Raw genomic sequence first — 57,671 nt, 5'->3', positions numbered from 1 at the left:
TTTGGCTGAACCAATTCCAGTTTTTTCTTTAAAATGTCTAAAGTAATTTCATCAATAAAACTATTGGCATTATTGATTTTAGCATATAATTCATCAAAAGAATTAGCACTTTTCCCCAATCTTTCGGCATATCTGCTGAATCCAAAATCGGAATCGATATTCTCCACAATATAATCGGAAAGATCTTCTAAATATAAGGTTGCCAAATGTTTTGCTTTATCCTGCAAACCCATATTCCCGAAAGCAAATTCCATATCATCCAACTGATTGAAGCGGGAAGCTTCCGGAAGGAAATTCATAGAGCAAATCTGTCTCGCCAAAGTTGGATTTTGATTCTGTAAAAAAAGAATCACCTGATCTATGGTTTTGATATATTCTTCTCGCAGGGCAAATATCCTTTGAGAATTTTCAGAAACATTATAAAGATCAATCGAAACATTGAAAACTTTCTGAAGTCCATTCTTGGAAAATAACTCCAAAATCACTTCAATCCCAAGATCTATCTGGTGACTGGATATATTTTTGGTATTAAGAAAACCTTTAATATAAGCCGTCGCGGGATAGGGCGTATTCAGTTGGGTAAAAGGCGGAGTAATGAGAAGAATGTCTTTCAAAAGAAAAATTTTTGCAAAGATAAGCATGTGAAAATTGATGAATCACAAAAAATTGTAATAAATAAGCAAAGTTGGCTGTGTTTTTGCTAGGCTAATTTTTCGAGTTTATTTATGTTGATTTTATAAAAATAATGCTTTATTGGAATATTGTAAGTATTTTTGATAACTACATAAATGAAATATAATAATCAGTTCATTTTAAAATTTTATGGTCTTAATTGTTGATGATAATCCCAATAATATATTTTCTTTAAAAAAATTATTAGAGTCCAATGATTTTGAAGTAGATACAGCACTTTCAGGTGAAGAAGCTTTAGGGAAAGCGCTTAAAAATGACTATTCTTTGGTAATTCTGGATGTCCAGATGCCGGATATGGATGGTTTCGAAGTTGCTGAAAATTTATCAGGTTACAGCAAAACCAAGGATGTTCCGATCATTTTTCTTTCGGCAGTCAGCATCGAGAAAAAATTTATTACCCAAGGCTATAGATCCGGAGGTAAAGATTATGTTACCAAACCCGTTGATCCAGACATTCTTTTATTAAAAGCAAAAACGTTTTACAATCTGCAGGAGAACAATCTTGCGATGAAGAAAACACAGCACAATCTGGAGCTGGAAAATAGAGGACGAAAGGAAGCGCAGGCAACCATGAAATCTCAGATTGATCATTTTCATGTAATGTTGCAGGCTTTACCTCAAATCGCTTTTACCTTGAATGAAAATGGTGAAGTCGATTTTGTTAATTGTAAATGGTATCAATATTCTGAAAATGAAAAAGATTTTCCGGAAACTCATCCAGACGATCACAATATCCGAGAGCAATTTGAAGAATGTAGAAAAAGAGGCAAAGCGCTGGAGCTGGAAATCAGAATCAAGAATATCAAAAATCAAGCTTACCGCTATCATTTGCTGAGAATGTCGCCTGTTTTTGAAGGTGAAAATATCAAAAATTGGGTAGGAACTTTCACCGATATCGATGATCAAAAAAGAATCGAGAAAGAAAAAGACGAGTTCCTAAGTATTGCCAGCCACGAGCTGAAAACGCCTTTGACAAGTATAAAAGCTTACACTCAATTACTAAGTCGTAAACTAAAGCAGAACGACGAAAATTCTGAATTAATGTACGTCCAAAAAACATTAGACCAAATCGATAAACTTAATAGTTTGATTACGGATTTGCTTGATGTTTCCAAAATAGAGAACGGAAAATTAAAGATTAATAAAAAACCGGAAAATCTGAATCAGGTTCTGGAAAATGCTCTTGAAACGATTCTGCATACGAGTGGAAGCGATGTTAAAATCGAACGTCACGGTGTGAAGCCGGATTTTATGATTCCGCTGGATAAGATAAGAATAGAGCAGGTTTTGATTAATTTCTTAACCAACGCTATCAAATATTCTCCTGAAAATCATCAGATTATTGTCACCACTTTTACCGACGAAAAAGAAGTTCGAATTAGCGTAACAGACTTTGGGATTGGGATTCCGGATTTCAAACAGGAATATGTTTTCCAGAAGTTTTATCGTGTTGAAGAATCGTCTCTACAGTTTCAAGGTCTGGGAATCGGACTTTATATCTGTTCAGAAATTATTAATCAGCACCACGGGACAATCGGTGTTTCCAGCGAGCTGGGAGAAGGTTCTACATTTTATTTCACCTTACCATTAAACTAAATTCTTTATGCCAAAGAAAATTATCAGAAATCTTCAGATAGGAGTCGGGCTGTCACTTTTGATATTAATTGCCAGTTCCGTAGCCTCTTACTGGAGTATCCAAAAACAAATGGACAACAGAGAAAAGCTCTCTGCAAGCCGACGTTCTATCACAGCTGTGAAGGATGTTTTGGTAGCGCTTTTGGATGCGGAAACAGGAAACAGAGGTTATCAGCTAACCGGCAGAGAAACTTTCTTGGAACCTTATAACAAGAGTTTGGTTGAGTTTTCTAAAGCTATAGAAAAAGCAAAAGCTTTGGATATTGATGATAAAGTTCAACTGGATCGTCTCAATAAACTGGAGGAAAATGGTAATATTAATATCAGCAATCTTAAGCAATTTGTAGAAAACAAACATCATGGATTGGTGATGACTCAGGAGCAAATCCTGACCAGCAAAATCTATATGGACAGATGTCGAAATCTGGTTGCCGAGTTTGTGAAATATGAAGAGCAACAGTTGGAGATTAAAAATATTGATTTGACAAGATCGTCCAATATGACAGTTTTGTTCATCATTTTATCGGCCATTGCAGCAGTTATTGTTACCGCTTCTTTCTATGCAAAGCTGAAGTCAGATCTGATCCGAAGAGATAAATTGGAAAAAGAACTTACTGCAAAAGATTTGGAAATTTCTAGACGTGTAAGTGCAATAAAAGAGATTGCAAACAGAGTTTCCAACGGAGATTACAGTCAAAAAGCAGTGGATAATTCGCAAGATGATTTGGGCGATTTGGTAGAGTCTCTCAATCATATGACGGACTCTCTCAAAACTTCATTCGATAAAATTAATAAGAGCGAATGGCGACAAAAAGGTTTGGTGTTACTGAATGATTCTTTGTCTGGAAACAAAACCGTGAAGGAAGTCACCAAAGATTCTCTGAAGAATTTAATCGATTACGGCGGCTGTATCAACGGTGCAATTTATTTGAATGAAGAAGGAAGATTGAAGCTCAGCTCAGCCTATGGTTTGGAAGATCATATGAAAAAAATTTTCGAACCTGGTGAAGGTATGGTTGGACAGGTTTTTCAAAATAAAGAATTGAAAGTCTTTAATGATTTTAACGATGATAATATTGCTATTAGTTTTGCTGGTAGTAAGATCAATGTTAATAATATTTTGTTGATGCCTATTATTTCCGGAAGCTATAATTATGGTGTTTTGGAACTGAGTTCAACTTCTAATTTTTATGAAGATAAAGTTGAATATTTTGTAGAAGCCTGCAGAAATATCGGTATAGCCCTGAATGTTGCAAAAAGTCGTGAAGAAGAGCAACGTCTGTTGGAAGAAACACAGACTCAGGCAGAAGAATTACAGGTTCAGCATTCTGAATTAGAAAATCTGAACACAGAACTGGAAGCGCAAACTCAAAAATTACAAGCTTCTGAAGAAGAGTTGAAGGTTCAGCAGGAGGAATTACTACAATCTAATTTAGAATTAGAAGAACGTTCTACTTTGCTGGAAGAAAAAAATCATTTGATTGGTGAACGTAATGCAGAAATTCAGCGAAAAGTTGAGGAATTGGCTTTAAGCACCAAATACAAATCAGAATTCCTTGCAAATATGTCTCATGAGTTGAGAACTCCATTGAACTCGATTCTTTTGCTTTCAAGATTAATGGCTGAAAATCCGGATGAAAATCTAAACGAAGATCAAATCGAATCGGCAAAGGTGATCCAAAGCTCTGGAACTAGTTTATTGACTTTGATTGATGAAATCTTAGATTTAGCCAAAATCGAATCAGGGAAAATGACTTTGGAACATCAGGACGTTTCGTTAGAAGAAGTGGTAAAAGATTTGCGAAATCTCTTTAATCCAATTATTCATCAAAAGGAACTTCAGTTCAATATTAATGTGGACGAAGATGTTCAAAGAAATATAGAAACCGACAGACTGCGTTTGGATCAGGTCTTGAGAAATCTAATGTCCAACGCTATCAAATTCACAGAGAAAGGAAGTATTAACCTTAATATTAAAAACGATCCGAAGAATCAGAATTCAATTATATTCTCTGTGAAAGATACAGGAATCGGAATTCCGGAAGAGAAACAGAATATTATTTTCGAAGCTTTTCAACAAGCCGATGGTTCTACGAGAAGGAAATTCGGAGGAACAGGTTTGGGATTATCAATCAGCCGTGAGATTGCAAGATTATTAGGTGGAGAATTATCAGTAACCAGTCAGGTGAATGAAGGAAGCGAATTTAGTTTCAGAATTCCGACTGTGAAACCGGCTGAAGTCATTCATTTTGATAATAATCAGGATTTGGTAGATGTCATAAAAGATGATGTGGAAAAAATCCAGACTATTTTGGGCGAAGAAGATCCTGTTGAATTACTGAAAACTCCGATTTTAGAAATTCCAAAAGATATAGAAGACGACAGAAACTCTATCACAGAAGATGATAAAGTGATCTTGATTGTAGAAGATGATACCAATTTTGCAAAAGCTTTACTGAAATATGCCAGAAAACAAAATTATAAAGCTGTGGTTTCTGTGCGAGGCGATCAAGCCGTTCCTTTTGCGATACAATATCGTCCATCCGCAATTTTATTAGATATACAACTGCCTGTAAAAAATGGCTGGCAAGTGATGGATGATCTCAAATCAATTAATGAGACAAGACATATTCCGGTGCATATGATGTCTGTAATGCGCGCTAAAAAGGAAAGTCTGATGAAAGGTGCCATTGATTTTATCAGTAAACCTGTGGCTCTGGATCAAATGAACAACGTTTTTAAAAAAATAGAGGAAGTCATCAGAAAATCACCTCAAAAAGTCCTGATTGTAGAAGAAAATGCGAAACACGCAACAGCTTTGTCTTTCTTTTTGAGTAATTATAACATTTCGTTATCGGTAGAAAATAATGTGGAAGACAGTGTTAATGCTTTGGTTTCTAATAGAGTCGATTGTGTGATTTTGGACATAGGCGCTTTCAAAGGCAGAGAATACGAGATTGTAGAATCAATCAAAAGTTATGAAGGTCTGGAGAACTTGCCAATCATCATTTTCACAGAGCACAGTTTGTCCAATGCAGAAGAACTGAAAATCAAACAATATGCAGATTCTATTGTTGTGAAAACAGCACATTCATACCAGAGGATTTTAGATGAAGTTGGATTGTTTTTACACTTGGTTGAGGAGAAAAATAATGCAGAAGAATCCAGAAGCAAAACTCTGGGATCATTGACAGAAGTTTTGAGTGGCAAAAAGATCCTGATTACCGATGACGATGCCCGAAATATTTTCTCATTAACAAAATCATTGGAGAAGTATAAAGTAGAAGTGGTTTTGGCTATGGATGGCAAACAGGCCTTAGAACAAATTGAAAAAAATCCTGATATCGATGTGGTTTTAATGGATATGATGATGCCGGAGATGGACGGCTATGAATCAATTCGGGAAATCAGAAAACTTCCAAAATTTTCGAAACTTCCAATTATTGCTGTTACTGCCAAATCTATGATTGGCGATAGGGACAAATGTATGGCTGCAGGTGCATCGGATTACATTTCCAAGCCTGTGGATATCGACCAGTTATTATCATTATTACGAGTTTGGTTATACGAAAGTTAATTTTTCAATGAATAAAAAAGTTCTGATAGTGGACGATGATCCACGAAATATTTTTGCTTTAAAACTGACTTTGAAAGCCAGACATTACACCACTGAAACTGCTGCAACGGGTCAGGAAGCGATTGATATCTTAAAAAAAGACAGTGATATCACTATTGTTTTGATGGATATGATGATGCCCGATATGGATGGATATCAGGCAATGAAAATCATTCGTGAAACGCCTGCGATAAAGGATAAAATTATTATTGCTGTAACAGCACAAGCAATGGCGCAAGACCGTGAGAAGTGTTTGGAAGCCGGAGCAGACGACTATATTACAAAACCGATTAATGTGGATCAGTTATTGATTGCCATAGAAAAAAAGTCATAAATGTTAGAACCTAATATTGTCTTAGATCACGAAGTAGAGCACCTTATCAAAGATGTTCACGAGGTTTATGGTTATGATTTTTCACTTTACAGCAGAGCCTCTTTTAAACGAAGAATCAACCGAATTTGTCTGATAGATAAGTTCACGAGTTTTGCTGAATTGCGGTATAAAATCGTCAATGATCCGGGTTATTTGAAACATTTCATAGAAGAAATCACTGTCAATGTCACCGAGATGTTTAGAGATCCTCATTTCTTCAAAGCTCTGAGAGAAAAGGTTTTACCACAGTTGGGGACTTATCCGCTGATAAGAATTTGGGTGGCAGGATGTTCTACAGGAGAAGAAGCTTATTCGGTCGCGATTTTATTGAAAGAAGCAGGTCTTTATAACAAGTCTTTGATTTATGCAACAGATATCAATCCGTCGGTTTTAGAGACAGCAAGTTCAGGTGTGTTTCCGATTAATCAGATGAAGATTTATTCTGAAAATTATATACTTTCCGGTGGAAAAAAAGATTTTTCAGATTATTATACAGCCAATTATGACAGTGCAAGATTTGATAAAAGCTTGAAAGAAAAGATGATACTATCAACGCATAATTTAGTTTCAGATAGTTCTTTTAATAGTTTTCAATTGATTATTTGCCGTAATGTTTTGATCTATTTTGATAAGCGACTACAAGAAAGAGTTTTCCATCTTTTTGATGATAGTTTGGAGAATCTTGGTTATCTGGCTTTGGGTACGAAGGAAACATTGCGATTTTCTCATCTTCAAAAGAGATATCAGCAGTTGGATGATCAGAAGATTTGGAAAAAAGCGGATCACAATTAATACAATAAGGATGGAAACAGAATTAGTGATTATAGGAGGATCAGCCGGCAGTTTGCAAGTGATTATAGAACTCATTAGAAATCTTGATGCGGATTTGAGTTTTTCTATCGTATTGGTTGTTCATCGCAAAGCACAATCTGTAAGTATTTTACCATCATTATTACAACAATATTCTAAGATAGAAGTCATAGAAATAGAAGATAAAACAGAAATAGAAATCAATAAAATTTACATTGCTCCGGCAGATTATCATTTATTGTTTGATGATAAAACAAATGTTTCACTGGACAGATCAGAGAAGCTGCATTTTTCCCGCCCGTCAATTGATATAGCTTTCAGTTCCGCTGGAGAAGTATTTGGTGACAAATTGTTAGCTGTTCTTTTGTCGGGAGCCAATTCTGATGGTGTCGAAGGTTTGCAGCACATCAAAAAAAATGGAGGTAAAATATGGATACAAAATCCTGATACAGCGCAAGTAGATTATATGCCAAGACAAGCTGCGGAACGAGTAAGATTTAATCAATTGATAACTTCTGAAAATCTTCCAATCCAACTTAATGAATTAAATAAAAATAATAAACTATAGATTTTAAATTAACTTTATATGAGCAAGAAAAAAATATTAATCTTTGATGATGATACCACACTTCTGGAACTGATTTCTATTATTTTTGAAGATGGTGGTTACGAAGTCGATATATCGCAAACTTCGCATAATATTCTCGAGAAAGTGTCGGAGTTTTATCCGGATATTATTCTGATGGATAACTGGATTCCGAATATTGGAGGAATAGAAGCAACAAAACTCTTGAAAAGCCAGGAAGAATTCAAACACATTCCAGTAATCTATGTAACTGCTAATAACGACATCGAGTCTTTAGCCGAAAGCGCCCAAGCTGATGACTTTGTTGCGAAGCCTTTTGATCTGGAAGATTTGGAACAGAAAGTTGCTAAATATTTGAATTAAAAATATGTATTCAAAAACAAAAAATGCAGTCCCAAAAGACTGCATTTTTTAACAATTTAATTTAAATATAGAAATTACTTCCAACCGCCACCAAGCGCTCGGTAAAGGTCAACAATACTGCTCAGTCTCTGTCTTTTAACAGAAGCAAGATTCAGTTCAGCTTGCAGAGAATTACCTTGAGCAACAATCACTTCTAAGTAATTTGCCATTCCGCTTTTATAAAGTAGTTCAGCGCTTTTTATTCCATCTTTCAATGTTGAAACTTGTTCGCTTGCCTTTTGTTCCTGAACTTTTAGACTTTCATTAGAAACCAAAGCATCAGAAACTTCGCCGACAGCATTCAGGACAGATTGACGAAATGCCAAAACATTTTTCTCTCTTTGTATTTTAGCTACATTCAAATCAGTTTTTAATTGTCTTTTTTGGAAAATAGGTTGAGTCAATCCTCCTAAAGCAGAGCCAAACAACGATGCCGGGATCTGAAACCAGTTATCAATTTTGAAAGAATTTACACCTCCATTTGCAGTTATTTTCAAAGACGGATACATATTCGCTTGGGCAATTCCAATCAGAGCATTAGATTCCAGCAAAACCAGTTCCTGCTGACGAACATCCGGACGGCGGCTTACCATTGCTGCAGGTAATCCGGCAGATAAATTTTGAGGTAGGGAAGTGTCCGACATTTCAATCGTTCTGTTGATTTTTGTCGGATTTTCACCTATCAAAATACTTAACGCATTTTCCTGAATGGCAATATTTTGCTCCAACTGTGTAATCAAAAGTTCTGTATATTCTTTTTGAGCTTTAGATTGTTGAATCCCCAAAGAAGTCGCATCGCCACTTTTCCAGATTTTTTCTGTGATAGAAAGCGTATTGGTACTCAATTCCAAATTCGATTTTGCAATTTGTAGTTGTTTATCCAGCATTAGAAGGTTGTAGTAACCTTGCGCAATCGCTGCCACTACTTGGGTCTGAATTGCTTTTGTCGCTTCATAAGTCTGCAGATATTGCATTTTAGAAACCTCCTGCTGGTTTTTGATTTTTCCCCAGATATCAGCTTCCCAAGACAGATTGAACGCCGCATTATAATCCTCAACGTGACTTTGTCCTAAAAATAAGTTCAGACTTTGTCCGTTCATACTATTCTTGGAAGGTTTGGAAATCTGTGCAGAAACTCCGAAACCAACATCCGGATATTGCATATATTTTGCTTGTTTCAAACGTTCTTGAGAAGATGCAACTTGCTTTAAAGCAATCTGCAAATCGTAGTTATTTTTGATTCCCTTTTCTATCAAACCTTGTAAAATCGGGTCATTAAAAAATTGTCTCCATTCCAGATTCGCAACGCTCGCTGTATCGGCTGTAGCAGTCTGTTTGAAGGCTTCTGGTAACTCTGGCGTCACTTTTTCCAATGCCAGCTTTGGCATACAGGAAATTGCACCTACCGCAATCAGCGATATTCCCAAAACCTCTTTTATTTTAGTAATTATATTCATTTTAGTTTTTTAAATAAGGTTTAAAGCTGCTTTTTCTTTTTTAAGTCTGCGCTTCTTTCTGCTAGGCATTTTCTCGTGCAGATATTGGAAAATCACATACATTACCGGAATGATGAAGATTCCGAAAATTACACCGGTCAACATCCCGCCAACTGTACTGATTCCAATGGAATGATTTCCTTTTGCCGCCGCACCTTGCGACCAAACCAAAGGCAACATTCCGATGATGAACGCAAACGATGTCATCAAAATTGGTCTCAATCTCAGCCTCGAAGCTTGGAGCGCAGATTCAATCAAAGTTTTACCTGCGTGTCTTCTTTGAACAGCGAATTCCACAATCAGAATTGCATTTTTCGCGAGCAATCCAACGAGCATAATCAATCCAACCTGAACGTAAATATTATTATCAATTCCAGCTAATCCTGTGAAAGCATAAACCCCGAAAATACCTGTAGGAATCGTTAAAATAATTGCGAAAGGCAGAATGTAACTCTCATATTGAGCAGCCAATAAAAAGTAAACAAACAAAATACTCAACATAAAAATGAAAGCCGTTTGTCCTCCAGTTTGTCTCTCTTCACGTGTGATCCCCGTCCATTCATATCCGTAGCCTCTTGGCAGCGATTTTTTGGCAGTTTCTTCAACCGCTTTGATGGCGTCACCTGTACTATAACCTGGTTTCGGTGTTCCGTTGATAGTTACCGCATTGAACAAGTTATTTCTGGTCACAGTTTCTGGTCCGAAAGATCTTTTCAAAGTCACTAATGTTTTAACAGGAACCATTTCACTTTGGTTATTCTTAACATAAATTCCTTCCAACGAGTTAGCATCGGTTCTATAAGGTACATCAGCCTGAGCCATTACTCTGTAGTATTTTCCAAATCTGTTGAAATCTGAAACGAAACTACTTCCGTAATAAATCTGCATTGTCTGCATCAGATCGGTTACAGAAACCCCCAGCTGATTGGCTTTGTCGGCATCAACTTCAATAGTATATTGAGGATTTCCTGCTGCATAAGTCGTGAATGCAAAAGCAATTTCCGGACGTTTCATTAATTCGCCGATGAAAGCCTGAGTCGTGGTTCCCAATTGCTCAAAAGAACCGTTGGTTTTATCCTGCAACATAAATTCGAAACCAGAAACGTTACCAAAACCTTGAACAGTAGGGAAGTTGAAGAAGAATGCACTCGCATCTTTTACCTGCGCTACTTTTCCTGTCAATCCTGCTGCAATCTGATCCGGATCTTTTACATCGCCACGATCTTCATAATCTTTAAGTTTGATGAAACCGGCAGAGTAGGGCGACGCATTGGCATTACTGATGAAGTTTAGTCCGTCCGCAACCCAAAGATGGTTGGTCGCTTTTTCACCATTTACAATTTTATCAATTTGTTCTGTCGCTTTGTTGGTTCTTTCCAATGAACTTCCTGGAGGCGTATTCACGGCATATAAAACGAAACCTTGATCTTCTGTAGGGATAAATCCTGAAGGCGCTTTATTAACCAAAAATACAGTGATTGCCGTAATCAAAACCAATCCGCCAACGCTTACCCATTTGTTCTTGATCAAGAATTTGAGACTGTAAATATATTTTTTGGTCAGATTATTAAAACTTGTATTAAAAGCGTTGAAAAATCTGGCTCCAAATCCAGTTTTGTGACCGTGTTCGCTATGTTCTCCCTGAGGATCATTCAGTAAAAGTGCACATAAAGCGGGGCTCAATGTCAATGCATTAATAGCAGAAATCAAAATCGCAATCGCTAAAGTGAAAGCAAACTGTCTGTAGAAAACACCCGCAGGACCTTGCATAAAGCCAACCGGAACGAAAACCGCCGACATCACCAAAGTAATAGAAATAATCGCACCTGAAATTTCGCTCATCGATTCTCTGGTTGCCTGATCTACAGGAAGTCCTGTGTGTTCCATCTTAGAATGGACAGCCTCCACAACTACAATCGCATCATCGACGACGATTCCAATGGCAAGAACCAAAGCAAACAAAGTCAACATATTAATACTGAACCCGAATAGATTCAGGAAGAAAAATGTACCAATAATCGCAACCGGAACTGCAATCGCCGGAATCAATGTTGATCTGAAATCCTGAAGGAAAATATAAACCACGATGAAAACCAGGATAAATGCAATGACCAACGTTTCAACAACCTGATGAATAGATGCATCCAAAAAGTCTTTGGAATTGTACATAATGATCGGTTTCACACCTTTTGGTAATGTCGTTTTGAATTCTTCAACCTGTCTTTCAACTTCGGTTAAGATTTCGTTGGCATTAGATCCAGCCGTTTGAAGAATCGCAAAACCTGCAACCGGTTTTCCATCCACTCTGTTTGCTGCAGTATAACTATAAGAACCAAATTCTACTCTTGCAACATCTTTCAATCTTAGGAAAGAACCATCACTATTGGATTTGATGACGATATTTTCGTAATCTTCGTTTTTGTTTAATTTACCTTTATATTTAAGAATGTACTCGTAAGTTTCCTTACTTCCTTGACCAAATCTTCCTGGCGCAGCTTCAAGATTACTGTTTTTGATTGCCGTCAAAACTTCCTGAGGCGAAAGATTGTTATCAGCCAGACGATCAGGTTTCAGCCATATTCTCATAGAGTAATCCTTAGACCCAAAAACCTGAGCCTGAGCAACTCCCGGAATACGTTGAAGCTGTGGAATGATATTGATCTTCATATAATTCTGAAGAAAAAGCTCGTCATATTGTTTAGGATCATCACTCGTGATTCCCATAAACATAATGAAACTGTTCTGAACTTTCTGAGTAGAAATCCCAGCCTGAACAACCTCTTGCGGAAGCTGGCTCATCGCTTTGGAAACTCTGTTTTGAACGTTAACTGCTGCATTATCTGGATCAGAACCCTGTTTGAAATAGATATTCAAAGTCAATGATCCATCGTTGCTGGAGTTGGATGTCATATAAGTCATATTTTCCACACCGTTCACAGCTTCCTCAATTGGATTCGCAACAGAACGGGCAACAACTTCGGCATTAGCACCGGGATAAGATGCCGTTACCTGAACGCTTGGCGGCGCAATATCCGGGAATAATGTAATCGGCAATTGGAAAACCGAGAGCAATCCCAATAATAATAAGATGATCGAAATAACCGTTGAAAGTACGGGTCTTTCTATAAATTGTTTTAGCATAAGAAGTATAGTTTTAAGTCTTCTGTTAATGATTGATTTACAAAGGCGTCGCTGTTAATAAGCTGTCAGAAGAAATCATTTTTGGTTTGATGGATGCACCATCTTTTAAGCTGCCCAAGCCTGTAAATACGATTTGGTCACCTTTTTTAAGTCCTTCGGAAATGAAATAATAATGCTCAGTTTTTCCTGAAATTGTGATTGGTTTACTAGTCACAGTTTTATCTTTTCCAAGAACGTAAACGTAAGTTTTATCCTGAATTTCAAAAGTTGATTCTTGCGGAATAACAACTGCATTCGACAATAATTGAGGCATTCTAACTTTTCCTGTGTTTCCGCTTCTCAAAGTTCCGTTTGGATTTGGGAAAGTCGCACGAACTGTGATTGCGCCTGTACTTTTATCAAATTGACCATCAATCATTTTCATTTTTCCTTTTTCAGAATAAGTGGAGTTGTCTGCAATTACCAAATCTACCAAAGGCATATTTCTCATTTTTTCTTCCAGCGTTGCGCCGACATATTTCTTTTGGAAAGCAATAAAATCGATTTCACTGATGGAGAAATAAGCATAAATCTCGCTGATGTCCGAAACGAAAGTCAGCGGAGTAGGATCTGTCTTGGAAATCAGACTTCCTTTTTTATATGGAATTCTGCCAAGATAGCCGCTAACTGGAGCTGTAATCGTCGTAAATCCATTTGTAATTCTAGAACCTCCCAAAGCTGCTTTTGCTTGTGCTGCTGTTGCAACTGCGACTGCGTAATTCGCTTTCGCTGTTTTCAATTGAACATCAGAAACTACTTTTTCAGCAACCAAAGTTGTTAATCGGTCTACTTCGACTTTCATTTTCTGGATGTTAGCATTTGCAGCCTGAAGGTTGGCACTTGCCATATTCACCTGCTCGCCATAAGATCTGGAATCTATTTTGAAAAGAGGCTGTCCAGCTCTCACGAATGCACCTTCTTCCACATAAATTTTATCCAGATAACCATCCACCTGAGATCTGATTTCCACATTGTTCTTTCCCTCCAAAGCAGTTGGAAATTCCTGAAAAGTTGAAGTATTGGATGTAATTACAGTATAAACAGGCAATTCTGGAGCTGGCGGTGGCGCTCCTGCACCTTCTGCCGCTTTGGTGCAATTTTGTAAAAGTATAATACTTGATAGAAGTACAATAAATTTTAGTTTAGTAATAGTTTTCATTTTGAGATATGAATTAAGTTTAGTTAAATATGTTCTTAATAGTTTTATAGTTATATTTCCTAACAGTGTTAATAATTTGTTCAAAAAAATATAATATTCGGTTGAGCTTATATTGTTGTTTCCATGACAGTTTAATCTACTAAAATTGATAATAATGTGTTAGTATAACTAACAGTGTTAATATTTTATGACAAATTTGATTTCTTCAAATTTTGAACTTTGGATCAAACGCTACATTAATTTAATGTTAATTTTCCTAACAGTGTTAATTGATAAATCAAAAAAAATTACAATGACTTAATAAAAGCTGAAACAGTTTCGTCTAATGTTGTTTTGTTCATTGTAGAAGGGATATCCGCATTTCTCATCATCATAATAGATATTAACCCGTGAACGGCTGAAAATAAAGCATGAGAAGAGTGGCAGGCATTATCTGGATTCGATCCTTTTTTATTGATGATTTCCAAGGTGCATTCATAAAGCATATCCTGAAACGAAGAAAATTCTTCCTTCATCATTCCTTTTCCGCTGCACTGCATTCCAAGCCCAAACATCAATTGATAGTACTCTTTATTCTTGAATGCAAATTTCCAGTAAGCATCCACAATAGCAGTCAATTGATCTTCTGGCTCATCGTGTTTTTTCTGTGCTTTCAGTAATTCGATGTGTAATTGATGGAAGCCATTTAATGAGATTTCATAAAGAATAGCTTCTTTATTTTCAAAATAATCGTAAACAACTGGTGCACTGTATTCTATAGCATCCGCAATCTTTCTAATGGAAAGCGAAGCCCAACCTTCTGTTTTAGCCAAATTAAAAGAAGCGTCCAAAATATTGGCGCGTATTGATTCTTTTTCTCTTTGACGACGTTCGTGAACTCCCATTTTGTATTATTTCTAACAGCGTTAGCAAAATTAGAACATTTTACTCTTTAGTACCAAATTATTTCAACGTAATTAATTTTAAATTGCAGTTGATGAGTCTTTAAACCTTTTCTCAATCGCGCTTTGATCTGATTATTGATAAAAACGATAACTATTTTCAATCAAAACTCCTGAAAGAGATAACGGTCAGGATAATTCAGTTTTTCACTTTTACGTTGACCGTTTATGACAATGTGAATGATATTCATTTGGTCATCAAAAAGGTTATAAAGAAAACTGACTGCAGTTTCAACTTTTTTAGGATTAGAAACAGTTTCAGATTCCAGAAAAATGTCAACACTTTCCTTATCTTCCTCGTAACCAACAAAATTAACTTTCACAAATTGATTGTTCACTTTCAATTTCACATATTCTGAAGCATAGTTTTTTAGCGCTTCATTCATTTCCTTTTCAGATTTTGAATTCAGGAAATGAAGATTTTTTCCATATTTTTTATTAATTGCATTCTCTAAATCATCCATAAAAAAACGTCCCGAAACTTCAAATGCTTTTGACTTTTGGTTATAATTAAATTCCATAGAGCCAACGTGATAAGGATGAAATTTGAAAGAGAAAAGTGCCAAAGCCAAAGAAAAAATAGCAATTGTAGAAAGAAAGTTCTTCATCACACCCAAAATTTAAATCGAAATTAATCATTATTTTCGTAATTCTTTTTTAAATGATAGGATGCAGGATTTTATTTTTTACTTGAAACTCGGTTGGGAACACATTATTTCTCTGGATGCGCTGGACCATCAGCTTTTTATTTTGGCGCTGATTGCAGTTTATTCATACAACGATTTCAAAAAAATCCTGATTCTCGTAACCGCTTTTACCATCGGACATTCCATCACTTTGGCACTGAGCACGCTCAATATTCTGCGAGTTCCCGGAAATTGGGTCGAGTTTCTGATTCCTTTGACCATTGTCATCACCGCATTGGGTAACATTCTGATGAAAAGCAATCAGAAAACGCTGATGAATCTCAACTATTATTTAGCATTAATTTTCGGTTTGATTCACGGGATGGGATTTGCGAACACGGCCAGAATGATGTTGGCTAAAGAACAAAGTATTTTCGTTCCGCTTTTAGGCTTCAACATTGGTTTGGAGTTGGGACAGATTATCGTGGTAATTGCAATTTTGATTCTGCTTTTCATTCTTCTCAAAGTTTTCAGAGTCAACAGAAAAGATTGGATTCTATTTGTTTCGTCGGGAGTTTTCGCATTGGCTTTAAAAATGACTTTAGAGCGATTTCCTTTTTAATTTAATTTAGAATTTAAATTATTAGTAACAATTTACTAAATTTGATTACTTGTAAGGAATTATAATCTAATTGTTTTTGAAAAAAATGAAATTAAAAGTTTTAGGACTTTTATTCTGTTCTGCTGTGGTTTCAGCACAGAATATCCAAAATAATCCTGGAAGCAACCACGGAAACAAATTCGAACAACTCGGAACCATTCTTCCAACGCCCAATGTATATAGAACAGCTTCTGGAGCAGCAGGCCACGCTTATTGGCAACAACGTGCGGATTATGATATTGAGGCTTATCTGGATGAAGATAAAAGAAATCTGAAAGGTTCAGAAACAATCACATATTACAATAATTCACCGGATGATTTGGATTATCTATGGCTACAGCTGGACGAAAATGAACAATCTTCTGTGAAAAATGCAGATTATTCCTTCTCTTCTACTTTGCCTAAAAGAACAACGATTGATAAACTAAAAGCAACTCAACTTCCTGTTTCTGATAATGGTTATGGGGTAAATCTGGAAAAAGTAACCGATGTTTCCGGCAATCCGTTGAAATATGTGGTCAACAAAACAATGATGCGAATTGACCTTCCAAAAGCATTGAAAAAAGGAGAGAAATTTGTTTTCAAAGTCAATTGGAACTACAACATCCCGAATCGTATCGAAAAAGGCGGAAGAGGTGGATATGAAAATTTCCCTGAAGACGGAAACGACCTTTACACCATCACACAATGGTTTCCAAGAATGTGTGTTTACAGTGATTTTCACGGCTGGCAGAATCATCAGTTCACAGGACGCGGCGAATTTTCTTTGGTTTTTGGAAATTATAAAGTAAAAATGAATGTTCCTGCTGACCACGTTGTCGGTGGAACGGGCGAATGTAAAAACTACGAACAGGTTTTGACTTCCGAGCAATTAGCGAGATATAGAAAAGCCGAATCTGCGAACGAACCGGTAGAAATTGTAACATTAGACGAAGCCAAAAAAGCAGAGAAAAATCACTCCAAACAAAGAAAAACTTGGGTTTTTGAAGCGAATGACGTTCGTGATTTTGCCTGGACTTCTTCAAGAAAATTTATTTGGGACGGGATGCGAGTTACGATTCCTGAAAATAATAATAAAGTAATGGCAATGAGCTTTTACGGAAAAGAAGCTTACGGACTTTACAGAAAATTCTCTACAAAAGCTGTAGCTCACACGATTAAAACTTATTCAGAATTCACGATTCCTTATCCATACCCAGTAGCACAGTCTGTGGAAGCTTCGAACGGAATGGAATATCCGATGATTTGCTTCAATTACGGAAGAACCGAAAAAGACGGAACTTATTCTGAAGCCATCAAAAATGGAATGTTAGGCGTAATTATCCACGAAGTGGGTCACAATTTCTTTCCAATGATTATCAATTCTGATGAGAGACAATGGAGCTGGATGGATGAAGGTCTCAATACTTTTGTTGAATATTTGACCGAAGAAAAATGGGATAATAAATTCCCGTCAAAACGTGGCCCAGCTTGGACAATCGTTGACTATATGAAACTTCCGAAAGATGATTTGGAACCGATTATGTCTAATTCCGAAAACATCGCAAAATTTGGTCCGAATGCTTATTCAAAACCGGCAACTGGGCTTAATATTCTTCGTGAAACCATTATGGGAAGAGACTTATTTGATAAAGCTTTCAAGACTTATGCAAAAAGATGGGCTTTCCGTCATCCTGAACCAGCAGATTTTTTCAGAACGATGGAAGATGCGAGTGGGGAAGATCTGGATTGGTTCTGGAGAGGCTGGTTTTATGGAACAGATCCTGTAGATATTTCTTTAGATAAAGTGACAGTTGCGATACCTGACTTTGATTCAACACCTCAATCTGAAACGGTTAAATATAATGTTGAAAAACCTGTTCAAAACGAGTTTGAAGATGTTTCCAAAATCAGAAACAAAGAAGATAAGAACATCAAATTCTATGTAGAATCAGACAAAGATGTTCAGGATTTCTATTACAGATATGACCGTGGGCAGGAGAAAGTAGATACATCTAAAGAATATAATTTAACGACTGGAAACCTAGAGAAATTAGATGCAAAAGACATCAAAAAAGAAAATAATGTGACCGCTTATCAAATCGATTTTTCGAATAAGGGTGGATTGGTGATGCCAATCATTTTGGAATTTACATTTGAGGATGGTTCGAAACTGAATGACAAAATAAGTGTTCAGATTTGGAGACATAACGAACAAAAAGCTTCCAAGACTTATTATTTTGATAAGAAACTGAAGTCTGTCCAAGTCGACCCAATGAGAGAAACAGCAGATATTGATACTTCTAATAATTTCTGGGCTGCTTCAACTTCATCAGAAACACCAAGCAAATTCCAGGTTTTCAAACAGAAACAAAAAGATGCTGCAAGAGGTGCTTCCAATGGAAAAGTAAATCCGATGCAGGCTGCGGGAAAGAAATAGAAACTGACATTGATATAAAATTAAAACGGTTGTTCATATTTGAAACAACCGTTTTTTTAATTAAAAGTGTTAAGTTTTTTGATTAAATCAATTATCATTCAGCGATTATCATTGATATCAAAGTCTATTCTGCTCATCCGTTTTACGGCCAGCCTTCGCATCTTTAACTTTTTGATTTCCGAAGTTATACTTCAGATTTATCATAACATACTGCGTGTCACGATAATCTTTGAAATACTGGTTTTGGTCAGCATATCTTGTCGAGATTATGTTCTTATCTGTTCGGAAAATATCATTGAAAACCAAGCCAGCTTCCAATTTTTTATCAAACATTTTTTTATTGATGATGATATTGGTTCTCTGGGAAGAACTGATGTCAAAAGAACCCTGTATCGTCTTGGAATTATAAACATAAGACACATTCAAATCCCAGGTTTTTGCTTTGTCCAAAGTGATTTGTGTCGAAACATTCGCATTGTAAAAGAAGACATCATTTTTGTAAAGAATTTTGTCTGTTCCCATAAAGTAATTTTCCTGAAATTCTCCCATTCCAAAAAGATTCAGTTTCCAGTAGGGCATTATAGAAATGCTTTTGGAGAAATTGACTCCCAAATTTTGTCCGTGGTCGATATTGGTATAATTATAAACTGTTTCAAAAGTCTGCGGATTCTGAACAGAAATTTCCATAGAAGGGTCTTTGATATAGCTGTAATAGGCTTCAAAATTCCAGTCTTTTACAGTATAAGTCAAACTCAGATTATGAATAATTGTTGATTTTAAATAAGCATCACCTTGGAAGTAAGAATACAGATTGTAATAAGATTTGGAAGGATTCAGGAAATCATAGTTCGGCCGGTCGATTCTTTTTCCGTACGAGAATCCTAATTGCTGGTCTTCTTTCAAATTATACATCAGATAAAACGTAGGAAAAAGCCCGGTTCTTGTTGTCTTGTTTTCCACCACAGGATTGTCCGAATTGGTTTTTATAAGAGTCGTTTCCGAACGCAAACCTGCTTTCATTTCCCATTTTTTCCATTTGTATTCCGATGAAATATAACCAGCAAAAATATTCTCTTTGTAATTAAATAGGTTACTTTTTGTCAAATCAGGAACCAAAGTTCCGCTTGTTCCGTCAAAGAAATCGAGGTCGTTTTTGTTCTTTACAAAGCTATATTTCAGACCACTTTCCAGCGTGAATTTGTCATTAGTAAATCGATAATCCAATTGTGTGGCATAAAGCGAAATATCCTGAATACTGTTGTTCGCAAATCTGTTATTGCTTTCAGGTTGCCCGTCAAAATTCAGTAAAGTTGCAACATCCTGATTTTCCTTAAAGCGTTTTGTACTTGAATTATTGGTCCAGGTCAGATTGTGATTTCCGAATTTTTTATCATAAACCAAATATGAATTGAAACTGTTATCATATTGTCTTTTCTTGTTGGATGTCAAATAATTGGATTGTAATTGATTGTTCTCTGTGTTATAGATATTGGTTGGAACATTGTAATGACCATTGTTGTTGGGCGCATTATAACCATCAAAACCAAACTGGATGGTGGACAAACTATCTACGGCATATTGTCCGGAAAAATTATAGACGTGCTGTTCGTGGGCGTGTGTTTTTCTTACCATATCGCTTTCCCAACGGGTTTTGTCTTTGTCAAAGGTTACAACATCAAAGTTGTATCGTACATAATCTCCGGTCACAAAGTTATAGTTTCCGGTCAACTGCCATTTGTCTGTGTTATAAGACTGCGATGTTCCAATTAATCCTTTGGCATAAGTCGCTTGCGTATATCTTGTTGAGATTCTTCCTTTGTAGCCGGAAAGAACATTTTGCTTCATTTTAATATTGATAACAGCACCGCCTTGTGCTTCATATTTCGCCGGGGGATTGGTGATGACTTCCACGGAGGAAACATTATTTCCATCGGTATTTTCCAGAAGTTGTTTCAATTGTTCTTGAGTCATCAATGTTTTCTTATCATTAATGGTGACAATGATTTGAGAATTTCCACGAACGCTCAATTCTTCATTTTTTACCAAGATGTTGGGCGTGCTTTTCAAGATGTCCCAGGCATTCAGATTTTGAAGTGGCGTTTTATCGATGTTAAATTCCAATCTATCGATTTTTCTTTTCAGTAAAGGTTTGTTGGCTTTTATTGTGACACTTTCAATGGATTTAACAGTGTCTTTTTTGAGGATGATATTCAGAAATTCATTTTCTTCCAAAGTGATTTCATAATCCTGATAATCTGATTTTTTGATTGTTATTGAGACAGGAAATTTCGAAATGCCTTCAATACTAAAATTCCCTTCTTTGTCAGAATAGAATATTGATTTGTTTTCATTAATTTCAATGCTTGATTCGGAAATAGATTCCTGATTTTCGTTTTCGATGTGGCCTTTGATATTTTGACTCCAAATAAACATTGGAAGTAATAACAAAATGCTGATGTAAATTTTCATTTCAATAATTTTGACAAAATTGAGACGAAACGCAGGAAAGTTTTGTTAATGAACGGTTAATGGAAGGTTAATGCTTATTTTGAAAGAAATTTGATTGTATTTTTGGTGTGTAAAGTTGAACACAAAGATTTTTTAATGAAAAAAATTTAAGGCACTAAAAAATCAAAGATTTTTCACTTAAACGAAGTTTAAAAACTTTGTGCCTTTAAAATTAATAAGATTGTAAATTAACTTTTGTGCCTTTGTATTTAAAATATTTTTTGTGGTTTTAGAAAAATCAATATGAATCGGAAGAGAAACATCACGATGATTTTGTTCACGTTCAGCCTTGTTATTTTGGTTGTTCTGCAAGGCTATTATATCTACAATTCTTATCGTCTTCAGGAAAGAGACCTTATTATACGAGCTAGAGCCATTGCTGACAAAACGTTGGAGACAATGGAAAGATATGAAACTGAAACGAATGAAGAAAAACTAGTTGGCGATTTTGAGAGATTGAAAACTGGTATTACGATTCAAAAAGAAAAGATTACAAATCCTGAAAGAATTTATAGTTCTGAGAAGTTGTACAACAAAAAATTAGAAAAAATTCTTAAAGACAATATTGCAGATTCTGGTTTTGAGATTGCAATGAAAAGCGAAATCTATTCAATATTAGATGAGGTTCAGAAAATGGAACTTTTGCCGTCTGGTCGGTCGCTCGTTTTGTATCAAACTGTAAAAAAAATGACAAAACCTTTGACTATTAATGAGGGTAAATGGTCGAGTCGTCAAACGAGAGAAAATACAGATTTGAAACTGGATGAGAAAAACTATTATTTGGTAAAGTCCAAATCGACTTTCCAACTTTTGAATGTCAAAATTTTAGTTTTAAAGAAAATTATTCCGTTGATTATCATTAGTTTATTGATTGTAATTCTAATTGTAATCCTATTCCGAAATAGTATCAAAAACCTAAATCGTCAGGAAAAGAAAATCTCACAGCTTCACACAACAATTGATTCCATCGCTCACGAACTCAATACGCCAATTACAACTTTGAAATTTTCAATCGCTCAATCTTCGGATTCTGAAACCAAAGCTTTATTGGAACGTCAAATCACACGTCTTGAGAATATCGTTTCATCCATTCATAATAATGATTCTGATGATGTTTTAATTGATAAAAAAGACATCGAGAATTACTTTTTAGAAATTAAAAAATCCTTTGATAAAATCGATTTCAAAATTAAAATTGATTTTACTGAGAATAAGTCGTTGTATCAAAATGATTTCAAACAAATAATAGATAATCTTATCGATAATTCGTCAAAATACGGAGCAAAGGAAATCGAAGTTTTGATTAAGTTTAATAAGCTTATTGAAATGGAAGTTTCCGACGACGGAATCGGAATTCCGAGAGAAGAAAAACAAAATATTTTTGATAAATATTATCGCATCACGCGAGATGAAAATCTTCACGTGAACGGTCTTGGAGTCGGTCTTTTTTTAGTTAAAAAAATCGTTGATAAATACAAAGGCGATATCGACGTGAATCCAAAAAAGAAAGGAGTTTCATTTAAAATAACAATTCCGAATGAAGCCTAAAATTTTATTAGTAGAGGACGACCCAGATTTGGGAATGGTTCTGAAACAATATTTGGAATTTTCCGATTTTGAGGTCAATTGGATTGCGAATCCGGAAGAAATTCTGAAAAGTAAAAAACAGATTGACCAATACCAATTGGCAATTCTTGATGTCATGTTACCAGTAATTGATGGCTTTGAATTGTCCAAAGAAATTAGAAAAACTTCTGATATTCCATTTTTATTTCTGACAGCAAAAGGACAAAGTATAGACAGGATTCTAGGATTAAAACTTGGCGCAGACGATTATATCACAAAACCTTGCGAACCGGAAGAACTGATTTTACGTATCAAAAATATTCTCAAAAGAAACCAATCTTCAACAAAATTAATTATCAAACTCGGAAATTATTCTTTCATTCCGTCGCAGTTTCAGTTGCTTTTCCAGAATGAAACTATTCAGTTGACCGAGAAAGAATCCGAGTTGTTGCTTTTGCTTTCCAAAAACAATCAAAAAATCATCAATCGAAAAGAAATCCTTGAAACACTTTGGGGCGAGAACGATTACTTTCTTGGCAGAAGCCTGGATGTTTTTATGACCAGATTACGCAAGTATTTCCAGAAAGATGAACGAATCAAATTCGATTCTGTTCGTGGAATAGGCTTCAAAGTGGAGTTTCCTAAATTTTAGTTTTGACATCAAATTCTAAAATATTATTATCAAATATTCTGTAAAAGTTAATTTTTTATTAATAATTGTAAATTAATAATTAGTTACACCTTGTTTAAATATAAATTTCTATATTAGCGCCCCCAATCAAAAAGGGGTTTTGATAATCATCACTCATTTAATTTTTAATGACCCAAAAAGGACAAATAGTTGAAATACCTGCAAGCTCTCCAATCTATAGTAGAGAATTGCCAAGATTTCATTCAAAGAAAGATGAACTCATCTGGAAATCCCAGAAAAAAGAGTACTCGCTGTTTGATGGTTTTTTGGTCGGAGAACATCAGGGAGTAGAAAATTTCAAGATTGGACAAAGAAAAGGAATCAATGTTGGTGGAAAAAAAGAGCCTTTGTATGTCATTAATATTGATGAAAAAGAAAACAGGCTTTTTGTGGGCGCAGGAGATTCTCATCCGGGACTTTTGACATGTGTTATTCGCCTTGGAGAAAATTTAGAATTAAGTGATATTAATTTTTCTAACGAAGAATTAGAAAATGGAATTGATATAGAAATTTCGACTCAGATTAATGAAAATAAAATTCAGTCTAAGCTTTATAGGTTTGACAACAGTTTTTTTCTGGAGTTTGAAAACAAAGTCTCAGTAATTATTGAGGAACATCCATTCGATATCATTTATCAAAATAAAATTATTAAAACAACCTAATTAAATATATTTTCGAAATGAAGTTAAAAGTTTCTTTTTTAGCAAGTATGATTTCGTTTATTGGTTTTGCACAGTCGGCTCCGTCTTACTATTCTGGGGTTAACTTTAACAAAACTAAAAATGAATTAAAAGCTGATCTTGCAACATTAATTACAACAACCCATACACAGACAATTGCATACTCTGCAGGGTTGGCATCACTTTTCAAAACGAGTGACGCAGATCCGGCTAACCCAAACAACATCTTATTGATGTATGGATCTCAGAGTTCTGGTACGCACCAGAGAAGCCGTCCTTATAGTGGAAGTTGGAACAGAGAGCACGTTTATGCAAAATCAAAAGGAACGCCTAACTTGGGAACTTCTGGTCCTGGTTCAGATGGTCACCACCTTCGTCCGGCAGACAATACTTTGAACAGTACAAGAGGAAGTTTGTTATTTGATGACGGAACCGGAGCAACAGCTTACAAAACAAGTCGTGGTGGATGGTATCCTGGAGACGAATGGAAAGGAGATGTTGCCAGAATCTTGATGTATATGTATGTAAGATACAACACGAGATGTCTTCCTTTGAACATCACAATGAATCCTTCAACTTATTCTTCAGATTTCCCAGATATTCTTTTGAAATGGAATGCTGAAGATCCAGTTTCTGATTTTGAAAGACAAAGAAATAATGTTGTTTTTGGAATTCAGCATAACAGAAATCCATTTATTGACAATGCTTATTTAGCAACTGTAATTTGGGGAGGTCCTGCAGCTCAGAATACTTGGCCGGATACCTTCAATGGTGGAAGTACTACTGATACAGAGGCGCCAACTGTACCAACAAATCTTAGTGTTACAGGGACTACTTCTTCTAGCATTTCATTATCCTGGACAGCTTCTACCGATAATGTTGGGGTTAGCGGATATGATATCTATGCGAACAATACATATAAAACTACGGTTACTACAAACAGCGGAACAATCTCAGGACTTAATTCTGCTACAACTTATATTTTGTATGTTGTAGCAAAAGATGCGGCGGGTAATAAATCTAATAATAGTGATACAGTAGAGAGCACAACATCAGGACACGGAAATCCAGGTGAGCCAGAGACAACTTGTGGAACTGAGGATTTTGAAACTATACCAGCTACTAACTCATCTTACCTTGACAGACAATGGGTTAATAAAGGCATTACATGGACTGCCACTTATGCTAGAACGGATAAGCAAATTCATATCGATGGAGATAACAACAGAGCAATCTGTTTAAGAAAAGGTTCATTGAAATCTTCTACAATTTCCGGAGGTATCGGTTCATTGACTGTTAAGACCTATTTACCTTTTGCTGATTCTGCGGGTAACTATATTTTGAAAGTTAATGGTGTTGTGAAAGGACAAATCCCTTATTCTAAAACAGCTACTACGACTACAATTTCTAATATTGATGTTGAAGGTGATGTAGTGATTGAATTAGTAGACGATACTACAAGCAACAGAGTATCTTTTGATAACTTGTCTTGGACTTGCTACACAAAATTGGCGGTTTCAGAATCTAGTGCTAAAAACCAAAAATTAACTGTTTATCCAAACCCTGTGAAAAACAGCGAATTGTTCATCAGCGGGATTTCTAAGAACGAAACAGTTCAGATTTACAGCGCCAATGGACAATTGGTTCAGACGGTTAATAATGTTAACAACAACGAGAAAATCAACTTGAAAAAACTTTCTAAAGGTGTTTATTTTGTGAAAACAAAATCTAGCAGCACGAAAGTAATTGTTGATTAATCAATTTCAAATCATTATAAAAAGGTCAGAAGTTTTTTCTTCTGACCTTTTTTATTTTCAAAATTAAGTTTCAGTAAACTCTTACAATCTACTGTCAAATATCATTTGCTATCTGAGACTAATGCTTTATTTTTGTTGTATTGAAAGCATTCATTTCTATATTCATCATTTTCACAATAGCATTGCGTCCGTTAATGCCATTGGTTGATTATACCGTGAATTACAATTACATCACCAAAAATCTTTGCGAGAACAGAGCAAAAAAAGAAATGAATTGTAAAGGGAAATGCTACTTGGCCAAAGAACTTTCCAAATCTTCTCAGAACTCTGCAAAACAAGACCAATTAAAACTTTCCATATTCTCAGAATTATTTACTGTAGGGAATATTTTCACAGTTTTGAATAATTTAAATTTCAGCTTGGACCATCAAAAACAGAATTCTTATTTAAGTTCATTCTACAATTTCTCATTAGATTCAAGGATATTCCATCCACCGTTGGTTTAATAACATCTGCGAGCTTTTAACTTTAGTCTTTGCGACTTTAAACAGTTAATAGCTAAAAAATATTTGCGCCTTTGCGTTTAAAATTTTATTATTAAATCAACTTCAAAAAATGAAATTCAATATTTTGATGATACTGCTTTCGGTGTCTGCTCTGTCTTGTGCGCAGGAAACACCCAAAGTAAAACAGGTTTCCAAAATGAAACCTAAGACCGACCTCAAAGGAGTGAAAGTCGTGAATGCAGATGACCCGATCTGTCATATGAAAACAGCTGAATTCCTAAAAGATACTGTAAACTATAAAGGAAAAACTTATGGCTTCTGCAGCGACCACTGCAAAAAAGAATTCAAGAAAAGTCCTGTCAAATACGCCCTGAAATGATAAACAGAAAGAAACAGAAGTCTTTTCAGAAAAGCAAACTGATTCTGCCGATAATAGTTTTTGCGGTATTATTTTTGGTCATAGGAATTGGGATGAGCTATTTCAAGAAAAGTCTTTATACGGTAATGAAAGTTCCGGATTTTGCGTTGACTGACCAAAACTCCAAGAAGATTACCAATAAGGATATGCTGGGGAAAGTTTATCTTGTGGAGTTCTTTTACAGCCGTTGTCCCACGATTTGCCCCGTGATGAATTCGAATATGAAATACATCGATGAGCAAATCAACAATAAAGATTTCGGGATTATCTCAATCAGTATTGACCCAACAAATGATACGCCTGAAGTGTTGAAAAATCACGCTAGAATGATTGGTGCTGATTCTCCTAATTGGCATTTTCTATCGGGAGACCGAGATTATATCGGTAACTTAGCGGATATGTTCGATATTTATGTGGGGGACAAAGAAGATGATTCGGAGAGTCTTAATCACAGCGGGATGATTGCTTTGGTGGACAAAGAAGGGAATCTGCGTTGCCGATTCGATGAGAACAATATGCCGATTCTTTATTATTCAGGTTTGAATTACGAAGATGAAGCTGGAACTAAAACAAGTCTGCGAGGAAAGTACCATCCGGACAGGGAAAAATTGATAGAAGATATCAGAAAATTATTAAAATAATAAATGTCTAATTACTAAAAAAAGTTATCATGAAAATCAAGAAAATATTTCTGGCAAGTGCAATTTCTGCAGCGACTTTTGCAGCAGCACAATTCAAGCAAACGCCACTTCCTTATGCTTATAACGCTTTGGAAGGTTCTGTAGATGCACAGACAATGGAAATCCATTATTCAAAGCACGCTGCGGCCTATGTTTCTAATCTTAATAAGGCTATCGCTGGAACACCACTGGAAAAAGAGAGCTTGGAAAAGATTCTTTCCCACGTTTCAAAAGAAAGCCCTGCTGTTAGAAATAATGCTGGTGGACATTACAACCACGAGTTATTTTGGACAGTTTTGACACCTGAGAAAAACACGCAGCCTTCTGCAAAATTAGCAAAAGCAATCAACGATTCTTTCGGTAGTTTGGATGCGTTGAAAGAGAAACTAAGTAAAGCTGGTGCAGACCGTTTCGGTTCTGGTTGGGCTTGGTTAGTGGTGACGGCTGATAAAAAATTAGCGGTTACCTCTTCTGGAAATCAGGACAATCCGTTGATGGATATCGCTGAGGTCAAAGGAACGCCAATCTTCGGAATCGACGTTTGGGAGCACGCTTATTACCTGAAATATCAGAACAAAAGAGCAGATTATTTGGCAGCACTTTGGAATGTTACCAACTGGAAAGAAATCAGCAGAAGATACGAGGAAGCTATTAAATAACAATCTCAATATATCAAGAAAAAGCACAGCTCGTCTGTGCTTTTTAAATCCTCAAAACAGAGTCTTGAAATTAATCTTTAACCTATTACTCGTTTTTTATTTGGTACTCAAACCGGTGTTGCCATTGGTGGAGTATGCGGTTAATTACGATTATATTTCGGATGTTTTGTGTATCAACAAGAAAAAGCCGGAGCTGCATTGCAACGGCAAATGTTACCTCGGAAAAGAACTTGCAAAAAACAGCTCAGAAGATTCCAAATCCAAAAATCCTACACAGAAAATCATCGACTGTTATATTCCGGTTGAGATTTCTGCAGTCAAAACGGTAGGGCAAAGATTTGTTACCAGCCTTACTTTCACATACACCACAGATTATTCTTATCTGTATCTGAAACACGTTTTCAGGCCTCCCATTACTTAGATTTTCAAATTCATTATTAGGGCGATTCCCTCTCCGGCGCTAAAGCAGTTACTCGGGTCGGGCTGTACACTCATACTCCTCGGTCAACGGCTCCGCTTCGCTCCGCCGCTGACCTGTGGGGTAACCGTTACTATCCCTATCGCAGCAGAGCACAAAATTCACATTTCAGCAAAAAATAATCGTCTTTTTAAATTAAAGACAGCAAGAATTATTAGTATTTGACGAAGTCAAACTTTGCGCCTTAAAGCAGAGAATCTTTCAAAAGAACTTGTGCCTTCGTGTTCAACAAAATATTTGACGAAGTCAAACCTTTGTGCCTTAAAACACAGAATTGCTCAAAAACCTTTTGTGCCTTTGTGTTCAAAAACTATACAATTAATAGTTAAACAAATCAACAGTTTAACAACTTAACATCTAAACAAATGAAAATCTATAAACTCTTATCATTACTATTCATTACATTCTTAACCCTTTCATCTTGCAGTAACAGCGATGATGACGATATCCAAGATAACACAACTGGAAGTCTTCAAGTTAAGTTCGAAAACGGTTTCAATAACCTTAGCGATATTGTCCTTAATCAGACAACTCAAACTTCATCCAATGGACAGAAACATCAGTTTTCAACTCTCAAATACATCATCAGCAATATTTCCTTAATCGATGAAAACGGAGCTGAATTCAAGTACAATTACAACAATCCAGACAAAGGTGCTTTTATAATCAATCAGTCTGAAGCGACGGGCGGAATTGTGTATATCAACCTTACCGAAATCCCAAAAGGCAACTACAAGAAAATCAAACTAGGTTTGGGAATCAGTCCGATTGCTTATTTGATTGGTCAGGACGGACAAGGACTGTTCTGGGAAAAAGCCAAACAGGAAGGGATGGCTTGGTCTTGGGCAGCCGGTTACATCTTCACAAAACTAGAAGGTAAATATGGAACCTCTACACCTGATACTGAGTTTATGAACCATTGCGGTAATATGGGCGATACAACAGCCAATGGTACAGCAGATTTATACAGAGAAGTGGTTTTGGATTTACCAACTACAGCCAGAGTGACTAAAGAGATTACGCCTTCTGTACATATCTTGGCAGACTTTAATCAGTACTTGAGCGGAAAAACAACTTTATCGTTAAATACTTCCAACAATATGGCGATGGGAAGCAGTGCGCATTTAGTCAATGTCAGCAATAACCTCATTAATATGTTCAAAGTTGACCACGTTCACAATGATTAATCCGAGTCAACAATTCCAAGGAGGGCGAATACGTTCTCTTTGGATTTTCTTAATTACGCTTTCTTGGATGATAATGTCTTGCGCCAATGAATATGATGGCGAAGTTTTTGAAGAAGACAAAGCTTACAATCTGGAGATTCCTACCAACTTTCCGGCATTGGCATTTGATATCAATAAAAATCCCATAACTGTGAATGGAGTAGCCTTGGGTAAGAAATTATTCTATGAAGGCAAATTGTCCCGTAACAATACCATTTCTTGTGGCTTTTGTCATATTCAGGAGTATGCGTTCACGCACCACGGGCATCCTGTGAGCCACGGTATTGATGATAAATTGGGAATCCGCAACGCACCGGCAATCCAGAATATGGCATTTCTCAAAAACTATACTTGGGATGGCGTGAGCCATAATCTGGATGAGCGTTCTCTGGTTCCGATTACCACAGATTTTGAAATGGACAGTTCTCTGCCCGAAGTCGTTTCAAAGCTGAATGCAGATGCCAATTACAGGAAGCTATTCAAAGCAGCTTATGGCGATGATAATATTACCGGCGAAAGAGTGTTGAAAGCTTTATCTCAGTTTATGGTCACAATGATTTCCGCCGATTCCAAATACGACAGAATGAAAAAAGGTACAGCTTCTTTTACGAATGACGAATCGAAAGGAATGGCATTATTTCAAAACAAATGTGCGAGCTGTCATTCCGGGGAATTGTTTACGGATGAAAGTTACCGGAATACCGGAATGTATTATGATGCACAGTATGACGACCGTGGAAGATACCGCGTAACATTGGATTGGAATGACAATATGAAATTCCGGGTGCCAAGTCTCCGAAATGTAGAATATACTGCGCCATATATGCACGATGGGCGGTTTTATTCTCTGGATGCGGTTCTCAATTTTTATTCGGATAACGTAGAGAATCAAGCCAATCTGGATCCAATTCTGAAACAGAACGGACACATTGGTATCTCAATGACCACTTTGGAAAAACAGTACATCATTGCTTTCCTGAAAACCCTCAGCGATCAGCAATTTTTGAACAACAAACAATTTGCGGAATAATGAAGAAATTTATTTTAATCCTCGTTTTAATTCTTCACAATTCGGCTTTGGCGGCTGAAAAAGACAGTCTGTATATTTCACAATACCAAAATCAGTTACAGAAACTGTCCAAGTATGAAGCGTTCTTCTGTGATGCTTGCGGTTGTGCTGCGGGCAACGGTTCTTCTGGCTTCGAATCTTTACTGAATCCCCAATTCATTGGAATCAAATATTTTGCTCAGCATTATAAAGCCAAAGAAAACCTGTTCACGCAGGATTTGACTCAGAATCAATATTTCAATACCATTCAAGTTTGGGGTAAGATTCCGGTAACTCAGAAATTGAGTATCTATGGAAGTATTCCGTTTCAATTTCATGAGAAGAAGACTTTACAGGGTGATATCAATATCAGTGGAATAGGAGATGCAAACATAATCGGTATTTACGAAATTCTTAAATCCCAAAACGAATACCATCAATTAAACGGTGGATTTGGGATTAAGATTCCATTGGGCAGATTTGATGAGAAAGGCATTACAGGCGTCAATCCCAGTTTCCAGTTGGGAACAGGAAGCTGGGACTATCAACTGGCACTGAGCTACAAATTCCAGAAAAACCTTTTTGCACTAATGCTAAATACAGATTATACCATCAAAACCGAAAACAAAAAACACTACCAGTTTGGTAACCAATGGAATTATGCTGCAACTGGATTTTACAGATTATGGCGCAATGAAAATAGCATCCTTTCTGGGAAGCTAGGATTGCAAGGTGAAGTTTATGATTGGAACAAGCAGTTTGCCGAAGTGATACCAAGAACCGCCGGCAGTGCCTTGTATGGTAAGCTGGGATTTGAAGTGTCTTACAAGAAGTTCAGTCTCGGAAGCGAACTGATGTTACCTGCTTACACCCAACTAGCAGGTGGTGATATCGAAGCCAAATCCAGATTCAGCTTATTTATCAACTTCGGAATTTAATTCATTTTCATTAAAAAAAATACGCTTCAGATCTGAGGCGTATTTTTATTCTAAGCAGTTTCGGCTTCGGTGTGGAACTGCTTGTTTAATTTCTCTATAAAATAGGATGGTGTAACACCTGTTTCTTTTTTAAAGGCAATGACAAAGACCTGCGGAGAAGCGTAACCACACTCTTCTGCAAGATAACTTATTTTATAATCTCTATACATTCGATTCTCATATAACTTTCGGGTAATGTAATCGATTCTTAAACCATTGATATAATTGCTGAAGTTTTTGTTTCTATGAGTATTAATTAATTCAGACAAATATTTCGTATTGGTGTTGAGATGATTAGCCATCCAAGCGAGATTGATATCTTTTTTCAGATACCGATCTGAATTTTCAAATCGTTGTAATTTTTTCAGTAATGTTTTTTGAGTTTCATCAGAAATTACATTTGTATTTTTTACCGATTCTATAGGATTTTCTTCTATCTCAACCTCGTCAGGAAAAATCTCTTTTTGTTCTGTTTTTAATTTATCAATAAGAGCCTGATATTTTTCGTGGAGAATTCGGTTGCTTCTTCTTTTGTAAATAAGGAAACCAATTACAATCAGTAAAATTAAAACGGCAGAAATGATGATAATTTTTTTGATCTGCTTTTCACTGTTGGTTTTTGTTTCGGAAATTATTTTTTTTACCGGAACCTCTACCGCTTCTTTTTCAGCGCTGTTGATGCTGTCATTCAGTTTTGAAAATAGTTCGAGATACTTTTGTGACGTTTCATTCTCCTTAATTCCCAGATAAGATTTTGCCAAGACCATGTAAGTGACTCTTCTGGCATAAGGCAAACTATTGGATTTTTCCAGAGTCAGAACTTTTTGACCATATTCAATAGCTTTTTCATATTCTTTTTTCGTTTTGTATAATTCCATAACAGCCTGGTAGTAATCGATTGTCGTATCTGGATTAATCTCTTCTTTAACATTTTCAAGTAATTTCAATCCCTCCATCAAATAGAATTCAGATAATTTGATATCTCTGCCTTTATTTTTTGAATCGTGATAATATGTTCCCAGATTCATATTGATAGAAATCAACATATCGACCTTTTTGTTTGCAGAGATATCTTTGCTATTATCTTTAACTTTTTGGATTTCTTCTTTGCTTTTTTTAAGATAATATAAAACTTGATAATCATCTCTATTCTGATAATAAGGGGATAAATTGAAATAGATAAAAGACAACTCATAATGTCTGATATCTTCTTCAGGAATCAGTTTTGCATATTTTATGGCTTCTTCAGAATTTTTTAAGCTCTCTTCGTACAATCCTAGTTCATCGTACAATGTTGCTCTTGTTGTATATAACGTTGATAAGGTTTTATAATTTTTCTGTTGAAGTGCTAGATGTATAACAGCGTTAGAAACCTCAAGCGATTTTTTATAATTTCCAACTTGTGCATAGACAAGCATCATATTTTTGGTGGCTGCCAGTTGCCCTTTTTCGCAACCGATAGATTTTGCCAAATCAATAAGTTGCTGAAGTGTCGCTATAGCCTCTTTCGTTTTATTTTCAGAATTCAATTTAATCGCCTTATCCATTAGAGGATCAAATTCTTTATTGTCTGGACACAATATTTTGGCAGCATAGGCGTGGAAGGAAAAACAAATGAACATCAACAAAAAAATAGGACGCTTGATAACAGATGATATATTGATGCTCATTTTTGTATTTTATTGGATTATTATTCAAAAATAAAATTTTATTATGATAAATTCTTAATTAATAATAATTAACTTTCGTTCTTTCTATGATTCAATATCTCGAACCGATAAGTCATCTTATGGCTGCTCAAGTTGTCAATTCAAGTCATTTTTTGATAAGGAAGCTGTATGTAAATGGATGAAATACATAGGCATCAATAGCCTTAATCATTTTTTATTAAATTTGAGAATCAACCACTATAAATAATCTAAATGTTCTATAAATTCCGAATTCTTGTTGGTAGCTTATTGGTTTTGATCCTTGTAGCTTGCTTTGGTATTTTGTATGTCTCCTTATCAAACAAAGCAGAACCTATTACTTACAGCACGCCAAAGACCGATCTCAACAGTGTGTTTTGCACCTACGAAGGCAAAGTTTATGCTGCGGTACCGAGTAATGGCTACTATGAAGTGAAAGGAGCGAATGCTGCTACTTTTAGAACGTTTGAGGATAATTTTAAAGATGCGCACATCGGTTGGGATGGCAAGCATGTATACGCTGGAAATATCATTCTCAAAGACCTTAATCCCCAAAACTTGAAAGCACTTGCCAATAATTATTATACCGACGGCAAAACCACTTACTTCTGCGCCAGAAATTCAGAGCGTAATCAGGAACTAGGCACTATGACAGAGGTGATACAATTGGTTGGGCAAAGTATGGGTATTGCCGAGAAACCGCAAAACTATTGGTATCCTTTTGTTGAGCTTCCAAGAAATCAGGCTTATATTTCCCAGAAGGGGTTTGATATTGGAGGCAATGCACATCAGGCTTTTTTCAAGGGATTGGTGATGCCAAAAGCTGACCCTAAGTCCATCCGTCCGCTAAGCATCCGTTACGTAGATAGACAGGAGCGGGAGAGTACCAGTTATTTTACCGATGGCAAGAATGTGTATTACGAAAACCAATTGCTGCCTGTTGCTTATAATACGGGTCTGCACGAAGTTGGGATAGAAGGTGATGTGCCGTCCAGAAGCGCTTATCTTATTGATGATATTCACGGTATGGTGTATGCAGACGGACATACTTTTGATGTGTCCAAAAAACCTTACAAAATGCTGAGTTCAAACCTGAAACACGCCAATCAGCCACTGTTTAGCAGTCGGAAGGGTATCTATTTCTACAACCCCGAATCTGAAAAAGTAAAACGGGCTGGAGACAATCCATTTGTAGATAATCAGTTCACTCATTTGGCTCCGGATGTTTTTGCTAGTGGTAATAAAGTTTATTTTTTGAGAGCGGCAGAACATTGGGGTAGAAAGACAGGTTTGATAAGCAGATCTACCCATTTGATGGAGCTACAAGATGCGGCTGCATCCGAGTTTAAAAAACTTGACAATGGCGAGAATCCCTACGCTAATATTTGGCAGGCGGGTAAACATTACTTTTATTTTGATAACTTCGGCAGTTCCAGTTTTATGTCTTCAGCAGTATACGAGATCAAAGATGAAGCAACGGTCAGAGCTATGCTTTCCAAATCCGATCTTCGGTATAACGATATCGAGAAACTAAGTCGTTCAGGAGTACTCCAAAGTCCGTCAAGCAGCAAGGTGGTAAGTTCAAGTGTATCTTATAACAGAGATTGGTACCTACCTTATTTATTGATTTTGTGTGGAGGTGGCATCGCAGGTTTAGTAGCTTTCCTGTTGAGAAACAAAAAGATTGCACCTTTCATTTTGAAAGATGGTTATTTGATGTTCAACAACCTGAACTTTAAAAGATACCAACTCATAGAGATTGACAAAGTCGTTTTTTCAGTAGTCAGATCCAACTATCGAAGCAATAGCGGTTACAGTGGCAGAATGCAGATCTTGATGAAAAACGGTGAAAAGAGTTTCAATACCCATTTTTCTACCAAGGTCACACTTCTCTCAGAATCAGAAGAGACAGTTAAAGCTTATATCAAAGAATTGCGAGATCGGTTGGAGAAAGAAGGAGTTAAGACGGAGCTGGTAAGATAGTTCTGTTTAATTAAGCTTATAGTGTATTCTTAATCATTAGTATAAAATAATATAACATTCAAGACATCAAAAACTTACATTAATTAGAGAAACAGATACAAACAAAAAATCCTGAGAACAGTCTCAGGATTTTTATAAAATAAGCGCTTGGTATTAGGAAACCAATGCTATATGTGAGATTTGTGTTTAGAAAGAATACTGTTTTGTAAAATCAGCACCGTCTCCTGTTAAGGTTAGATTCTCGTTAATTTCTACCTTGCTTCCTTTTTCAATTTTGTATTTCACAATCATTGGAGCACCGTAGTTGATGATCTGTACACCATTGGCAAAGGCTCTGATAGGTTCGGTAGTTTCGATTACATAGGTTTTTGTAGCACCTGCAAAGTCATTATCATTTAGGCCAATCGCTGATTCGCCAGTTCTTACTACGCCGTTCACTTTCCAGATATCAGTCTTTGTACCGCCTGTGCCTCCAGCTAAGCTTACAGAGACAAAATCATCGTCTGGATTCACATTTTCAAGTGTTACGGTCACTTTGTAATGGCTGCCTTGACCAATAACCTCGTCCACGATGTCATCATTGTCTTTGCTGCAACTTGTTAATACTGTTCCGAAAGCCATTACAGATAAAAAGCCATAAAGAGCTATTCTGGTGCTTATCTTTTTCATAAAATTATTTTTATAGGTTTGTGAAACGCAAATTTCCGCAGAATGCCTTGGGGAGGCAATCATCATAAACGATGATTTTATTTCTAATGGTTTACCATGATTTTGAGTATGGGTCAGGTATTGCGTTTTTTTTATTTAGATATTTGTGGTATAATTAGGGAATGATGTTCAGAAATACGTTTTTATTACTGGTGTTTTTGTTTTGGGCTGTGGTCTTTAAAGCGCAGCAGCTGATTTCGATAGATGAGGTCAGGTATCTGGATCAGATTAATCATACCATTAAAACAAGTAAGGATGATAGAGTAATTCTGCAAAATTACCTACTGTTATCGGAATATTGGGCACCTACTGACAGTCTGAAAAGCGTTCAGGCTCTGAACATGGTATTAAATTCCCCTAAGAAAAATCTCCTTTCAAAAGGTCTGATAGAATATTACCAAGGGATATTCGCTACCAATCAGGGAAGCAGGACAGATGCTAAGAAACATTATGAACAGGCGGTAAAACTCCTGCAGAACGATAAGAAAAACTCAGGCATCCTGATAAAAGCGTTATACAATGAGGCTTATATCCAGATAGAGGACAAGAGTTATGATTTCTTGGTTAAGGCTTTGACAGAAAAATGCATCCCGCTGAGTGAGAAAACCAACAACAGGGAACTGCTCGCATACAGCTACACCCAGTTGGGATTGACGTTTATGTCGGTAGGACAGTTGGACAAAGCGGAAGAATACCATAAAAAGGCTTTGGAAGTATTGAAGCAGATCCCGAAAGCACAGACGGTTCATCTGATTACCTATCTGAATCTTGTAAGTAACTATTGCTACAAACCCGACAGCAAAACCGCAAAGGTTTATTTGGATAAAGCCAAAACGATGATTCAAAATTATCCTCAGTCCCAGCATTATGCCAATTACTACTATCAGGAGGCGATGTACTATACCACCAAACAGGATTATCCAAAAGCGCTTAACAGTCTGGATGTTGGTGTGAAGATGGCTAAAGCTAAAAATCAGTTGAAGCTTTTGCATCTTTTGTATTTCAGAATGTACAATGTCTATCTGATGCAGAAGGATTATGTTAAAGCCAAGCAACAATTGGAACAAATCCTCAAAGAAAATATATTAAGTAAAGAAGCGCTTAATAGAAGAATTACCTACACGCAACTGGCGGCTGTGAATGATGTTTTGGGTCAATCTAAAGAAGCCTACCAATGGATGAAGAAATCCAATGACTTGGGCGACAGCCTGAATCAGCAAAAGCTTCTACAGAAACTGAATGAATACGAAATCCTGCATAAGACCACAGAAAAGCAAAAGACCATTAATCATTTGGAACAGGAGAAAAAAGAAAATGAGTTGATTGCCAAAAACAAGAACCTGCGTATTACCATCTTAGCTATTGCATTAGGATTAAGTCTCATCATTGCTGTTCTGATTTATTTAACTTACAGAAAACAACAAAAGCTGAATCAGCAAATCAGCATCAGCCATCAGCAAGATCTTGTTCACATAGAAAACGAACGAAAATATGAAGCAACCCAAGCGGTATTGCGGGGAGAAGAGCAGGAGAGACAGCGCATTGCTCAGGATCTCCATGACAGTATGGGCGGGATGTTGGCTAATATCAGAATGTCCATTTCTTCTAATGAGCTTTACCAATCGACTGATATAGTTGAGAAATTAGATAAGTCTATCTCAGAGATGAGAAGAATCTCCAGAAACCTGATGCCTGAGACGCTCAAAAATTTAGGATTTGAAACTGCCTTGAAAGAACTCTGCGAATCGATGATACACAAGCATCTCTCAATTCAGTTTGAAGCGTTTGATGTGTCTGATAAGATTCCTTTCCAGATTCAGTTGGCATTATATCGTATTGCACAGGAAAGCATCAGCAATGTCATCAAATATGCGCAGGCGAACAATGTGATTGTCCAGATCAGCCAGGATGGTGATACCCTTACCTTGACGGTGGAAGATGACGGCGTAGGTTTCGATAAGTCCAAAATCACATACGGATTAGGTTTAAAGAACATAGAGAACCGTGTTCGTCTGATTAATGGAAAAGTAGAGATCCATTCGGCAAAAGGCGAAGGAACAACCATCAATGTAGAATGCCATGTATAACAAACCCCGACTCAATCTGGCTATCGTAGATGACCATCCAATGATTCTGGAAGGTCTTAAATCACTTTTGCAACAAGATAATCAATTCCAAATCTTTTCCTTTACCAAAGGGTCTGCTATTTTGGATTTTATTCAGGAAAACCAAGTGGATGTTGTATTGCTGGATATTGTCCTCAACGATGGCAGCGGTCTTGACTTCTGTAAAAGCATCAAACAGAAACTACCCAACACCATTGTCATTGGCATCAGCAATCAGGCAGAGCGCAGTATCATCTTTCGCTTTCTGGAAAATGGTGGTAATGGTTATATACTCAAAAACGCCAATCCCAAAGAAATCACCGATTGTATAGATAAAGCCATCAATGGTGACTTAGCTTTAAGTAAAGAAGTTCAGGAAATAATGCTCCGTGCTTCCTCAGACAACTTCGAATTGCCCAGATTGACAAAGCGGGAACAGCAGATTCTCTCAGCCATTGCAGATGGTCATACTTCTATTGAGATTGGAGAAAAGTTGTTTATATCAGTTATTACTGTAGAAACCCACCGCAGAAATCTGCTTCAGAAGTTTAAAGCCAAAAATATGATAGAGCTTGTGAAGATAGCAGCCGAAAATAAGCTGATATAATTATAAGTTATGAATGATTAATGCTGTTACTGTAGTTTCAATACATTTCTCTACTCGAACCGGTGAGGTTGCTTTGCTTGGTCCGCAATGACAGATTTAATTCAAAAACTCAGGAGCTGGAATTCTAACACAATATTCACTGCCAAGATATAACGGATTGCCGTGTTTCTCTGACCAGAAGCCATCTAAAGTATTTGGATTGATGAATCGATAGACTGCCACGCCTTTATAGACCTTATCCTCCTCATCCTCATAATTGAAATTGATAACCAGAATATCATCTTTGAAAAAACCACTACCATTTTGGATATGATCGCCAATAGTCCACTTAGCCACAATCCTGTTATTATTGTCAAGACTTAATGTCAATATTCCGTGATAAGCAATCCCATTCTCATCCTGATTGCTGCCTTCAACAGAGTAATTTCCTACCAAATCATTTACTGTCATTTTTTTCTATTAATTGAGTTGCAAAGTTAGCCATAATGCAGTTGTCAATTTGTAATTTAAAAACCGATTTATGCCAATGAAACTAAGAACTCCGTAACCTGCAATCTGATTTAACAAAGTTTTATAATTCTAATTGTCTTTGTCGGCATAATATTTTCCTTACTGTGACCATATTAATCACAAAAAATATTTATTATGTCAAAGCAAATTGCAATACTAGCAACAGATGGCTTCGAAGAAAGCGAATTGAAATCTCCAAAAGATTATCTACAACAGTTTGGGTGGATTACGCATATCGTTAGTCCAAAATCAGGAACTATCAAAGCGTGGGCTGAGAAAGATTGGGGACGAGATTATGAGGTGGATAAAACTTTGGATCAGGTTTCAGCTTCTGATTACGATGCGTTAGTTCTTCCCGGGGGTGTTATCAATCCGGATCAACTGAGAACCAATGATAAGGCTATATCTTTTGTTCAGGATTTCTTTAAACAACATAAACCGGTCGCTGCGATTTGTCACGGTCCGCAAATTTTGATCAATGCAGGTGCTGTAGAAGGTAGAAAGATGACTTCGGTAAACTCTATAAGTGCTGATCTTAAAAATGCGGGCGCTGTTTGGGAAGATAACGAAGTAGTGGTAGATAATGGTCTGGTAACCAGCCGAACTCCGAAAGATTTACCAGCTTTCAATGCGAAAATGGTAGAAGAAATCAAAGAGGGAAAACACGAAGATCAAAATCTTTAATTTTAAAAATAAAAAACTCCTGAAGACTCAATCTTCAGGAGTTTTTTATTATCTGATAATCAACTTTATTTATAAACGAACCTCATGGGTATTAAGCTGATCTAATAATTTCTGTATATTTTCCAGGTCTTTCAACACTTTTTGATAAGAAGCCTTTGCATAGTCGGCAATCGTCGCTTTGGGAGCTTGTATATCATTAGGTTCAAAAACGTGATTGAGTTGCGGTCTATCTACGATTTGATCTTTGTAATCATCAAGACATTCATCTATAACCGCCTTTTTCTTTTTACATTTGAGATGTCTTTTGATTTTCTGCAGGGAACTTATCATATAAGGATTATCGTTATAAGGATTGTTGAAACTCGTGTTTTCCTGCTCTTCTTGATAAACGAAATATGCATTCTCATTACTCGGTTTTAGGTAGTTTTTATCAAATATCATAATGGAAGAGGTATTAATTAAATCAAATAGTAAATTGTATTTGAAAATTAATATCAATTTTAAGACCATAAATAGATTTGGGTAATAATTCGTTTGTTTAAAAGTTACTTTAATAACAATTTGATAAAATGAGCAAAATAATTAAAATTCATCTTCGATAAGCATTAGTAAATCCTTATTGTATTGATTATAAACTATATCAATTAAATTTGATTTAAAATTTCAATTCTAAATCTCATAATTTGGCAAATACTTTGATATGAAAATTTCAAAGAAATCTAGTTCATAGTTTATTAGATTTTTTGATAAGGAGGGCAGCAATGTCCTCTTTCCTGATAATCCATATATTATTTATACTTATCGGGAGAGAAGCAGCTCAAATTTGTTTCTCTCCCTTTTTTTATTTTCAATTGAATTGCGAACAGAATTCATAATGCCTGATCTAAGTAATTATTTGGCAGACAAATTGTTAAGTCAATGTCATTACTCACACTAAATAAATATTATTATGAAAAATTCAATTTTAAGCCTTCTGGCTGTTGTAGCTCTTATGGCCTGCAAGAAAAGTGACACGACAACAATGAACACCACTGGTGATAGCACCGAATTGATGGCTAATGATTCTGCAACAGTCGGCAACGACAGCACAATGATGGTGGCAGATTCGGTTTCTGCAGGAGCTAATAGCAGTGCTACTGCTAATTTAAGTGCACAGGACAAAAAATTTGCTGATGCCGCTGCAAGAGGTGGAATGATGGAAGTGATGATGGGACAGCTCGCTTCTACAAACGCTAACAATGCTACTGTAAAATCTCTAGGAGCAATGATGGTAAAAGATCACAGCAAAGCAAATGGTGAACTGAAGCAATGGGCATCAACAGCTGGTTATACTTTACCAACAAGTCTGGATGCAGAAAAACAGAAAAAATATAATGATCTGAAAGCTAAAAAAGGAGCCGACTTTGATCGTGCTTATGCAGATTTGATGGTCAGCGATCATAAAAAAGATATTGCAGAATTCAAAGAAGAAGCGTCTAAAGGAACGGAATCTTCGCTTAAATCTTTTGCTGGTAAAACGGTTTCAACATTGGAACATCACTTGATGGAGTCTGAAAAAGCCAAAGCTGCTGTCAAATAGAATATCTTATCAAAAGTTATGTTGAAAATTGAGTATCTGATGCTCAATTTTTTTATTCTAAAAACTAACCTACATCAATCCATTTTCGGTTTAAAGTCTCTACATTTGCCGCTTTAAAATTTATACTTATGAAAATATTAGCTTTTGCAGGAAGCAATTCCAGAGAATCCATCAATAAGATATTAGTAGAATACACAGCAAAACAATTCAATGGCGCTGAAGTAGAAGTTCTTGATTTGAACGATTACGAGATGCCAATCTTCAGTGTGGACAGAGAAAAGCACGACGGTATTCCGACTCTGGCGTTAAGATTTGCCGAGAAAATAGATGCGACAGATTTGTTGATTATAGCTTTGGCAGAGCATAATAGTTCTTACACAGTAGCTTTTAAAAATGTATTCGACTGGGTTTCCAGAATCAAAGACAGAAAACATTTCGGCGAAAAACCTGTATTTGTTTTAGCTACAGCAACCGGCCCTGGTGGTGGAAGACACGTGGTTGCAGCATTTGAAGCAAGAGCTAAATCCAGTGGTGCAAACGTGCTTCAAAGTTTCTATTTGCCTAAGTTCAAAGAGACTTTTGATATCGAAAAAGGGATTGTGGATGAAGAAAAGAATGCTGAGTTTCAGGAGAAATTATCTATTGTTAAAAACTTTTTTGGATAACATTTTGGAATGTTGTGTTAAGAATGCTTAACTTTGCAACAAAGAAAAATGAAATTTAATCCGATGAAAATCCCACAAGTTCATTTCCAACAGTATTCTGATTCTTGCAAAGAGAATTACAATAACACCTCCGAACTTGTGAGTTAAAATAACGGCCGACATATCTCTAAGATTGTCGGCTTTTTTATTTGATAAAATTGAAAAGTAAAGTTTGAAATAAATCTAATGAATTCTAAGATTCTTTCAGGTGTCAAAGCTTGGAAGAATCGAAAGAATCGCAATTCTGAAAGTAAAAATGAGCAATACCTATAAATCAGCCGGTGTAGATAAGGAAGAAGGTTACAAAACCGTTGACAAAATCAAATCTGCCGTTGCAGAAACCCATAACAAAAATGTTCTGAACAATCTGGGAAGCTTCGGAGCGTTTTACGAAATAGCCGGTTACAAAAATCCGGTTCTGGTTTCCGGAACAGATGGTGTAGGAACCAAACTGAAAGTAGCTTTGGATTCCAAAAAATACGATTCTATTGGTATCGACTGTTTTGCAATGTGTGCCAATGATATTCTTTGTCACGGCGCAAAACCATTGTTTTTCTTAGATTATCTAGCTTGTGGTAAATTAGATTCAAACATCGCTGCAGAAATCGTTCTAGGTATGGTGGATGCCTGCAAAGATAACAATTGCGCTTTGATTGGGGGCGAAACTGCAGAGATGCCGGGGATGTATCAGCCGGGCGATTACGATGTAGCTGGATTCTGTGTAGGAATTGTAGAGAAAGACCAGATTATTGACGGTTCAAAAATCAGAAAAGGAAACAAAATCATTGCAATTCCAAGTTCTGGATTTCATTCCAACGGTTTTTCATTGGTAAGAAAGATTTTCCCAAATTTCGAAGAAGAATTCGAAGGAAAACCATTGTATGAGACTTTGCTTGTACCGACAAGATTATATTACAAAGACATTCACAAAGTTTTGGAAGAAGTTCCGGTTTACGGGATTGCGCACATCACAGGAGGCGGATTGTACGAGAATGTTCCGAGAATCATTCCGGAAGGACTTCGCGCCACTATCGATGAATCTAAAATCAAAGTTCCAACGGTGATGTTAGAATTAGAAAAACGAGGAAACATTGATAGAAAAGAAATGCACGGGACTTTCAATATGGGTGTAGGGATGGTTTTGGTGACCGATGAGAATCACGTTGACAAAATCCTTGACCTTTTGGAAGATGCTTATGTTGTAGGCGAAATAACAGAAGGGAGCGAGAAAATCGATTTAAAATTTTAGGAGCTATTTCCCGCTATCCGCTATATCTTTTTTGTTTTACGACGATTTGTCATCAGTAGAAATTTACAAGAAAAAACAAAAAAGGATGCCGCTACTATCGGGGCTAGTGAGTAGAGGACAACATAAAAAATGAAGAACATTACCATTTTAATTTCAGGTTCAGGAACCAATCTTCAAAGAATCATTGACTGCATCGACAACGGCGAAATCCGAAATGCAAAAATGAATCTGGTAATTGCAGACAGAGAATGTTTCGGATTAGAAAGAGCAGAAAAACATAATATCCAGACTCAATTAATCAAAAGAGGAAGAGACTTTTCTGAAAACTTAGAAAAAGCAATTCCAGAAAATACAGATTTGATTGTCCTGGCTGGTTTTCTATCCATTTTGAAACCTGAGTTTTGTCAAAAATGGGAAGGTAAGATTATTAATATTCATCCGGCGTTGTTGCCAAAATTTGGAGGAAAAGGAATGTGGGGACATCACGTTCACAATGCCGTGATTGAAGCTGGAGAAAAAGAAAGTGGAGCAACCGTCCATTTTGTGACTTCGGGAATCGATGAAGGGGAGATTATTATGCAGGGAAAATTTAATGTTGATGAAAATGATACAGCAGAAACATTAGCTCAAAAAGTTCATCAAATTGAATATGATATTTTCCCGAAAGCCATTGATTTGGTTCTTAATAAATAGAATTAATTTAGTTAAAGTAAAAATGATATTTTAATTCGTAAATTATTTTAATGTAATGATTTATGAATTTTAATTAAAATTAACTTTAATTAATAAAAGATAAAATCTAAAGTAAATAAAAAGTAAATCCGGAGGTGAAAGAACCGGTAAATCACAGTTTGAATAAAACTGTAAAAAGTAAAATTTGAAAGAAAAAATGAGTAAAAAGAGAGCACTTATCAGCGTATCTGATAAAAGCGGTTTGGTAGATTTTGCCAAATTTTTGGAAGCTAACAATTATGAATTGATTTCCACAGGTGGTACTTTCAAACATTTGAAAGAAGCTGGACTTAATCCAATCCAAATTGATGAAGTAACCGATTTTCCGGAGATGCTGGACGGAAGAGTGAAAACGCTTCATCCAAAAGTTCACGGCGGATTGTTGGCAGTTCGTTCCAACAAGGAACATATGAAAACAGTTCAGGATTACGAAATCGGACTGATTGATATGGTGATTGTGAATCTTTATCCGTTTTTTGAAAATGTGAACAAAGATATTTCTCTTCACGAAAAAGTAGAATTCATTGATATTGGTGGTCCTTCTATGTTGCGTTCTGCAGCTAAAAATTTCAATTCGGTAACAGTTTTGACAGATGTTAATGATTATGAAGTTGTTCAAAACGAAATGTCTGCCAACGGAGATTCAACAATCGAAACCAGAAAAAAATTGGCTGGAAAAGTATTCAATCTGACTTCTGCGTACGATGCAGCAATTTCCAGAATGCTTTTGGATGAGGAATATCCGACTTACCTGAACGCTTCTTACAAAAAGGTTTCAGACCTGCGTTACGGCGAAAATCCTCATCAGTCTGCCGCTTATTACACTTCGACTTTTGAAAATGGCGCAATGAAAGATTTTGAGATTTTGGGAGGTAAAGAATTGTCTTTCAATAATCTTCGCGATATGGATTTGTGTTGGAAAGTGGCTAACGAGTTCAAAGAAGAATTGGCTTGTTGTGCTGTAAAACATTCTACCCCTTGCGGTGTTGCAGTTGGAACTACAGCTTTGGAAACTTACACAAAAACCTTCGAATGTGACCCGATTTCCATCTTTGGAGGAATCATCGGAATGAATTATAAAGTAGATGCGGCAACGGCTGAGGAACTCAACAAAACTTTCCTCGAAATCGTGATGGCAACAGACTTTGACGAAGATGCTCTGGAAATTCTTAGAAAAAAGAAGAACCTTAGAATCATCAAAATCAAAAACAATGTTACTGACAAACAGGTTTGGGTAAAAATTGATGGCGGAATGCTGGTTCAGAATGCAGACGACCAATTCTCAGAAGATATCAAATTGATGACAGAAACGGCTCCGACGGAAGAACAAAGAAAAGCTTTGTTGTTCTCTCAAAGAGTTGTTAAATATGTGAAATCCAACGCAATTGTTGTATCAAATGGCGTTCAGGCCATCGGAATAGGTGGAGGACAAGTGAACAGGATTTGGGCAACGCAACAAGCAATTGAAAGAGCAAAATCGAAATTCGATGGTGAATTGGTTTTGGCTTCGGATGCCTTTTTCCCTTTTAGAGATGTGGTAGATTTCTGTGCGCAGGAAGGTATTAAAGCGATTATTCAACCCGGCGGAAGTATGAAAGATAATGACTCTATTGAAGCGGCAAATGAACATAAAATCCCGATGTTATTTACAGGAATGAGACATTTTCTGCATTGATATATTATTGAATTTTCAATTCATTTAAAAAAAACACTCCCAACTGAAATTCAGTTGGGAGTTGTTTATTATGGTTATTAGTTCTTATTTCTTAATCACCTTGAATGATTTCACATTAGATACTGTTTTCACATTCACAATATAGACACCGGAAGGTAAATTTCTCATGTCTACTTTAGCTGTTTTAGTGCTTGTCTTTTCAGACTTAACCACGCTTCCTGCAAAGTTGTAAATGGTAATATTCTCAATCGTGTCGCCATTCATTTTGACTGTCAGATTATCAACAACAGGGTTTGGATAATATTGAAGTCCGTCATCTTTGTTATTATCTGCGGTTCCAAGCTTCTCTTCAACTTTGACTATGAAACTACAAGTGTCAATAATTTCACCATTGAAAATCAGATTGTGCTTAACCGTTGTTTCTCCGACAGGAAAAATTGCGCCTGAAGGTAAGCCTTGTGCCAATACTGAAAATACACCCGTTGGAGAAGTTACGCAAGCAAAGTTTAAACTGTAATTCACTACTGCACCAATATTTCCCGGATTAGTATTGATGTTTAAGTTTCCAGGACAAGTATATTTGCAGGTAGGTGCGTTTGGCATTCCAACCAGGTAAACTTGGACGTCATCAATTAATGCTGATGTTCCCTTGGCAGCCAAGGAATTGAATCCTAAATAATAAACACCTGAACTGGAGGGTGTAAATGATAAAATTGCCTCGTCATACTTATCATTGCTAATATTTTTGCTCCAAATAATGTTATTTTTTTGAACAAATGCATAAGCCTTATCCGCAATACTAAAAGTTAATGGAACATTGTTACCTAATGATCTGTATTTAAATTTGATTAAGATTTCTTTTCCAGCTTGCAGATTTAAACCTCTTGAGAAATACCAGGAATTAGCATTAAAGTAATAGTTGAAATTTTGAATCGCATTAAACTCTCCTTCCAAAGGATACGTTGAGTCAATCAACCACTCATTATTTCGTGATATCGATTGTGTGATCCATTCATCATCAGTCTCAAACCCGTATTTATAAGGCAAATTGACCGCTGACCCAGGATTTGGTAAAGTTTTAAAATAAACAGGACCAGACCAAGAACTATAAGTATTTTCTCCACAATTAGATCTTACATAAACTTCGTAAGCTGTTTCCGGAGATAAATCTTCTACGTGAGTCTGAGTGATGCTGACAGCTGTACCGGAAGATGGTAAACCAGTTCCTATTGGCTGCACCACATATTCATAACCATTCGAAGGTGCTGTCAAGAAATCCCAGGTCAAATCTACAGTTGTCTGTCCATAATTGGCAACAACATTAGAAGGTTTTGCACAGCTTGGGCAAGAAGCAATGATTGGCGTGCTGATACTTTGCTCGGTTGCACTTCCAACAATATTTCCATTAGAGTCCAGAATTTCATAGCTGGTTTCGTCACCACTGTGGCTTCCGCCGTTCCAGACTGTAGTAATGGCATCGCCAGAATTGATTTTGAAAGTAAAATCCAAAACGTCACCAATCGGTAATGTCTGATCTGTAAAAACAGCGTCGCCGTTCACATACAGATTCATTGTATTATTGTTCCAGCCGTCTCCTTCAGAATCTTTTAGACGAAGAATATACTCACAAGGTGAAGATTCTTTGTCTGAGACTTTTACATTGTCAAACATCAGGTAACCATAATTGGCATCTGAATACGCTTGATAGCCTAAATAATAAATACCATTTTCAGGAACTGTAAACGTTATATTAGCAGTGTTGTAAGTTGTGCTTTGGATAAAATCATTATTCCAGATCTCGACAGAGTTTGCAGAAGGGAAAGGGTCTTTGCTTATAACCACTTTCATTTTTTGCGGATAATATTCGTCCTGACTAGATTTGTAGTCAAACTGTAAAGTAATTTCCTTACCTCCCGGAAGATTAATTCCTCTGGAGATAACCCAGGCGTCGGAAATATTTTCGCTGTCATCGTGCATTAAATAGTTTTTTCCGTCAGATGGACCATACAGTCCTCCAGGGCCTGAATCAAAATCACCTTTTACCCAAGGCTTTCCAACTGATGGTTCAAGGAGTGTCCAACGGCTATCGCCTTCAAAACTTTCATTATATGGCAGATTTACAGGAGCTGCTGTTGTGGCTGGATAGGTTTTGAAAACAACAGGACTGGACCATTTTCCATAAAGTGAGCCTGCTTCGCAAACAGATCTTACGTACAGTTCATATTGAGTCGCTGGCTGTAAACCTTCAGCAGTTACAGAGAGACCTTGTGCTGGAGTGCCCGGCTCAGTAGGAATACCTGATCCCGGCGTTTTAATCACATACTCAAATCCTGCACCGGGCGTTGAAGCACTTTCCCAAGAAATGTTTGCTGTAGTCTGACCCGGAACTGCTTTTACGTTTACGGGTTTCGGACATAACTCTTCGTATAGATTAATATTATCCAAACTAATATATCCCATATTAGGATCCGGATAAAAGTAAAAAGCCAGATAATATGTACCGGTTTCAGAAACTTCGAATGTCTTGTGTGCATTCTGATAAGTATTGATCTGAATGTTTTCGTTAACCCATAATTCTGTCGAATTGTCAAGAACAGGAATTGGTTGTTGTTTCAATACCACTTTTAATTTAACCGGAAAAAGAGTATTCAGACTGGATCGGTAATCGAAATCCAGTGCAATAGTATGACCGGCTTCAATCTTGATCCCTTTCGAGATGAGCCATGCTGATCCTCCGTTTTCGAAGTCGCTCTGGGCTCTTGCATAATACTGGCCTTGTGAAGGACCATAGACTGTGCTGGTTTCATCAGAAAATTCCCAGGGAGTTCCAGGACCTGACATCATTTTGTACCAATAATTTTGTTCCGTTTCCGTTTCAAAGCTGTTGGAGTACGGAAGCGATACCGGATCCGATTGTCCAAAAGTGAACAGAAAACTCAACAAAGAAAAAAAAGTTAACGCTTTGTTCATATATTTCATTTTGCAACAAACATAGAACAGAAGCCTGATGATTCCTATTGTTATGCTTTAAAAATGAAGAAATATTCGGTGTTTTTGAAAGAACTTTGCGATATTGTGATCAGGAAAAAGTATTATCGTCTTTTGAAATTTGCTTTTTTAGTTTTGCAATTTTGACTTTGGTCTGGATGATCTGGTAAATAATTAAAACAATCAGGATAGCAAGAATGGAGATGATCCAGTATTTACTGCTATTGTCGTTGTCCGAATTTTCCTCAGCAGTTTTTTTAACAATAATTTCATTGACTGATTGTCTTTTTGCGTTGCTGTCCGTACTTGTTTTTTGCTTATAAAAATTAAGATACAATCTGTGATTTTCTATGTCGTTTAGAGCGTAATAGTTTTCAGAAATATATTTGTATACTTCTGGATTTGCATTTTCTATTTTGTTGGATTTTAAAATCTGAATGGCTTTATCAAATTCTGTTTTGGCTTTTGTATAATCTTTTTGCAGATAAAGAATTCGACCAAGTCCTGCACGACTTTCTGCATTCAGTAAATCATAATTTCCGTTGAAAGTATATTGTAAAGAATTTTCAAATGAGCCTTTCGCTTCTTCTAACTTATTCTCTTCCAGATAACAGCTTCCAATTTCGTTGTAAATATCTGCAATGGAAAACCTAAGCATTTCCCGATTCTTCAAGGCGGAGATATAAACTTCAAGGGCTTTGTTATAATAAGTTTTAGCAAAATCACATCCCAATTCCTCTCGATATATCAAAGCTTTGAGATAGAGAATGTTGCCTTTATAAAATTTCAAATCGTCGGGCAAAGGATGTTTTTCTATCAGTTCATAAGCTTCGTCTGCGTAATATTTGGCTTTGCTGTAGATATTGAGATTATGATATTTTTCACCAATGAATCCCGCCACTTGAATTTGTGTAGGATAGTCATTAATTTTCTGAGAAATTTCTCTTGTTTTAAAAGCATACTCAATGGCTTTTTCATATTCTTTTTTTACAGAATAGCTGCTGCCGATAATGGTGAGAATAGAAATTTCCATTTTGGGATTTCCCCTGTATTTTTTATAGAGTTCGGTTCCTAACTTTATCACTTTGTCAGGATTAGAATTCATCATCAGGAAAAGCGAATCTAAATGAGGATCAACGTTCTTTTGCGCTGATAAAGTCTGTAAATCAACTACAAAAAGAAGAATCCAGACTAAAATAACTTTGTTTATTTTTTGGAAAAGGCTTTTCATAATCAATGGGTTAAGGAAACTTCTTTTTTGATAAAACTGATAAATTCTTTTGGCGGAATTCCTGTAACGGCTTTAAAAACAGTTGAAAACGAAGTATGGGAAGTAAATCCGCTTTCCTCAGCAAGATAGCTTATTTTGTAGTTTAGAAAAGCTGGCTCGTTTCTCAGTTTGTTGATAATGTAGTTGACTCTTAGTTCATTAATATAAGAATTGAAATTCTTTTGCTTGTGTTTGTTTACAATTTCAGAAAGATATCTTGTGTTGGTGTCAAGCTCTTTTGCCATAGACTGGAGCGTGAGACTTTTCTTGGTAAAGTTTGTTCCATTTTCAAAAGCCAGTAGTTTCTCTAATAGAATCTGCTCCGTTTTTTCAGGGATAAACTGTGGTGTTTTAGAAACTTCTTCTACAGATTCAGTTTTAGGAACAAGCATTTGTGACTTTTGTTGCTTGTTTTTCAGCTTTTTGATATATTCCTTATAATTGTTGTAATTCTGCTTTGTCCTGAACCTAAACCAGAATACAAGACCAAGAATTATAATAGCAAAACAGATCACCCAGATCAAAATATGATTAGTTTTATATCTTTGATTATCTTTGACTTTCAAATCATTTTCAGTGAGTGAAAGTATCAAATCACTTGCTTTTTGCTGAGATAAAATGATAGATTCATTCAGTTCAAGATATTTTAAATTATGGAATTGATATTTGGAGTTATCACCTTCTGACAAATAAAAATCAGCCAAAAATTGATGAATATTCTTTTTCAAAACCACATCATAAACTTTTTCCGATGATGCAAGAAGTTGATGAACTTCGCTGAGATATTGTTGTTTGTTTTTCTTACCAAAATTGGCTTTTGCGCGTTCCAACTCTGCATAGGCCAGATAATTTTCCCCTAGGCCAGATTCTAAAGAAAATTGTAACGATTTCCCGGCATATTTTGCAGAATCATCCCATTGTTTTATGATTCCATATGTTTTTGCCAATTGATTGTAAGCTTTTGAAATTGGATACTGAAATTGGTGAGAATATATTTCAAGAAGTCTTTCATCAAAGACTTTTATCGCTTCATCATATTTTTTTTGTTCATAAAGCAGTGCAGATTTTGCCGTAAGAAAATCGATATACAGGCTTGTTTTATTCGGATTTTCAGTAGCATTATGATTGATTTTCTCTTCAACAAAATTTAGTTTTTCTTCAGCTTTTGGAATGATTCCTAATTTCCTGTAAAGTTCGCTCAAGATAAGATTGGTTCTTAAAACTGCTGGGGAATCATCATTTTCGGAATTTAAATGTAGCGACTCCAGAAGTGCGTTTAATGCCACAATGTAATTTCCCTGCAAGATTTGTGCTTCAGCTTTTAGATTCAAAGCTTTAGAACGTTCTTCATCGGAATCTGCGTTGATAGAGAGATATTCGGAAACAGTTATGGTTTTTTCCGGATGAGCATACAGGTTTTTCGCTGCATTTTTATAGATATCATCGTCATCAAACTGTTTCTGAGAAAACATCAGATTGGCACAAAACAACATGAACAGAACAATCAATTGATTGGTGCAGAAAATCTTTCGTTTCAAAAACATACGCCTTAATATCATTACAGTGAAGATATAATTTACAAATATAAGGTCACAATCGCTAATTATTTATCATGATTAGGTGATATTTTTATTAATTATGAAGTGATGTTGATACTACTGTTTAATTTTTAGGATTTTATAGATGTGAGTCTTGATTTAAAAATAATACAGGATGACAAAATTTAGCTTTAAAAGTCATTCAAAAATCGAAATAATATTTACTTTTGGGACAAATTCTGGATATGAGTATTTTCAATGATACAAAGCTCGCATTTGCCGATAAAACGGATGCTCAGCTCAAAAAAGCCTATTGGATGTTCAAGGCGATTGAACAGCCTGCATTGACCAATATTGGCGTTTCTCTTCTCAATTTTACAGTTAGGAACAATTTTCCGTTTGTGGACGGGATTGTGAAGCAGACTTTATTTGAACAGTTTTGCGGAGGTGAAACCAGAGAAGAAAGTATGAAAGTGGTAAAACAGATGTTCAAGCGCGGCGTTGGAAGTATCTTCGATTACTCGATTGAAGGGAAAGAAGAGGAAGAGGTTTTTGATGCTGTTTGTAAAGAGATAAAGGATATTGTGAGATTTTCTGTTGGGAATCCGGCGATTCCGTTTATCGTTTTCAAGCCAACGGCTTTTGGGAGAATTGATATCTACGAAGAAGTTGGAAAAGGAAAAGAACTCACAACCAGCCAAAAAGAAGAGTGGAATAGAGTAGTGCAGCGTTTTGATGAAGTGTGTAAACTTTGTTTCGAAAGCGATAAAAAAGTAATGGTAGATGCGGAAGAAACCTGGATGCAGGATGCGGCTGACCAGCTTTGCGAAGAAATGATGGAAAAGTATAATAAGGAAAAAGCCATCGTTTGGAACACCATCCAAATGTACAGAACCGGTCGTCTGGAATATATGAACGCTCATCTGGAAAGAGCCAGAGATAAAGGTTATTTCATTGGTTATAAGATTGTTCGAGGTGCTTATATGGAAAAAGAAAGAAAGAGAGCCGAAGAACAAAATTATCCGGATCCAATCCAGCCGAATAAGCAAGCAACTGATGATAATTACAATGCCGGAATCGATTTTGTAATGGGACATCTGGACAAGGTTTCTGCATTTTTCGGGACACACAATGAAAAGTCATCCGAATTGGTAATGGACAAAATGAAAACTAAAGGATTAGAACACGACAATCCGCATATCTATTTTGGACAGCTTTATGGAATGAGTGATAACATTACTTATTATTTAGCCAACCAACATTATAACGTGGCGAAATATCTTCCGTATGGACCTGTGAAAGATGTTGTTCCTTATCTTACAAGACGTGCACAGGAAAATACTTCTGTTGCCGGACAAACGGGAAGAGAATTAGGATTGATACAGAAAGAATTGAAGAGAAGAAATTAGAAATTAGAAAATCCGCTGTGAGGCGGATTTTTTAATGATTTAGAGGGAAATTTTATAATCAAATTTCCTTTGCTATCTAAGAAAGAATCATCAGTTAAGATTATTTCATCATCTAAATGCATACTTTTTAATTTTTCAACAAGGTCTATTGTAAATTTTTTTATTTCTTCACTAGGATTAGTTATCCCTTCTTCCTGCATTTCTTTTCTGATAGAGTAGATATTAAGATAGTGTTGAACATCAAGATTTTTCATTTATTTTTGCTTAATGATTATTTCTTCTTCTCCACCTTCACAGCCTGCCTAGCCAACAATTTCCAGCCACTTTTAGTTTTCTGCCAAACGTACAAGATATCCAAGCTCACTTCTCCTTGTTCTTTTCCCAAATCGTGAGTTTTTGCATACAAATGATTACGGACAATCGCTGTTTTATCTACAATTTGAATAGATTGATTGGTGTTTTCAATGGATAGGAAATTGGATTTTTTGCTGACCAATTTTTCTACAAATTCCTTAGCATCATCAATATGACCGCCCGAATGCCCGTAAGTCAATTCCGGAAGAATCAAGGATTCTAAAATTGCTTTGTCTCCGCTAATCATTGCTAATCTTAGTTTTTCTGAAGCTTCGGCAACGGATTGCTGGTCATTGTTTTTCTGTGCAAATATAATTGTTACTGTTATTAAACTTAATGTCAATAATAATTTCTTTATCATAATTACTTTAATATTTGAATCAAAGATAATCAACATTCCCGTTTTATTATTAGTCAACTCTTAAGTTTCCGCATCAATGACCTTATAAGCTTCCGCAATTACAGCATCTGGCGAAGCATCATCAAATTTGATTTTCTGTGGTTTCAGGTGAAAAGTCTTTTCTGTAGAAGGCATTTCTTCTTCCATTGTATTGATAAGTTCCTGAAAAAGTTCTCCTTTAATCACATCATAATCAAGAGATTGATGACTTCCGGCGCCCATATTGTAAGTTTCGATATGGGTTAACAGCAAATCATTTCCGAAATATTTGAAATCACTGAAAAGATTACCACTCGGACCAATCCCATAAAGCTGAATTGTTAAAACACCTTTGTCAATGGAAACATCTTCTGTCTCATAAAGTTTGAAATCACTGTCATTATATTCTGCCGGCATTGCAAGATGCGAGATTTTATCCAAACGATAGGTTTTGTCTGGATTTTGGAGAAGAACCAGCATAGAGCGAGGTGCCGTTTTATTTTTCTTGTCTTTTCTAACGATAACGATATCGTCTAATTTATCGCCATTCAAATCGCCTTCTGCTTGATATTGAATTTCGAAAATATCCGGTTCGGTAATGAAATCTTCTGCTTTCTTTCCGGTTTTCGGAAAAACGTACGCTGGGTCTTCATCAGGTTCATCATATTCGTTTTCAGATTCTTTAGTTTGCGGAACTGTTGTTTTTTCTTCCGGGATTTCCTCTTTTTTATTACAGCCGATGATGATTATCAAAGCAGATAAAATTGCGATTAGTTTTTTCATTAGTGTTTATTTTTAAGTGTTTTCTGTTAATTGCTTTGCTTTTATTCGTTTGTGAATCAGCCACATTATGATTCCGTAGAATAACAACAAAAGCGGATAGGTCACAACATATAAAAAGACGTAACCGTGCTTGGTGCTTGATTTTCCTAAACTAAAATCGATAAGGCTGTACGATAATAAAAAAATCGCATAAAATAGAATAGGAACCAGAATAATCCCAAGAATCAGCACGAGTATTTTAGGATTCTTTTTTATTAATTTTAAATGAACGAAAAACATTGCTACAAGAGCGATTGCTGAAATTCCGAAAGGGCCTATGGCTACAAGAACTTTTGAGATGAAAGAGATTTTTTCAAATACTGTTATTTCGATATTATCTCGATTTTGCGGTGTGATAGTCCATTTCAGAATATTACCCGATTCTTTTTCCTTACCCAGATTTGATTCTTTGAATTCCGTTTGATTATTCAATATCAAAGTCACATCAATCGGTCCAAATGACTTCCAATACTTAGATGGCGAGAGCGAATATTCTAATTTGTAATTGGTAACAAACCCCATTGTATTATATTCCATTTTTCCGTCATATTGGACTTCGATGATATTATCACCCTTTTCCAAATCAGCAGAAAAATAAATCAAATCATTTTGATTAATGTAAAACTCCTGCTTTCCATCAAAAGTGATAAACGTTTCATTGGCATTTTTCTTAATAAATGGATAAGTCTTTTTTTCGAAATCCAAAGGCTGAATTGTTGCTACTCGATTATTGACTTTTATATCCTGCTTTTCAGATAAATCAATCGCTACAAATAACAACGGAAGTGTTTGTTTCTGTGGAGAATAGATGTGATATTTGATAGAGTAATTAGCATAATGATGGTTAAGAGAATCCTTGACAATGTGGATAAGAATAGATTCTTTTTTGACAGAAGCATCGCCACCAAACAAAACCGAGTGCTGTGAACCTTCCATCCAAGGTTTTGCCATATTACTAAACATCAGAAGCGGAAAGAGTAGCAGTAGAAAGAATATTTTTTTCATTGTCTAATTTTAATATATGAATCCGAATGGTGAAAAATCTTTCAGTTTGGGCAGAACCGACAGTTTGTCTTTTGTCTTAATCAGTTTCAGGACTTTATCTGTTTCGTAATCGGTGTGTTTTTCAATTTTTTCGCCAGTTGAAAGATTGTAATCTATATGATTCAAATAGCCGGCGCCAGCGGTGTAAGAACTGAAACCAATCAACTCAAATTCGCTATTTTGATAGCGGAATTTATGCGTAAGACTTCCTTTGATTAATTGATTTCTAAAAATAAGAACTCCATTTTTGATTTTCAATTCTTCCAGAGACGTTTCTGTTCTGCTGTCGCCATACGGAAACCTTTCCATCACGGCTTTGGTAGATGAAAGTACTTTTTGATAAGCTCCGTTTTTGGTCTGAAAAAATATTTCTAACAAATTAGGTCGTCGCTTATCGCTCGTATCTTCTTTCACAATCACCATATCCGGAAGATTATCTTTGTTTAGGTCGCCATAGATTTTATAGACAACTAAGTCGTAATTGCTCTTTTTTTCTTGAGAGAATATAGAATGAATGCTTAGAAAAATTGCTAAAAGTAGAAGGGTTTTAGTTTTTAAATTCATCGTTTGTTTATTTTTCAATGATTTTCACTTTGAAATATTTTTTAGCTTTTCCGAATTCGCTTGATTCTGTGAGGAATAAAGTGTTGTCATCCGCCCAAAAAGATTCTCCAACAATACAAAGCCAAACTTTGGTCAGCTTTTCAAATTCATCATCCAACTGTATAGTCTTCACATAATCATCATCAATTTTCTTTTGAATGAAATATGAAGAACATTCTTGTCCTCCGAAATGCCCATTCAATCTGAATTTTCCGGATGGTGAGAAATTAATATAATCTGGATTTCCGGTTTCCTCAGTTTCTTTACCGTTCTTCAAATTAAAACTGATGTCCGTTGTGTGCCCGCCCTCACAGAGCAAAATGTCTTCTTCAGGATAATAAGCAATGAAAGAGTAATAATCGTATTCATTTGTATTACCATATTCTTTGCCGTTTCTGAAATGTATTTTTTTTACAAGCGGATGGTTATCATAATCCGGATTTTCATCAAATTCAATAATACCTTTCAATAGCTTTTTTGCTTGATTAAAGTCTGTGATTTTGGTGATTTTTTTCTTATTAATGTTATTCTTTACTGCGAAATGTAGATACTCTAATGAATCAATTTTTTCAACCTCAATAGAATACTGAAGTTCTTTTTTAGACTCTTCAACTATGATTGATTTTACACTGTCTTTTGGTTTTCGAACTTCGGTTTTGGAGAGATTTTCTTGTTCCGTTTCCTTTTTACAAGATTGAAGAGCAAAAAGCGTTATTAAGAAAATTTGAAAAAATTTACTTTTCATTTTTAAGTTATGTCTTTATGATTTGTTATTCCATCAATTTGGTGCCAAATTCTTTAAAAGAGTCTTTAGCGCCGCCCATAAAAAATGTTTCCAAAAGATTTTCGTTTTCGCCTTCTCTTGCTACTTTTTTTAGCTTATTAGAATTGTTATAATCAAAAATGTAGGATTCATCGAAGGTTTCTGTCAATTCTTCATTCACATACATTTCAACTTCAAAAGTCACTTTGATTGATGATGAATTAATCTGCTCAATATCTTTGACATTGTGTGTCATTGCACAACCAGTTCCACAACTTAGTACAAAATTCTGATTTTTGAGTTTTGAAAAATCTCTTTTCTGAGTTTTACTTTTGATTTTTTTCCAAGAAATCAAATACTCAGTAAAATCCAAATAGTCTGGGTCTCCAGCAGGTCTAAGACTATCTATTTTCCATTGGATTTCTAAATCGGTTCCAAGGACTATTTGTGGGTCATCATTATTGTAAATTAAACTGATGGTATCTT

The 57,671-nt window shown here is 36.0% G+C and carries 51 protein-coding genes (2 of these 51 only partly in view); 30 read left to right on the top strand and 21 right to left on the bottom strand.

The genetic code is table 11. The features are described from left to right. A protein-coding gene (locus BUR19_RS09270) for a B12-binding domain-containing radical SAM protein (RefSeq protein ID WP_074235625.1) crosses the window boundary here: on the bottom strand, positions 1-614 show its 5' portion. The gene continues 1,579 nt to the left of window position 1, outside the view; 614 of the gene's 2,193 nt are visible here — the first part of the coding sequence; it begins with the start codon at positions 612-614; its stop codon lies off the left edge, out of view. A 208-nt stretch (positions 615-822) separates the two neighbouring features. On the opposite strand from BUR19_RS09270, the gene BUR19_RS09265 reads away from it, so the two are divergent. The 6 genes from BUR19_RS09265 to BUR19_RS09240 are packed head-to-tail and all read left to right on the top strand — an operon-like array spanning position 823 to position 8,076. Beyond that, positions 823-2,289 (top strand): hybrid sensor histidine kinase/response regulator, encoded by a 1,467-nt coding sequence (locus tag BUR19_RS09265; RefSeq protein WP_074235058.1) that lies wholly within the window; start codon positions 823-825, stop codon positions 2,287-2,289. A 7-nt stretch (positions 2,290-2,296) separates the two neighbouring features. Beyond that, on the top strand, positions 2,297-5,905 hold the full coding sequence (locus BUR19_RS09260) for a response regulator (RefSeq protein WP_074235057.1): 3,609 nt from the start codon (positions 2,297-2,299) through the stop codon (positions 5,903-5,905). Positions 5,906-5,912: 7 nt separating this feature from the next. Next, positions 5,913-6,278 (top strand): response regulator, encoded by a 366-nt coding sequence (locus BUR19_RS09255; protein ID WP_074235056.1) that lies wholly within the window; start codon positions 5,913-5,915, stop codon positions 6,276-6,278. Then, the gene (locus tag BUR19_RS09250) at positions 6,279-7,109 is read left to right on the top strand and encodes a CheR family methyltransferase (protein WP_074235055.1); all 831 of its coding nucleotides are present in this window, start codon (positions 6,279-6,281) and stop codon (positions 7,107-7,109) included. Between the two features lie 10 nt (positions 7,110-7,119). Continuing rightward, positions 7,120-7,695 (top strand): chemotaxis protein CheB, encoded by a 576-nt coding sequence (locus tag BUR19_RS09245; RefSeq protein ID WP_074235624.1) that lies wholly within the window; start codon positions 7,120-7,122, stop codon positions 7,693-7,695. An 18-nt stretch (positions 7,696-7,713) separates the two neighbouring features. Continuing rightward, positions 7,714-8,076, top strand: coding sequence for a response regulator (locus tag BUR19_RS09240; protein ID WP_074235054.1), 363 nt, complete (start codon positions 7,714-7,716; stop codon positions 8,074-8,076). 74 nt (positions 8,077-8,150) lie between these two features. Here BUR19_RS09240 and BUR19_RS09235 read toward each other — a convergent pair whose 3' ends face one another. The 5 genes from BUR19_RS09235 to BUR19_RS09215 form a co-directional block, all read right to left on the bottom strand. After that, positions 8,151-9,572 carry an efflux transporter outer membrane subunit gene (locus BUR19_RS09235; RefSeq protein WP_074235053.1) on the bottom strand — a complete coding sequence of 474 codons (1,422 nt, stop codon included), beginning with the start codon at positions 9,570-9,572 and terminating at the stop codon, positions 8,151-8,153. A gap of 9 nt (positions 9,573-9,581) precedes the next feature. Continuing rightward, the gene (locus tag BUR19_RS09230; protein ID WP_074235052.1) at positions 9,582-12,752 is read right to left on the bottom strand and encodes an efflux RND transporter permease subunit; all 3,171 of its coding nucleotides are present in this window, start codon (positions 12,750-12,752) and stop codon (positions 9,582-9,584) included. Between the two features lie 37 nt (positions 12,753-12,789). Further along, positions 12,790-13,950 carry an efflux RND transporter periplasmic adaptor subunit gene (locus BUR19_RS09225; RefSeq protein WP_074235051.1) on the bottom strand — a complete coding sequence of 387 codons (1,161 nt, stop codon included), beginning with the start codon at positions 13,948-13,950 and terminating at the stop codon, positions 12,790-12,792. Positions 13,951-14,237: 287 nt separating this feature from the next. Next, on the bottom strand, positions 14,238-14,834 hold the full coding sequence (locus BUR19_RS09220; RefSeq protein WP_074235050.1) for a TetR/AcrR family transcriptional regulator: 597 nt from the start codon (positions 14,832-14,834) through the stop codon (positions 14,238-14,240). 161 nt (positions 14,835-14,995) lie between these two features. Continuing rightward, a complete protein-coding gene (locus BUR19_RS09215) occupies positions 14,996-15,499 on the bottom strand; it encodes a DUF6702 family protein (RefSeq protein ID WP_074235049.1) in 504 nt (167 codons plus the stop codon). 61 nt (positions 15,500-15,560) lie between these two features. On the opposite strand from BUR19_RS09215, the gene BUR19_RS09210 reads away from it, so the two are divergent. Both BUR19_RS09210 and BUR19_RS09205 read left to right on the top strand, forming a co-directional pair. After that, positions 15,561-16,139, top strand: a complete 579-nt coding sequence (locus BUR19_RS09210; RefSeq protein ID WP_074235046.1) for a HupE/UreJ family protein — start codon at positions 15,561-15,563, stop codon at positions 16,137-16,139. A gap of 85 nt (positions 16,140-16,224) precedes the next feature. Further along, positions 16,225-18,597, top strand: coding sequence for a M1 family metallopeptidase (locus BUR19_RS09205; RefSeq protein WP_074235044.1), 2,373 nt, complete (start codon positions 16,225-16,227; stop codon positions 18,595-18,597). A gap of 117 nt (positions 18,598-18,714) precedes the next feature. On the opposite strand, the gene BUR19_RS09200 is transcribed toward BUR19_RS09205, so the two are convergent. Next, positions 18,715-21,066, bottom strand: a complete 2,352-nt coding sequence (locus BUR19_RS09200) for an outer membrane beta-barrel family protein (protein WP_083600718.1) — start codon at positions 21,064-21,066, stop codon at positions 18,715-18,717. 282 nt (positions 21,067-21,348) lie between these two features. Here BUR19_RS09200 and BUR19_RS09195 point away from each other — a divergent pair, with 282 nt between their 5' ends. From BUR19_RS09195 to BUR19_RS09140, 12 genes are all read left to right on the top strand, one after another. After that, a complete protein-coding gene (locus BUR19_RS09195; RefSeq protein WP_074235040.1) occupies positions 21,349-22,653 on the top strand; it encodes a sensor histidine kinase in 1,305 nt (434 codons plus the stop codon). Continuing rightward, a complete protein-coding gene (locus BUR19_RS09190; protein WP_074235038.1) occupies positions 22,643-23,323 on the top strand; it encodes a response regulator transcription factor in 681 nt (226 codons plus the stop codon). Before BUR19_RS09195 ends, BUR19_RS09190 begins: the two co-directional genes overlap by 11 nt. Before the next feature lie 167 nt (positions 23,324-23,490). After that, positions 23,491-24,024, top strand: coding sequence for a tRNA methyl transferase PRC-barrel domain-containing protein (locus tag BUR19_RS09185; RefSeq protein ID WP_074235036.1), 534 nt, complete (start codon positions 23,491-23,493; stop codon positions 24,022-24,024). Between the two features lie 17 nt (positions 24,025-24,041). Next, a complete protein-coding gene (locus tag BUR19_RS09180) occupies positions 24,042-25,799 on the top strand; it encodes an endonuclease (protein WP_074235033.1) in 1,758 nt (585 codons plus the stop codon). Between the two features lie 140 nt (positions 25,800-25,939). Next, on the top strand, positions 25,940-26,305 hold the full coding sequence (locus BUR19_RS09175; protein ID WP_074235031.1) for a hypothetical protein: 366 nt from the start codon (positions 25,940-25,942) through the stop codon (positions 26,303-26,305). A 109-nt stretch (positions 26,306-26,414) separates the two neighbouring features. Continuing rightward, positions 26,415-26,684 carry a YHS domain-containing protein gene (locus BUR19_RS09170; protein WP_074235030.1) on the top strand — a complete coding sequence of 90 codons (270 nt, stop codon included), beginning with the start codon at positions 26,415-26,417 and terminating at the stop codon, positions 26,682-26,684. Then, the gene (locus BUR19_RS09165; protein WP_074235028.1) at positions 26,681-27,364 is read left to right on the top strand and encodes an SCO family protein; all 684 of its coding nucleotides are present in this window, start codon (positions 26,681-26,683) and stop codon (positions 27,362-27,364) included. Before BUR19_RS09170 ends, BUR19_RS09165 begins: the two co-directional genes overlap by 4 nt. Positions 27,365-27,393: 29 nt before the next feature. Beyond that, positions 27,394-28,062, top strand: a complete 669-nt coding sequence (locus tag BUR19_RS09160) for a superoxide dismutase (RefSeq protein ID WP_074235026.1) — start codon at positions 27,394-27,396, stop codon at positions 28,060-28,062. Positions 28,063-28,126: 64 nt separating this feature from the next. Further along, the gene (locus tag BUR19_RS09155) at positions 28,127-28,483 is read left to right on the top strand and encodes a hypothetical protein (RefSeq protein ID WP_074235024.1); all 357 of its coding nucleotides are present in this window, start codon (positions 28,127-28,129) and stop codon (positions 28,481-28,483) included. A 422-nt stretch (positions 28,484-28,905) separates the two neighbouring features. Beyond that, on the top strand, positions 28,906-29,727 hold the full coding sequence (locus tag BUR19_RS09150; RefSeq protein ID WP_074235022.1) for an MbnP family protein: 822 nt from the start codon (positions 28,906-28,908) through the stop codon (positions 29,725-29,727). After that, positions 29,720-30,796 (top strand): cytochrome-c peroxidase, encoded by a 1,077-nt coding sequence (locus BUR19_RS09145; protein WP_074235020.1) that lies wholly within the window; start codon positions 29,720-29,722, stop codon positions 30,794-30,796. The genes BUR19_RS09150 and BUR19_RS09145 overlap by 8 nt, the downstream gene beginning before the upstream one ends. Continuing rightward, a complete protein-coding gene (locus tag BUR19_RS09140; protein ID WP_074235018.1) occupies positions 30,796-31,752 on the top strand; it encodes a transporter in 957 nt (318 codons plus the stop codon). The genes BUR19_RS09145 and BUR19_RS09140 overlap by 1 nt, the downstream gene beginning before the upstream one ends. Before the next feature lie 50 nt (positions 31,753-31,802). Here BUR19_RS09140 and BUR19_RS09135 read toward each other — a convergent pair whose 3' ends face one another. After that, positions 31,803-33,461 (bottom strand): helix-turn-helix transcriptional regulator, encoded by a 1,659-nt coding sequence (locus BUR19_RS09135; protein WP_074235016.1) that lies wholly within the window; start codon positions 33,459-33,461, stop codon positions 31,803-31,805. 252 nt (positions 33,462-33,713) lie between these two features. On the opposite strand from BUR19_RS09135, the gene BUR19_RS09130 reads away from it, so the two are divergent. Beyond that, positions 33,714-35,462, top strand: coding sequence for a DKNYY domain-containing protein (locus BUR19_RS09130; protein ID WP_074235014.1), 1,749 nt, complete (start codon positions 33,714-33,716; stop codon positions 35,460-35,462). 186 nt (positions 35,463-35,648) lie between these two features. On the opposite strand, the gene BUR19_RS09125 is transcribed toward BUR19_RS09130, so the two are convergent. Beyond that, positions 35,649-36,131: a hypothetical protein gene (locus BUR19_RS09125; protein WP_074235012.1), complete on the bottom strand. Its 483-nt coding sequence runs from the start codon at positions 36,129-36,131 to the stop codon at positions 35,649-35,651. A gap of 161 nt (positions 36,132-36,292) precedes the next feature. Here BUR19_RS09125 and BUR19_RS09120 point away from each other — a divergent pair, with 161 nt between their 5' ends. After that, positions 36,293-38,257 carry a tetratricopeptide repeat-containing sensor histidine kinase gene (locus tag BUR19_RS09120; RefSeq protein WP_245799050.1) on the top strand — a complete coding sequence of 655 codons (1,965 nt, stop codon included), beginning with the start codon at positions 36,293-36,295 and terminating at the stop codon, positions 38,255-38,257. Then, the gene (locus BUR19_RS09115; protein ID WP_074235008.1) at positions 38,250-38,882 is read left to right on the top strand and encodes a response regulator; all 633 of its coding nucleotides are present in this window, start codon (positions 38,250-38,252) and stop codon (positions 38,880-38,882) included. The genes BUR19_RS09120 and BUR19_RS09115 overlap by 8 nt, the downstream gene beginning before the upstream one ends. Positions 38,883-38,978: 96 nt before the next feature. Here BUR19_RS09115 and BUR19_RS09110 read toward each other — a convergent pair whose 3' ends face one another. After that, positions 38,979-39,332 (bottom strand): hypothetical protein, encoded by a 354-nt coding sequence (locus BUR19_RS09110; protein ID WP_074235006.1) that lies wholly within the window; start codon positions 39,330-39,332, stop codon positions 38,979-38,981. Between the two features lie 195 nt (positions 39,333-39,527). Here BUR19_RS09110 and BUR19_RS09105 point away from each other — a divergent pair, with 195 nt between their 5' ends. Then, positions 39,528-40,076: a type 1 glutamine amidotransferase domain-containing protein gene (locus tag BUR19_RS09105; protein ID WP_074235004.1), complete on the top strand. Its 549-nt coding sequence runs from the start codon at positions 39,528-39,530 to the stop codon at positions 40,074-40,076. A gap of 69 nt (positions 40,077-40,145) precedes the next feature. On the opposite strand, the gene BUR19_RS09100 is transcribed toward BUR19_RS09105, so the two are convergent. Then, a complete protein-coding gene (locus tag BUR19_RS09100; protein ID WP_074235002.1) occupies positions 40,146-40,517 on the bottom strand; it encodes a hypothetical protein in 372 nt (123 codons plus the stop codon). 508 nt (positions 40,518-41,025) lie between these two features. On the opposite strand from BUR19_RS09100, the gene BUR19_RS09095 reads away from it, so the two are divergent. From BUR19_RS09095 to purH, 5 genes are all read left to right on the top strand, one after another. After that, positions 41,026-41,655, top strand: coding sequence for a DUF4142 domain-containing protein (locus BUR19_RS09095; protein WP_074235000.1), 630 nt, complete (start codon positions 41,026-41,028; stop codon positions 41,653-41,655). Positions 41,656-41,783: 128 nt separating this feature from the next. Then, positions 41,784-42,320: an NADPH-dependent FMN reductase gene (locus BUR19_RS09090; RefSeq protein ID WP_074234998.1), complete on the top strand. Its 537-nt coding sequence runs from the start codon at positions 41,784-41,786 to the stop codon at positions 42,318-42,320. A 295-nt stretch (positions 42,321-42,615) separates the two neighbouring features. Next, positions 42,616-43,608 (top strand): phosphoribosylformylglycinamidine cyclo-ligase, encoded by a 993-nt coding sequence (gene purM, locus BUR19_RS09085; RefSeq protein ID WP_074235623.1) that lies wholly within the window; start codon positions 42,616-42,618, stop codon positions 43,606-43,608. A 129-nt stretch (positions 43,609-43,737) separates the two neighbouring features. After that, entirely contained in the window at positions 43,738-44,301 is a 564-nt protein-coding gene (gene purN, locus BUR19_RS09080) for a phosphoribosylglycinamide formyltransferase (RefSeq protein ID WP_074234996.1), read from the top strand. 196 nt (positions 44,302-44,497) lie between these two features. Next, positions 44,498-46,015, top strand: coding sequence for a bifunctional phosphoribosylaminoimidazolecarboxamide formyltransferase/IMP cyclohydrolase (gene purH / locus BUR19_RS09075; protein ID WP_074235622.1), 1,518 nt, complete (start codon positions 44,498-44,500; stop codon positions 46,013-46,015). Between the two features lie 84 nt (positions 46,016-46,099). Here purH and BUR19_RS09070 read toward each other — a convergent pair whose 3' ends face one another. The 3 genes from BUR19_RS09070 to BUR19_RS09060 form a co-directional block, all read right to left on the bottom strand. After that, complete coding sequence (locus BUR19_RS09070) at positions 46,100-48,985, bottom strand: T9SS-dependent choice-of-anchor J family protein (RefSeq protein ID WP_074234994.1); 2,886 nt, start codon at positions 48,983-48,985, stop codon at positions 46,100-46,102. Positions 48,986-49,094: 109 nt separating this feature from the next. Further along, entirely contained in the window at positions 49,095-50,234 is a 1,140-nt protein-coding gene (locus BUR19_RS09065; protein WP_074234992.1) for a tetratricopeptide repeat protein, read from the bottom strand. Between the two features lie 2 nt (positions 50,235-50,236). Then, positions 50,237-51,817 carry a response regulator transcription factor gene (locus BUR19_RS09060; RefSeq protein WP_074234990.1) on the bottom strand — a complete coding sequence of 527 codons (1,581 nt, stop codon included), beginning with the start codon at positions 51,815-51,817 and terminating at the stop codon, positions 50,237-50,239. A 239-nt stretch (positions 51,818-52,056) separates the two neighbouring features. Here BUR19_RS09060 and BUR19_RS09055 point away from each other — a divergent pair, with 239 nt between their 5' ends. Continuing rightward, positions 52,057-53,220 carry a proline dehydrogenase family protein gene (locus BUR19_RS09055; RefSeq protein WP_074234987.1) on the top strand — a complete coding sequence of 388 codons (1,164 nt, stop codon included), beginning with the start codon at positions 52,057-52,059 and terminating at the stop codon, positions 53,218-53,220. On the opposite strand, the gene BUR19_RS09050 is transcribed toward BUR19_RS09055, so the two are convergent. The 7 genes in view from BUR19_RS09050 to BUR19_RS09020 are tightly spaced (at most 60 nt apart) and all read right to left on the bottom strand, a layout consistent with a single transcriptional unit that may run on beyond the window. After that, positions 53,217-53,474: a hypothetical protein gene (locus BUR19_RS09050; RefSeq protein ID WP_074234985.1), complete on the bottom strand. Its 258-nt coding sequence runs from the start codon at positions 53,472-53,474 to the stop codon at positions 53,217-53,219. The genes BUR19_RS09055 and BUR19_RS09050 overlap by 4 nt on opposite strands. 17 nt (positions 53,475-53,491) lie before the next feature. Further along, positions 53,492-53,935, bottom strand: coding sequence for a nuclear transport factor 2 family protein (locus BUR19_RS09045; RefSeq protein WP_083600715.1), 444 nt, complete (start codon positions 53,933-53,935; stop codon positions 53,492-53,494). A gap of 60 nt (positions 53,936-53,995) precedes the next feature. Further along, positions 53,996-54,736, bottom strand: a complete 741-nt coding sequence (locus tag BUR19_RS09040; protein WP_074234983.1) for a hypothetical protein — start codon at positions 54,734-54,736, stop codon at positions 53,996-53,998. 12 nt (positions 54,737-54,748) lie between these two features. Further along, positions 54,749-55,780 carry a hypothetical protein gene (locus BUR19_RS09035; RefSeq protein ID WP_139297294.1) on the bottom strand — a complete coding sequence of 344 codons (1,032 nt, stop codon included), beginning with the start codon at positions 55,778-55,780 and terminating at the stop codon, positions 54,749-54,751. A 9-nt stretch (positions 55,781-55,789) separates the two neighbouring features. Next, positions 55,790-56,383, bottom strand: coding sequence for a hypothetical protein (locus BUR19_RS09030; RefSeq protein WP_139297293.1), 594 nt, complete (start codon positions 56,381-56,383; stop codon positions 55,790-55,792). Between the two features lie 7 nt (positions 56,384-56,390). Beyond that, positions 56,391-57,167, bottom strand: coding sequence for a hypothetical protein (locus tag BUR19_RS09025; protein ID WP_074234977.1), 777 nt, complete (start codon positions 57,165-57,167; stop codon positions 56,391-56,393). Positions 57,168-57,192: 25 nt separating this feature from the next. Next, a protein-coding gene (locus BUR19_RS09020) for a hypothetical protein (protein WP_074234975.1) crosses the window boundary here: on the bottom strand, positions 57,193-57,671 show its 3' portion. It continues 262 nt past the right edge of the window; only the last 479 of its 741 coding nucleotides appear in the window; its start codon lies beyond the right edge, outside the window — the gene reads right to left on this strand; the stop codon is at positions 57,193-57,195.

The organism is Epilithonimonas zeae (assembly GCF_900141765.1).
GTDB classification, from domain to species: domain Bacteria; phylum Bacteroidota; class Bacteroidia; order Flavobacteriales; family Weeksellaceae; genus Epilithonimonas; species Epilithonimonas zeae.
The sequence above is the reverse complement of the archived record's forward strand: the minus strand, read 5'-3'. Positions and strand labels throughout refer to the sequence as shown.

What these genes read in the sequence shown, in the direction of transcription:
- BUR19_RS09265 (WP_074235058.1), top strand. Translation starts at nt 823, where the DNA reads ATGGTCTTAATTGTTGATGATAATCCCAATAATATATTTTCTTTAAAA.
- BUR19_RS09260 (WP_074235057.1), top strand. Translation starts at nt 2,297, where the DNA reads ATGCCAAAGAAAATTATCAGAAATCTTCAGATAGGAGTCGGGCTGTCA.
- BUR19_RS09255 (WP_074235056.1), top strand. Translation starts at nt 5,913, where the DNA reads ATGAATAAAAAAGTTCTGATAGTGGACGATGATCCACGAAATATTTTT.
- BUR19_RS09250 (WP_074235055.1), top strand. Translation starts at nt 6,279, where the DNA reads ATGTTAGAACCTAATATTGTCTTAGATCACGAAGTAGAGCACCTTATC.
- BUR19_RS09245 (WP_074235624.1), top strand. Translation starts at nt 7,120, where the DNA reads ATGGAAACAGAATTAGTGATTATAGGAGGATCAGCCGGCAGTTTGCAA.
- BUR19_RS09240 (WP_074235054.1), top strand. Translation starts at nt 7,714, where the DNA reads ATGAGCAAGAAAAAAATATTAATCTTTGATGATGATACCACACTTCTG.
- BUR19_RS09235 (WP_074235053.1), bottom strand. Translation starts at nt 9,572, where the DNA reads ATGAATATAATTACTAAAATAAAAGAGGTTTTGGGAATATCGCTGATT.
- BUR19_RS09230 (WP_074235052.1), bottom strand. Translation starts at nt 12,752, where the DNA reads ATGCTAAAACAATTTATAGAAAGACCCGTACTTTCAACGGTTATTTCG.
- BUR19_RS09225 (WP_074235051.1), bottom strand. Translation starts at nt 13,950, where the DNA reads ATGAAAACTATTACTAAACTAAAATTTATTGTACTTCTATCAAGTATT.
- BUR19_RS09220 (WP_074235050.1), bottom strand. Translation starts at nt 14,834, where the DNA reads ATGGGAGTTCACGAACGTCGTCAAAGAGAAAAAGAATCAATACGCGCC.
- BUR19_RS09215 (WP_074235049.1), bottom strand. Translation starts at nt 15,499, where the DNA reads ATGAAGAACTTTCTTTCTACAATTGCTATTTTTTCTTTGGCTTTGGCA.
- BUR19_RS09210 (WP_074235046.1), top strand. Translation starts at nt 15,561, where the DNA reads ATGCAGGATTTTATTTTTTACTTGAAACTCGGTTGGGAACACATTATT.
- BUR19_RS09205 (WP_074235044.1), top strand. Translation starts at nt 16,225, where the DNA reads ATGAAATTAAAAGTTTTAGGACTTTTATTCTGTTCTGCTGTGGTTTCA.
- BUR19_RS09200 (WP_083600718.1), bottom strand. Translation starts at nt 21,066, where the DNA reads ATGAAAATTTACATCAGCATTTTGTTATTACTTCCAATGTTTATTTGG.
- BUR19_RS09195 (WP_074235040.1), top strand. Translation starts at nt 21,349, where the DNA reads ATGAATCGGAAGAGAAACATCACGATGATTTTGTTCACGTTCAGCCTT.
- BUR19_RS09190 (WP_074235038.1), top strand. Translation starts at nt 22,643, where the DNA reads ATGAAGCCTAAAATTTTATTAGTAGAGGACGACCCAGATTTGGGAATG.
- BUR19_RS09185 (WP_074235036.1), top strand. Translation starts at nt 23,491, where the DNA reads ATGACCCAAAAAGGACAAATAGTTGAAATACCTGCAAGCTCTCCAATC.
- BUR19_RS09180 (WP_074235033.1), top strand. Translation starts at nt 24,042, where the DNA reads ATGAAGTTAAAAGTTTCTTTTTTAGCAAGTATGATTTCGTTTATTGGT.
- BUR19_RS09170 (WP_074235030.1), top strand. Translation starts at nt 26,415, where the DNA reads ATGAAATTCAATATTTTGATGATACTGCTTTCGGTGTCTGCTCTGTCT.
- BUR19_RS09165 (WP_074235028.1), top strand. Translation starts at nt 26,681, where the DNA reads ATGATAAACAGAAAGAAACAGAAGTCTTTTCAGAAAAGCAAACTGATT.
- BUR19_RS09160 (WP_074235026.1), top strand. Translation starts at nt 27,394, where the DNA reads ATGAAAATCAAGAAAATATTTCTGGCAAGTGCAATTTCTGCAGCGACT.
- BUR19_RS09150 (WP_074235022.1), top strand. Translation starts at nt 28,906, where the DNA reads ATGAAAATCTATAAACTCTTATCATTACTATTCATTACATTCTTAACC.
- BUR19_RS09145 (WP_074235020.1), top strand. Translation starts at nt 29,720, where the DNA reads ATGATTAATCCGAGTCAACAATTCCAAGGAGGGCGAATACGTTCTCTT.
- BUR19_RS09140 (WP_074235018.1), top strand. Translation starts at nt 30,796, where the DNA reads ATGAAGAAATTTATTTTAATCCTCGTTTTAATTCTTCACAATTCGGCT.
- BUR19_RS09135 (WP_074235016.1), bottom strand. Translation starts at nt 33,461, where the DNA reads ATGAGCATCAATATATCATCTGTTATCAAGCGTCCTATTTTTTTGTTG.
- BUR19_RS09130 (WP_074235014.1), top strand. Translation starts at nt 33,714, where the DNA reads ATGTTCTATAAATTCCGAATTCTTGTTGGTAGCTTATTGGTTTTGATC.
- BUR19_RS09125 (WP_074235012.1), bottom strand. Translation starts at nt 36,131, where the DNA reads ATGAAAAAGATAAGCACCAGAATAGCTCTTTATGGCTTTTTATCTGTA.
- BUR19_RS09120 (WP_245799050.1), top strand. Translation starts at nt 36,293, where the DNA reads ATGATGTTCAGAAATACGTTTTTATTACTGGTGTTTTTGTTTTGGGCT.
- BUR19_RS09115 (WP_074235008.1), top strand. Translation starts at nt 38,250, where the DNA reads ATGTATAACAAACCCCGACTCAATCTGGCTATCGTAGATGACCATCCA.
- BUR19_RS09110 (WP_074235006.1), bottom strand. Translation starts at nt 39,332, where the DNA reads ATGACAGTAAATGATTTGGTAGGAAATTACTCTGTTGAAGGCAGCAAT.
- BUR19_RS09105 (WP_074235004.1), top strand. Translation starts at nt 39,528, where the DNA reads ATGTCAAAGCAAATTGCAATACTAGCAACAGATGGCTTCGAAGAAAGC.
- BUR19_RS09100 (WP_074235002.1), bottom strand. Translation starts at nt 40,517, where the DNA reads ATGATATTTGATAAAAACTACCTAAAACCGAGTAATGAGAATGCATAT.
- BUR19_RS09095 (WP_074235000.1), top strand. Translation starts at nt 41,026, where the DNA reads ATGAAAAATTCAATTTTAAGCCTTCTGGCTGTTGTAGCTCTTATGGCC.
- BUR19_RS09090 (WP_074234998.1), top strand. Translation starts at nt 41,784, where the DNA reads ATGAAAATATTAGCTTTTGCAGGAAGCAATTCCAGAGAATCCATCAAT.
- purM (WP_074235623.1), top strand. Translation starts at nt 42,616, where the DNA reads ATGAGCAATACCTATAAATCAGCCGGTGTAGATAAGGAAGAAGGTTAC.
- purN (WP_074234996.1), top strand. Translation starts at nt 43,738, where the DNA reads ATGAAGAACATTACCATTTTAATTTCAGGTTCAGGAACCAATCTTCAA.
- purH (WP_074235622.1), top strand. Translation starts at nt 44,498, where the DNA reads ATGAGTAAAAAGAGAGCACTTATCAGCGTATCTGATAAAAGCGGTTTG.
- BUR19_RS09070 (WP_074234994.1), bottom strand. Translation starts at nt 48,985, where the DNA reads ATGAACAAAGCGTTAACTTTTTTTTCTTTGTTGAGTTTTCTGTTCACT.
- BUR19_RS09065 (WP_074234992.1), bottom strand. Translation starts at nt 50,234, where the DNA reads ATGAAAAGCCTTTTCCAAAAAATAAACAAAGTTATTTTAGTCTGGATT.
- BUR19_RS09060 (WP_074234990.1), bottom strand. Translation starts at nt 51,817, where the DNA reads ATGTTTTTGAAACGAAAGATTTTCTGCACCAATCAATTGATTGTTCTG.
- BUR19_RS09055 (WP_074234987.1), top strand. Translation starts at nt 52,057, where the DNA reads ATGAGTATTTTCAATGATACAAAGCTCGCATTTGCCGATAAAACGGAT.
- BUR19_RS09050 (WP_074234985.1), bottom strand. Translation starts at nt 53,474, where the DNA reads ATGAAAAATCTTGATGTTCAACACTATCTTAATATCTACTCTATCAGA.
- BUR19_RS09045 (WP_083600715.1), bottom strand. Translation starts at nt 53,935, where the DNA reads ATGATAAAGAAATTATTATTGACATTAAGTTTAATAACAGTAACAATT.
- BUR19_RS09040 (WP_074234983.1), bottom strand. Translation starts at nt 54,736, where the DNA reads ATGAAAAAACTAATCGCAATTTTATCTGCTTTGATAATCATCATCGGC.
- BUR19_RS09035 (WP_139297294.1), bottom strand. Translation starts at nt 55,780, where the DNA reads ATGAAAAAAATATTCTTTCTACTGCTACTCTTTCCGCTTCTGATGTTT.
- BUR19_RS09030 (WP_139297293.1), bottom strand. Translation starts at nt 56,383, where the DNA reads ATGAATTTAAAAACTAAAACCCTTCTACTTTTAGCAATTTTTCTAAGC.
- BUR19_RS09025 (WP_074234977.1), bottom strand. Translation starts at nt 57,167, where the DNA reads ATGAAAAGTAAATTTTTTCAAATTTTCTTAATAACGCTTTTTGCTCTT.